Annotated in this window: 43 protein-coding genes and 1 rRNA gene; 16 read left to right on the top strand and 28 right to left on the bottom strand. The window is 67.9% G+C overall.

Features of this window, described 5'->3' with window-relative positions:
- Nucleotides 1-154 precede the first annotated feature (154 nt).
- Nucleotides 155-865, top strand: a complete 711-nt coding sequence (locus D187_RS04510) for a hypothetical protein (RefSeq protein WP_002631367.1) — start codon at nt 155-157, stop codon at nt 863-865.
- A gap of 194 nt (nt 866-1,059) precedes the next feature.
- On the opposite strand, the gene D187_RS04505 is transcribed toward D187_RS04510, so the two are convergent.
- The 5 genes from D187_RS04505 to D187_RS04485 all read right to left on the bottom strand — a co-directional run bounded on the left by D187_RS04505 (nt 1,060) and on the right by D187_RS04485 (nt 6,332).
- Nucleotides 1,060-1,920: an alpha/beta fold hydrolase gene (locus tag D187_RS04505; protein ID WP_002631368.1), complete on the bottom strand. Its 861-nt coding sequence runs from the start codon at nt 1,918-1,920 to the stop codon at nt 1,060-1,062.
- A 172-nt stretch (nt 1,921-2,092) separates the two neighbouring features.
- Entirely contained in the window at nt 2,093-4,171 is a 2,079-nt protein-coding gene (locus tag D187_RS49400; protein ID WP_002631369.1) for a PAS domain-containing sensor histidine kinase, read from the bottom strand.
- Between the two features lie 44 nt (nt 4,172-4,215).
- Complete coding sequence (locus D187_RS04495) at nt 4,216-4,584, bottom strand: response regulator transcription factor (protein WP_002631370.1); 369 nt, start codon at nt 4,582-4,584, stop codon at nt 4,216-4,218.
- 30 nt (nt 4,585-4,614) lie between these two features.
- Nucleotides 4,615-5,277 (bottom strand): response regulator transcription factor, encoded by a 663-nt coding sequence (locus D187_RS04490; protein ID WP_002631371.1) that lies wholly within the window; start codon nt 5,275-5,277, stop codon nt 4,615-4,617.
- 107 nt (nt 5,278-5,384) lie between these two features.
- The gene (locus tag D187_RS04485) at nt 5,385-6,332 is read right to left on the bottom strand and encodes a threonine/serine dehydratase (protein ID WP_051256212.1); all 948 of its coding nucleotides are present in this window, start codon (nt 6,330-6,332) and stop codon (nt 5,385-5,387) included.
- Between the two features lie 238 nt (nt 6,333-6,570).
- Here D187_RS04485 and D187_RS49395 point away from each other — a divergent pair, with 238 nt between their 5' ends.
- Complete coding sequence (locus D187_RS49395) at nt 6,571-6,885, top strand: hypothetical protein (protein WP_002631373.1); 315 nt, start codon at nt 6,571-6,573, stop codon at nt 6,883-6,885.
- Between the two features lie 118 nt (nt 6,886-7,003).
- Here D187_RS49395 and D187_RS04475 read toward each other — a convergent pair whose 3' ends face one another.
- The gene (locus D187_RS04475; protein WP_043428401.1) at nt 7,004-7,387 is read right to left on the bottom strand and encodes a hypothetical protein; all 384 of its coding nucleotides are present in this window, start codon (nt 7,385-7,387) and stop codon (nt 7,004-7,006) included.
- Between the two features lie 394 nt (nt 7,388-7,781).
- Here D187_RS04475 and D187_RS49390 point away from each other — a divergent pair, with 394 nt between their 5' ends.
- Together D187_RS49390 and D187_RS04465 are read left to right on the top strand one after the other, a co-directional pair.
- Entirely contained in the window at nt 7,782-10,706 is a 2,925-nt protein-coding gene (locus D187_RS49390) for a PAS domain S-box protein (RefSeq protein WP_155893172.1), read from the top strand.
- 60 nt (nt 10,707-10,766) lie between these two features.
- Nucleotides 10,767-11,336, top strand: coding sequence for a tRNA-uridine aminocarboxypropyltransferase (locus D187_RS04465; protein ID WP_002631376.1), 570 nt, complete (start codon nt 10,767-10,769; stop codon nt 11,334-11,336).
- Between the two features lie 27 nt (nt 11,337-11,363).
- On the opposite strand, the gene D187_RS04460 is transcribed toward D187_RS04465, so the two are convergent.
- The 3 genes from D187_RS04460 to D187_RS04450 all read right to left on the bottom strand — a co-directional run bounded on the left by D187_RS04460 (nt 11,364) and on the right by D187_RS04450 (nt 14,011).
- Nucleotides 11,364-11,645: a hypothetical protein gene (locus tag D187_RS04460; protein WP_002631377.1), complete on the bottom strand. Its 282-nt coding sequence runs from the start codon at nt 11,643-11,645 to the stop codon at nt 11,364-11,366.
- Nucleotides 11,646-11,712: 67 nt separating this feature from the next.
- Nucleotides 11,713-12,687, bottom strand: coding sequence for a hypothetical protein (locus D187_RS04455; RefSeq protein WP_155893171.1), 975 nt, complete (start codon nt 12,685-12,687; stop codon nt 11,713-11,715).
- 235 nt (nt 12,688-12,922) lie between these two features.
- Nucleotides 12,923-14,011 carry an SDR family oxidoreductase gene (locus D187_RS04450; RefSeq protein WP_002631381.1) on the bottom strand — a complete coding sequence of 363 codons (1,089 nt, stop codon included), beginning with the start codon at nt 14,009-14,011 and terminating at the stop codon, nt 12,923-12,925.
- Nucleotides 14,012-14,608: 597 nt separating this feature from the next.
- Here D187_RS04450 and D187_RS04445 point away from each other — a divergent pair.
- Together D187_RS04445 and D187_RS04440 are read left to right on the top strand one after the other, a co-directional pair.
- Nucleotides 14,609-15,181 carry a glycine-rich domain-containing protein gene (locus D187_RS04445; protein ID WP_051256211.1) on the top strand — a complete coding sequence of 191 codons (573 nt, stop codon included), beginning with the start codon at nt 14,609-14,611 and terminating at the stop codon, nt 15,179-15,181.
- A gap of 22 nt (nt 15,182-15,203) precedes the next feature.
- Nucleotides 15,204-15,944: an endonuclease/exonuclease/phosphatase family protein gene (locus D187_RS04440; protein ID WP_002631388.1), complete on the top strand. Its 741-nt coding sequence runs from the start codon at nt 15,204-15,206 to the stop codon at nt 15,942-15,944.
- Here the strand turns inward: D187_RS04440 and D187_RS04435 are convergent.
- The 7 genes from D187_RS04435 to aspS form a co-directional block, all read right to left on the bottom strand.
- Nucleotides 15,934-16,776, bottom strand: a complete 843-nt coding sequence (locus D187_RS04435) for a carbohydrate ABC transporter permease (protein ID WP_002631390.1) — start codon at nt 16,774-16,776, stop codon at nt 15,934-15,936. The two genes, D187_RS04440 and D187_RS04435, sit on opposite strands and share 11 nt — an antisense overlap.
- The gene (locus D187_RS04430; protein WP_002631391.1) at nt 16,776-17,663 is read right to left on the bottom strand and encodes a carbohydrate ABC transporter permease; all 888 of its coding nucleotides are present in this window, start codon (nt 17,661-17,663) and stop codon (nt 16,776-16,778) included. The genes D187_RS04435 and D187_RS04430 overlap by 1 nt, the downstream gene beginning before the upstream one ends.
- A gap of 4 nt (nt 17,664-17,667) precedes the next feature.
- Nucleotides 17,668-18,933: an ABC transporter substrate-binding protein gene (locus tag D187_RS04425; protein ID WP_002631392.1), complete on the bottom strand. Its 1,266-nt coding sequence runs from the start codon at nt 18,931-18,933 to the stop codon at nt 17,668-17,670.
- A gap of 219 nt (nt 18,934-19,152) precedes the next feature.
- Nucleotides 19,153-19,515: a hypothetical protein gene (locus D187_RS04420; protein ID WP_002631393.1), complete on the bottom strand. Its 363-nt coding sequence runs from the start codon at nt 19,513-19,515 to the stop codon at nt 19,153-19,155.
- Between the two features lie 774 nt (nt 19,516-20,289).
- Nucleotides 20,290-20,805: a hypothetical protein gene (locus D187_RS54675; protein WP_155893170.1), complete on the bottom strand. Its 516-nt coding sequence runs from the start codon at nt 20,803-20,805 to the stop codon at nt 20,290-20,292.
- A gap of 286 nt (nt 20,806-21,091) precedes the next feature.
- A complete protein-coding gene (locus tag D187_RS04410; protein ID WP_002631394.1) occupies nt 21,092-22,009 on the bottom strand; it encodes a diacylglycerol/lipid kinase family protein in 918 nt (305 codons plus the stop codon).
- 15 nt (nt 22,010-22,024) lie between these two features.
- Nucleotides 22,025-23,845 carry an aspartate--tRNA ligase gene (aspS, locus tag D187_RS04405; RefSeq protein WP_020917771.1) on the bottom strand — a complete coding sequence of 607 codons (1,821 nt, stop codon included), beginning with the start codon at nt 23,843-23,845 and terminating at the stop codon, nt 22,025-22,027.
- Nucleotides 23,846-23,983: 138 nt separating this feature from the next.
- Here aspS and D187_RS04400 point away from each other — a divergent pair, with 138 nt between their 5' ends.
- From D187_RS04400 to D187_RS04380, 5 genes are all read left to right on the top strand, one after another.
- Nucleotides 23,984-25,252: a hypothetical protein gene (locus D187_RS04400; RefSeq protein ID WP_002631396.1), complete on the top strand. Its 1,269-nt coding sequence runs from the start codon at nt 23,984-23,986 to the stop codon at nt 25,250-25,252.
- Nucleotides 25,249-26,094, top strand: coding sequence for a hypothetical protein (locus D187_RS04395; protein ID WP_002631397.1), 846 nt, complete (start codon nt 25,249-25,251; stop codon nt 26,092-26,094). The genes D187_RS04400 and D187_RS04395 overlap by 4 nt, the downstream gene beginning before the upstream one ends.
- A gap of 217 nt (nt 26,095-26,311) precedes the next feature.
- Complete coding sequence (locus tag D187_RS04390; protein ID WP_002631398.1) at nt 26,312-26,533, top strand: YHS domain-containing protein; 222 nt, start codon at nt 26,312-26,314, stop codon at nt 26,531-26,533.
- A 365-nt stretch (nt 26,534-26,898) separates the two neighbouring features.
- Complete coding sequence (gene sitA5, locus D187_RS56930) at nt 26,899-28,260, top strand: SitA5 family polymorphic toxin (protein WP_051256209.1); 1,362 nt, start codon at nt 26,899-26,901, stop codon at nt 28,258-28,260.
- A 39-nt stretch (nt 28,261-28,299) separates the two neighbouring features.
- Entirely contained in the window at nt 28,300-28,758 is a 459-nt protein-coding gene (locus D187_RS04380) for a SitI3 family protein (RefSeq protein ID WP_043428396.1), read from the top strand.
- On the opposite strand, the gene recJ is transcribed toward D187_RS04380, so the two are convergent.
- From recJ to D187_RS04345, 7 genes are all read right to left on the bottom strand, one after another.
- Nucleotides 28,755-30,461, bottom strand: a complete 1,707-nt coding sequence (gene recJ / locus D187_RS04375; RefSeq protein WP_211241462.1) for a single-stranded-DNA-specific exonuclease RecJ — start codon at nt 30,459-30,461, stop codon at nt 28,755-28,757. The genes D187_RS04380 and recJ overlap by 4 nt on opposite strands.
- Before the next feature lie 271 nt (nt 30,462-30,732).
- Nucleotides 30,733-31,905 (bottom strand): protein translocase subunit SecF, encoded by a 1,173-nt coding sequence (secF, locus tag D187_RS04370; protein WP_002631402.1) that lies wholly within the window; start codon nt 31,903-31,905, stop codon nt 30,733-30,735.
- Between the two features lie 24 nt (nt 31,906-31,929).
- Nucleotides 31,930-33,699, bottom strand: coding sequence for a protein translocase subunit SecD (secD, locus tag D187_RS04365; protein WP_002631403.1), 1,770 nt, complete (start codon nt 33,697-33,699; stop codon nt 31,930-31,932).
- Entirely contained in the window at nt 33,699-34,049 is a 351-nt protein-coding gene (gene yajC / locus D187_RS04360; protein WP_002631404.1) for a preprotein translocase subunit YajC, read from the bottom strand. The genes secD and yajC overlap by 1 nt, the downstream gene beginning before the upstream one ends.
- A gap of 202 nt (nt 34,050-34,251) precedes the next feature.
- Complete coding sequence (tgt, locus tag D187_RS04355; protein WP_002631405.1) at nt 34,252-35,436, bottom strand: tRNA guanosine(34) transglycosylase Tgt; 1,185 nt, start codon at nt 35,434-35,436, stop codon at nt 34,252-34,254.
- Between the two features lie 16 nt (nt 35,437-35,452).
- A complete protein-coding gene (gene queA, locus D187_RS04350; RefSeq protein ID WP_002631406.1) occupies nt 35,453-36,538 on the bottom strand; it encodes a tRNA preQ1(34) S-adenosylmethionine ribosyltransferase-isomerase QueA in 1,086 nt (361 codons plus the stop codon).
- A gap of 61 nt (nt 36,539-36,599) precedes the next feature.
- Entirely contained in the window at nt 36,600-37,706 is a 1,107-nt protein-coding gene (locus D187_RS04345) for a SpoIID/LytB domain-containing protein (RefSeq protein WP_043428394.1), read from the bottom strand.
- A 50-nt stretch (nt 37,707-37,756) separates the two neighbouring features.
- Here D187_RS04345 and D187_RS04340 point away from each other — a divergent pair, with 50 nt between their 5' ends.
- Both D187_RS04340 and D187_RS04335 read left to right on the top strand, forming a co-directional pair.
- Nucleotides 37,757-38,320 carry a hypothetical protein gene (locus tag D187_RS04340; protein WP_043428392.1) on the top strand — a complete coding sequence of 188 codons (564 nt, stop codon included), beginning with the start codon at nt 37,757-37,759 and terminating at the stop codon, nt 38,318-38,320.
- 132 nt (nt 38,321-38,452) lie between these two features.
- Nucleotides 38,453-38,833, top strand: coding sequence for a hypothetical protein (locus D187_RS04335; RefSeq protein ID WP_002631410.1), 381 nt, complete (start codon nt 38,453-38,455; stop codon nt 38,831-38,833).
- A gap of 35 nt (nt 38,834-38,868) precedes the next feature.
- On the opposite strand, the gene D187_RS04330 is transcribed toward D187_RS04335, so the two are convergent.
- Nucleotides 38,869-40,017 carry an MFS transporter gene (locus D187_RS04330; protein WP_081713560.1) on the bottom strand — a complete coding sequence of 383 codons (1,149 nt, stop codon included), beginning with the start codon at nt 40,015-40,017 and terminating at the stop codon, nt 38,869-38,871.
- A gap of 152 nt (nt 40,018-40,169) precedes the next feature.
- Between D187_RS04330 and D187_RS04325 the strand changes: the two genes are divergently transcribed.
- From D187_RS04325 to D187_RS04315, 3 genes are read left to right on the top strand one after another with little or no spacing between them, the layout of a single operon-like run.
- Nucleotides 40,170-41,690 carry a GspE/PulE family protein gene (locus D187_RS04325; RefSeq protein WP_002631412.1) on the top strand — a complete coding sequence of 507 codons (1,521 nt, stop codon included), beginning with the start codon at nt 40,170-40,172 and terminating at the stop codon, nt 41,688-41,690.
- 25 nt (nt 41,691-41,715) lie between these two features.
- Nucleotides 41,716-42,219, top strand: a complete 504-nt coding sequence (locus D187_RS49380) for a PEGA domain-containing protein (protein ID WP_002631413.1) — start codon at nt 41,716-41,718, stop codon at nt 42,217-42,219.
- A 23-nt stretch (nt 42,220-42,242) separates the two neighbouring features.
- On the top strand, nt 42,243-42,812 hold the full coding sequence (locus D187_RS04315) for a hypothetical protein (RefSeq protein ID WP_002631414.1): 570 nt from the start codon (nt 42,243-42,245) through the stop codon (nt 42,810-42,812).
- 10 nt (nt 42,813-42,822) lie between these two features.
- On the opposite strand, the gene D187_RS04310 is transcribed toward D187_RS04315, so the two are convergent.
- From D187_RS04310 to rrf, 4 genes are all read right to left on the bottom strand, one after another.
- A complete protein-coding gene (locus D187_RS04310; protein ID WP_002631415.1) occupies nt 42,823-44,034 on the bottom strand; it encodes a KamA family radical SAM protein in 1,212 nt (403 codons plus the stop codon).
- A complete protein-coding gene (locus D187_RS04305; protein WP_002631416.1) occupies nt 44,034-45,407 on the bottom strand; it encodes a KamA family radical SAM protein in 1,374 nt (457 codons plus the stop codon). The genes D187_RS04310 and D187_RS04305 overlap by 1 nt, the downstream gene beginning before the upstream one ends.
- Before the next feature lie 97 nt (nt 45,408-45,504).
- Nucleotides 45,505-48,258: a serine/threonine-protein kinase gene (locus tag D187_RS04300; protein WP_002631417.1), complete on the bottom strand. Its 2,754-nt coding sequence runs from the start codon at nt 48,256-48,258 to the stop codon at nt 45,505-45,507.
- A 318-nt stretch (nt 48,259-48,576) separates the two neighbouring features.
- A 5S ribosomal RNA gene (rrf, locus tag D187_RS04295) occupies nt 48,577-48,693 on the bottom strand.
- Between the last annotated feature and the right edge of the window lie 75 nt (nt 48,694-48,768).

Genomic DNA, 48,768 nt, shown 5'->3' with positions numbered 1-48,768 from the left:
GGGCGGGGTTTGAACCCGCAGGGTCCCTTCGTGAAGTTTCCGCTCTACATCGCTTCCTCCTCACCCAGGCTTTACCTGGCGCACTCGAATCCTTTGACACCCTCTCGGCAATTCGATTGCGGCTCGAAGGCGGACGGAGATTAATCTCCGCGCCATGCGCGCACTTGCCCTTGCCCTTCTTCCCTTGCTCCTCGGTGTCTCCGCTCGCGCGGAAGCGCCACCGGATGACCTCCTCCAACGCCTGGGCGAAGCGGAGGAGCGAAAGCTGGCCATCCCCGCCTGCCGCACCGTGGAGAACTCAGTCACGGAGGAGCTGGACAAGGAGGGCAAGGTGAAGGGACGGCTGACCCGCAGCTACGAGGTCACCCGCTCCGGAACCACGGTGATTGCGCGCAAGCTCCTCTCCCAGAAGGAAGAGGGGGACCTGACCAGCCAGCTCAAGGCGGAGCCGAAGGACCCGCCGAAGAACGAGGACGACAAGGCGAGGCTGTCCCCGTTCCATCCGCGGGCCAGGGCGGATTACCGCTTCGACTCCACACCGGGTCCGAGCGAGGGGCTGGTGACCGTGAAGTTCGCCCCCTTGAAGTCAGACAAGAAGCGGATGAAGGGACAAGCGATGGTGGACGCGCGGGCCGGGAAGGTGATGACCCTGCGCATCTCCCCCTCCGACATGCCCCCCATGTTGGATGAGCTCCAGATGGACTTCCTGGCCTACACGGAGACCCCGTGCGAGCGGCAGCCCACGCAGATGAAAATCGCCGGCTCGGGCGGAGTCCTCTTCTACAAGCTGCGCTTTCGTACGGAGGTGACGGTGACCGGACACCAGAAGGTGGACGGGCCGGGCACCGCGACCGGCGCGCGCTGACGGGTGCCGGCCCTCTGGAGAAGCGCGAGTACCGCGGCGCCATATCGCGTCGCTCGAGTTCTTTGACACCTTCTCCGCTCGAGTTCTTTGACACCTTCTCCGACACCTTCTCCGGGACACCTTCTCCGGGCTCGAGTTCTTTGACACCTTCTCCGGAGTTCTTTGACACCTTCTCCGGCGCCCACTCCGCCCACTCAGTTGTTGCGGATGAAGCTGGTGATCAGGTCGGCGCACACCTGCGGCGTCTCGTGCTGCGGGCCGTGGCCCATCTGAGGAAACACCATCAGGTGCACCGACTTCGTCTGCGGCGTCAGATCGAACCAGTTCTCCACCGGGAAGACGATTTCCTGGTCTCCGGAGATGACCAGCACGGGGATGTCGGTCCTCTTGAGGAAGTCACGGTAGCCGTCATCATCGACGAAGAGATCCTCAGCCCGGGTCTCGGCCATCATCTTCAAGACGGTGGGCATCGGAATCGCCGGACTGAGGTCCGTGGTGCGCGCCGCGATGCGGTTGTGCGACGCCACCGCGGCGGCGCGGGACTTCTGCGACTCCGGATGGAAGAACAGCACGACTTCGTCATCCAGATCGTTCACCGGCTTCAAGGCGCGTTCGAAGAAGATGGGCTTCGGGCCGAAGCGCACCTTGCCCGGGGGCGTGGTGCCGATCAGGATGGTCTTGAGGATTCGCTCGGGGTGGAGGCGCGTCACCACCTGCGCCGCGATGCCGCCCAGCGACCAGCCGCCAATGACGAAGCGCTCGAGGCCCAGCGCGTCGGCCAGATCGATGGCGTCTTGGGCCATCTTCTTGCGCACATAGCTGGGCTCGCCAGTCGATTGGCCAAGGCCGGAGTAGTCGAAGGTGATGACGCGGTGGTGGACCGCCAGCGCGTCGAGGAAGGCGGGATCCCACGAGTCGAGAATGCCGCGGAATCGCAGACACAGGAGGATGGGCACCCCCTGGCCGAGATCCCGGTAGGCGATGCGGCGGCCCTTCACTTCGGCGAAGCGGGTGGGAGTATTGACGGCGGTATGGACGGGGGCGGGCGTGCTCATGTCTGGTTTTTCCTCCGCGAGCAGGTGGTGACTTCGGCGGGGATGGGTTTTGACCCTCATTCCCGTGCGAGCGATGGAGCAACTATGACGATTGACCGTCGCGCTGTCTTTTGTACGGGGGGATGAGCCGGCCCATACCTTGGTATGGGGTCATCCCCTCCACCGGGCGCTGCTATCCCGCGATGGGCAGGGTGAAGACGAATCGCGCCCCGCCGGAGGGGATGTTTTCCGCCCAGATGCGGCCGCCGTGCGCCTCGATGATGTTGCGGCAGATCGACAGCCCCAGGCCGAGACCGGCCGCCTTGGTGGTGAAGAAGCTCTGGAAGAGCCGATCGTGATGTTGCGGCGGAATGCCCGGCCCCGAGTCCTCGAGCTCGAAGCGCAGTTCGCCGTCACCCGCCAGGGTCCTCAGCTTGAGCCGGGGCCGTGGGCAGCAGGCGCGCTTCATTTCCTGCATGGCGTTGAGCGCCAGGTTGACGATGATCTGCTGGAGCTGCACACGGTCGGCCTCGATGTCCGGCAGGCCGTCGGCGAGCTCGAGGCGCAGCTCGACCTCGTGCGCCATCAGCTCGTGGTGGAGGAAGCGCACCGCCTCCTCGATGACGAGGTTGGGCGACAGGCGCTGCCGCTCCGAGGCCTTGTTCGAGGCCATGGCGCGCAGGCGGGCGATGATGTCGGCGGCGCGCCTCGCGTCGCTGACCATGTTGGCGTTGATGGCGCGTAGCTCGTCGAGATCCGGCTCGGGCCGCGAGAGCCACCGCGTCGCCGCCGCGCCATGGGCGGCGATGGCGGCCAGGGGCTGGTTCACCTCGTGGGCAATCGACGCCGTCAGCTCTCCGAGCATCGACAGGCGCGAGGCATGGGCGAACTCGCTCTGCACTTGCCGCAGCGCCTTCTGCGCGGCTTCGCGCTCGGTGATGTCGGTCAGCCCGACCAGCACCATGCCGCGCGCCCGCAGCTCGGGGGAGTCGTTGAGGGTGAACAGCGTGTTGAGCTCGCTGCCATCCAACCGGTAATGGACCGTCTCCTCCTCGAAGCTGGTCTGCTTCCTGTAGCTGGAGAGCAGCGAACGCCGGATGACCGGATGGGACGAGGGCGGCCAGAAGCGCGTCACCGGCTGGCCGACCAACTCCGACCGGTCCCTGGCGCCCATGAGGTGCACCGCCGCTTCATTGACGTCGTCAATGGTCATGGCGTCCATGCAGGTGAGCAGGAAGCCAGGGTGGCTGTCGAAATAGGCGGCGAGGTCCTCGACGCCGCGTGCCTCCAGCTCGGCCAGGAGCGCGCGCTGGCGCGTGGTGTTGATCTGGAACAGCGCCGTCGACATGGCCTGGAAGAGCTGGCGGAAGCGCAGCTCGCTGGCGCGCACCTCCTGCTCCGCCGCCACCCGGTCGGAGAGGTCGATGATGCCGATCAGCACCGTGCCTCGCCCATGGTGGCCCGAGGGCCAGCACACCGTGAACAGGGCATCGATCTTCCGTCCGCCGAGCGTGGTGAGCCGCGTCTCCCGGGACAGATGGGGCAGCCGGTCGAGCGCCGCCAGCAGGCTCTCGGCATAGACGTGGCGGCTCTCCGGCGGCCAGTAGGGCTCGAGCGAGCCGCCGATGATGTCTTCACGCCTCCCGTCACCGAACAGCGCCACGCTCTTGTCATTGACATCGACCACGCGCGCCGCGGCGAGGGTGGCGTCGATGAACTCGGGATGGGCCTCGAAGTAGCCGCGGACGTCCTTGACGCCGCCATGGATGAGCTGGGCCAGCATCCTGCTCACCTCCGAGAAATCGATCTCCCAGAACGCCGCCGCCATGGCCTGGAACAGGTTGCGGTAGCGGTGCGCCTGAAGCCGGGATTCGAGCTCGATCACGCTCAAGCGGGTGGTATCGCGGCCGTATTCGATGATCGCGGCGGGATGACCCTCGGGGCCGCGCAGCACCGTCCACCTGACCTCGACACGCCGCTCCTCGCCGGACGCGGTGGTGCGTTTCAGCTCGCCTTCCCAGTGCCCCTGCTCGAGCAGGTGCTGCTCGAGACCGGTGATGGTCGTTGGGTGGTGGGCATTGAGGCGGTCATGGAGGTGACGGCCCAGCATGGCCTCGCGAGAAAAGCCATAGAGCGCCTCGGACGCCTTGTTCCACAACAGGACGCGGCCGCTCGGGTCGCGGACGATGACGCTCTCGGCCGCGCCATTGACGACCGCTCCGAGCAGACCCGGCAAGGTCCCGACATCCTCCGGCCCGTTTCCTTCCGGCATCAGCCCACTCCTTGAAACGACGTGGGAGCATGCGCGGCGGGATCTCACGGCGCAAGGGCGCGTTCCACGCAGGCGATGAACTCCTCGCTGTCGAAAGGCTTCTTCAGGAGGCCGGACGGATTGCACGCCCGCGCCCGCTGCCACACCGCCGCCTCCAGCTTGGCGGTGATCATGATGACGGGCACCGTGGAACCCCGCGCGTCGAGCGTCCGCTTGAGATCGATGCCGCTCATGCCCGGCATGTGGATGTCGGTGATGACCAGGTTCGTGGTCTCGAGCTCGCCTGACTCCAGGAACGCCTCGGCGCTGTCGAACGCCAGTCCCTTCAGCCCGAACGACCGCAGCAGGCTGAGCACGGCCAGACGGACCGACGCGTCATCGTCGATGACGGAGATGAGGGGAGCGGACGGCATGGCATTCCTGGCCTTTCCCAGCTGCGCGTTTCAGGACGAGGGCTTTCGTGTCTGGATTGCGGTCAGGGCCTCGGCCAGGGTCTTCGGGAGGCTCAGCGCCTCGGCCATGCGCACCAGATCCGCCAGGCTGTTCGCCCCCATCTTGCGCATCGCCGAGCCGCGATGGATCTTGACCGTGATCTCGCTCAAGTGGAGGTCTCCGGCCACCTCCTTGTTGAGCCGCCCGATGGTCACCAGGCTCATCACCTGCTGCTCGCGCTTCGACAGGGTGCTGAAGCGCTGACGCAGGCCAGCCAGGTCCACGCGTTCGGAGCGCTGGCCGCGATGGCGCTCCACCGCGAGCGTCACGGCATCGAGCAGATCCTGCTCACGAAAGGGCTTGGGCAGGAAATCGACCGCGCCGGCCTTCATCGCCCGCACCGACATGGGAATGTCGCCGTGGCCGGTCATCATGATCACCGGCAGGTCGATGCCGAGCGACTCGAGCTGCCCCTGGAAGTCGAGGCCACTGGTGCCGGGCAGGCGCACGTCGAGCAGCAGACAGCCGGGGGCGTCCACCCGCTCGGCGTCGAGGAAGGCGCGCACCGAGGCATGGGCCCAGGCCACCATCCCGACGGAGCGGAACAGGGACTGCAAGGCCGTGCGCAGCGACGGGTCGTCGTCGACGATGTGGATGACGGCGTCCTCACTCATGCCCAGACCTTGGCATGCAGGGGAAGCGCCCACAATCATACCTGAGTATGGTCCGAGCCGGAGCAGCCGGTGGGGCCGCTCCCGGTACTTCGGATGTGCTCCGGAGGTTAGAGGATCTCCGCGAGCTTGCTCAGCTCCACATTGCCCCCACAGAGCAGCACGCCGACGCGCTCACCCGGGCGTGGCCGGTAGGCCCCGGAGAGCAGCGCGGACAGGGCCGTCGCACCGCCGGGCTCCGAGGCGATGCGCCAGTCCCGCCAGAGCGTGCGCTGGGCCTCGCGGATCGCCGCGTCGCTCACCAGCGCCACATGGTCCACCGCCGCGCGGGCGATGGAGAACACGAGCCCTCCCGTGTTGCGCGCGCCGAGCGAATCCGCGGCGATCGACTCGACCACCACGTCCACGGGGTGTCCCGCCTCGAGCGAGGCATGCAGGGCCCGTGAGCCCTCGGGCTCCACGCCGACGACCTTGACGCCCCGCCCCGCCCACCAGCTCGCGATGCCGGAGATCAGCCCGCCTCCACCCACGGCCACGAGGACCGTATCGAGCCCCGGCTCCTCCTCTTCCCATTCGAGCGCCACGGTGCCCTGGCCCTGGATGGTGGAGAGCGCATCGTAGGCGTGGATGGACAGCGCGCCCGTCTGCTCGATGTACGCGGCGCAGGCCTGGAGCGCGTCGGCGTAGCGCAACCCCTGGATGACGACCTCGGCACCGAGGCGGCGGATGACCTCGACCTTGGCGGGGCTGGAGATCTCCGGGACGAAGATGCGGGCCGGAACGCCCAGCCGTCTCGCCGCGTAGGCGACTGCCGCCCCATGATTGCCTCCCGAGGCCGCGGCGACGCCCGCCTCCGGCACCCGCTGCGTCAGCAGGGTGTTGAAGGCCCCTCGCGACTTGAACGAGCCCGCGTGCTGGAGCAGCTCCAGCTTGAGGCTCACCGGGCCGTCATGTCCCAGGGCTCCGCCCGGCAGTCTCCAGGCGGGCGTGCGGCGGATATAGGGGCGGATGCGCTCGTGGGCGGCGCGGATATCGTCACGTGAAAGAGGAAGGGTCACGGGGAGTAAGGGTCGTGAGGACACTGAGGGTTGTAGCAGGCCGCGCACCCGCGCGCGCCACGTCCCCATGGATAACCTCTTCGTTGGCGCGGGTCGATTCTTGCTACCATCGGCCGCGCGTATGACGCCCGGCCCACGTGAATGGACGATAGGGGCGAACACCTTCCGCTTCGAGCCCCCTGATCTGCTCTGGATGAAAACCCAAGGAGAGTGCTCGCGGGAGGAAGCCGTTCAAATCGTGAATCTCTACCGGGAGCTGGCCAAGGAGCAGCCCTACTTCGTCCTGAGCGACATGCAGGCCTCGATGGGGATGGACGCGGAGGCCAAACGCTACATGAGCGAAAACATCCGGTCCGAGTGGTTCCTGGGAATGATCCTCTTCAACACGCGGCTGTTGCACAGGGCCATCGCCAAGGGAGTGGTCTTCGCCGCCGCGCTGACCCGGTCACCGGATGATCCGCCGCGAACGAAGATTCAATTCGTCGCCACGCGGGAAAAGGCCCTGGAGCTCCTCGAGCAATGGCGTGCCCAAGCGGATGGCGGTCGCGGTTGAGAAGGCACGCGCGCCGAGGACATCAGCCCCGGCGCCGAGGGCCCTCCTCCGGGAGATCCTGGAGAAGCGCCCCACGCCCTCACGTCCCCCGTCCTCGTTCCGAGGCCGGAGCACGCTCCTAGCATTGGTCATTGCAGGATTCGATGAAACAGCCGTTCGTCTGGGCCTTCGTGTCGGCGTCCTGCCTCGCGAACCTGCAGGCCTTGGTGCAGCCGCCCAGGAAGGTGGTGGAGCCGAAGCCGACGACCCCACACGTCGCGCCGCTGCTGTTATGGCCGGTACAGGTGGTTTGACAATTCTTGGCCATCGCCGTCACCCCGCCATCTTCACCCGCGGTCGAGGCCCCCTGGGAGTCATCAGCGGGTGGAACGGCTTCCGGTTGTCCTCCGGCGGGAGACTGCTCACTCGCCTGTGGTGCCGGCTCCTCCGTCGCGCCGCCGCACCCGGCCCCCAGGAACCCCATCAGACCACAGAGACTCAGCATCAGGATTTGTTTCTTCATGAGGCATCCACCCCGCGTTCCATCGTGGTTGTCTTGCAATGGCGTTTTCATCAACGCCATCTCCAACCTGGGTCCACCCTGGGTGAGGGGGGAGAGGGCTTCACGGGGTGTCCTGCTTGACAGGCAGCCACCGGGCCCGCCGTGCGAAACCTGACACTGCTTCCCCGAGGAATGGTCCTGGCCGAAGCGTGGGCGCCTACCCCAGGAGGCCCTTGGACGCTCGCCCTCCCTGCTAACGGGTCGTACCCCGAGCGAGCAGGACGCACCTCGGGGGTCGCGCGCGACTCGGCGTTAGAGGACCGTCTGGAGCCAGACCGCCCCTCCACGCGGACCCGCGCGCCTGGGGCGCTTCTGTGCGAGGTTCTCCCTCTGCCCCCGCCCGCGCGTGCCCTCCGTGCCCACCTCCTCTTCCGCCCCCTTGCCGCCCGCCCCGCTGCTGCTGGTGGACGACTACCCCCCCAACCTGATCGCGCTCGAGGCGGTGCTCGCGCCGCTGGGCCAGCCCCTGGTGAAGGTGACGTCCGGAGAGGAGGCGCTCAAGGCGATGCTCTCCGAGGACTTCGCCGCGGTGCTGCTGGACGTGCAGATGCCGGGGCTGAGCGGGCTGGAGACGGCGACGCTCATCAAACAACGCAAGCGCTCGGCCGCCACGCCCATCCTCTTCCTCAGCGCCGTGAGCCGCGACGAGGGGGCGATCCTCGAGGGCTACGCACACGGGGCGGTGGACTACATCGTCAAGCCCTATGATCCGGACATCCTGCGCGCGAAGGTGGGCGTCTTCGTGGACCTCTACCGCCGTGGCCGGCAGTTGCAGCGCGAGGAGGCCGAGATGCGCCGGCGCGAGCGCGAGCTGCTGGAGCGCGAGAGCGCGGCACGCGTGCAGGCGGCGGTGCAGGAGGTGCAGCGCGCGGTGGGGCCCCTGCCCCTGGTGGACGCGCTGCTGGCGGCCGCGCCCGTGGGCATGACGCTGGTGGACCGCGAGCTGCGCTACGTGCGCTGCAACGCGTGGATCGCCCACGCCATCGGCCGCTCCCCGGAGCAGGTGGTGGGGCGCACCGTGCGCGAGGTATCGCCCCTGGAGGAGTCCGCCCGCATCCAGCAGCGCGTGGAGCACGTGCTGCGAACGGGCGAGACCCTGATGGGGCTGCCCACGTACGTGGACTTCGCGCACACCGGTGAGCGGCGCCACGTGATGGTGAACTACTTCCCCGTGCGGGGCGAGGACGGCGCCGTCGTGGCCGTGGGCGCGCTCTTCCTGGATGTCACGGCCCAGGTGCGGGCACAGCAACACGCGGAGTCCCTCAACGAGCGCCTCATCGCGCAGCAGCACTGGCTCGAGGCCGTCCTGCATCGGATCCCCGTCCCGCTGGTGTTGGTGGAGCGCGGCAGTGGACGCTTCACCTTCGCCAACGCGGCGGCGGACCAGATGTGGGGGGGAACCTATCCGCGGCCCGAGACGCGCGCCGAGTACGACCGCATCGTCACCGTGCGCCACCTGGATGGCACCCCCATTCCGTCCGAGCAGATGGCCTCGGCCCGCACGGCGCGCGGCGAGAGCGTGAGCGGGCTACAGATGCTGCTGGACACTCCGCGCGGCAGCACCGCCATCCTGGTGGAGTCCTCGCAGGTGCCCGCCATGGAGGGCAGCCCCGCCGTGGGGGTGGTCACCTTCCAGGACATCTCCGCGCTCAAGGAGGCGGAGCGCGCCCTTCAAAAGCGCGAGCAGGAGTTCCGCACGCTCGCCGAGTCCATGCCCCAGGTGGTGTGGACCGCCCGCGCCGACGGGCAGCTCGACTACGTGAACCAGGTGCTCACCCGCTACATCGGCCGGGAGGAAGCGGCGGCGCTGGGCAACTCGTGGACGCAGCTCATCCACCCCGAGGATCTCGACGAGACCCAGCGGCGCTGGACGCACAGCGTGCACACCGGCGAGCCCTACGAGGTGGAGTACCGCATCCGCCGCGCGGACGGCGCCTACCGGTGGTTCCTCACCCGCGCCACCTGCATGCGCGAGCCGGACGGCCGCCCCCTCAAGTGGTTCGGCACGGCCACGGACATCGACGACGCGCGCCGCACCCGCGACGCCCACCGCTTCCTCGCCGAGGCGAGCGCGCTGCTGGGCAGCACGCTGGAGGCCGAGGCCACGCTGCAACAGGTGGCACGGCTCGCGGTGCCCACGCTCGCGGACTGGTGCTGCGTGGACATGCTGGAGGAGGACGGCTCGCTGCGTCGGCTCGCGGTGAGCCACACCGATCCGGCGAAGGTGCGGCTCGCCTGGGAGATCGCCCGCCGCTACGCCCTCAACCTGAAGGCCCGGTATGGGGTGCCCCACGTGCTGCGCACCGGCGAGACCTCGTGGGTGCCGGACGTCTCGGAAGACATGCTCGTCGCCGCGACGGAAGGCGACCCGGAGCGGCTGGGGATGGCGCGGCAGTTGGGGTTGCGCTCCTTCCTCGCGGTGCCGCTGGTGGCGCGCGGAAAGCTGCTGGGTGTGCTCATCCTCGCCCACTCGGAGTCAGGGCGGCGCTACGACGAGGCGGACGTGCGGCTCGCCGAGGATCTGGGCCGGCGCGCGGGGCTCGCGGTGGACAACGCGCGGCTGTACGCGGCGTCGCAGGCGGCGGTGCAGCTGCGCGACGACTTCCTCGGGGTGGCGAGCCACGAGCTCAAGACGCCGCTCACCCCCATCCAGCTCAAGGTGCAGGCCCTGCAACGGCGCGTGAGTGCGGAACCGGAAGGCGTGCTGCCCGCGCGCCAGGTGGGCGCGGTGCTGGACGTGGTGAGCACGCAGACGCGCAAGCTCAGCGTGCTGGTGAGCGGCCTGCTGGACGTGTCGCGCATCAGCACGGGGCGGCTCGAGCTGCACCTGGAGCCGGTGGACCTGAGCGCGCTGGTGCGCGAGGTGGCCCACGCCTTCGAGGCCGAGGCGGCCAAGGCGGACTGCGCGCTGCGGCTGCGGCTGGCCGAGGCGCCGGTGGTGGGGCGGTGGGATCGGCTGCGGCTCGAGCAGGTGGTGACCAATCTGCTCACCAATGCGCTGAAGTACGGCGCGGGCCGTCCGGTGGAGGTGACGCTCGCCACGGTGGACGGGCGCGCGTTGCTGGGGGTGCGGGACGAAGGCATCGGCATCGCGGCCGAGGCCCAGGCGCGCATCTTCGAGAAGTTCGAGCGCGCGGTGAGCGACCGGCACTATGGCGGGCTGGGGCTGGGGCTCTACATCACGCGGGAGATCGTCCGCGCGCTGGGCGGCGGCGTGAGCGTGGAGAGCGAGCCGGAGCGCGGCGCGCTCTTCACCGTGTCCCTGCCCCTGCGGTCCTGAGCGGGTGGCCCCCGAACGAACGCTTCTCTTCCCGCCGCCACCGGAACAGGATGACGCAGGATGTCTCTCCCCGTCGCCCGTCCCCGCTGTGACCGCTGCAACCTCCCGCCCCACCTGTGCCTGTGCGCCGAGCTCCCCCGGGTGGAGACGCGCACCCGGTTCCTCCTCGTGCAGCATGTGGTGGAGCCCCGAAAGAAGAGCAACACCGGGCGGCTGGCCACGCTGGCCCTCACGAATTCCAGGCTGCTCACCTATGGAGCGCCGGACGAGGCGCTCGACACCGCCCTGCTCGGCGAGCCCGGCACCTGGCTGCTCTTCCCCGATGGCCCCACCGCGCCGCCCGGCGCCCCCGCGCCCAGGCAACTGGTGGTGTTGGATGGGAGCTGGTCACAAACACGGCGGATGACCCAGCGCATCGCCGCGCTGCGCACGCTCCCCCGGCTGGTGCTGCCGCCGCCCGACCCCGGGACGCTCCGGCTGCGCGAGCCCACGCACCCCTCCGGGATGTCCACCCTGGACGCGGTCGCCCGCGCGGTGGCGCTCCTGGAGGGACCGGACACCGCGGCACCGCTGGAGCGGCTGGCCGCGCTTCGGGTGCGGCGGATCGCCGACTGCGGGACCCTGAATTGAGTCCCCAGTCGGCCCCTACGGCGTGAATCAGTAACAAGCTCCACAGACCTTGCGGATGTTCCCCGCGAGGTACTCATCCGTGCCGTTGGTGCAATAGCGGTTCAGGGCGTTGCCGTAGCCAGTGCACATCCGCTCGCAATCCCAGATGTCGTAGGCGGTGTAGCCGGGCGCACAGCTCGGAGCCAGGCCCTGCTCCTGGCTCGTCAACTCCGTGCTCGGCACCGCGGCATTCACGTCCTCGACCGCTCCACCACAGCCCACGGACAGCAGTCCCATCGCCAGCAAACCACCAAGGATCTTCACTCGCATCGGCCTCTCCTGGATGTGCAACGTGTTGTCGAGACGATCCCAGGATAGCACGAAAACCCCTCTCGAATCAGGGGATGCCCTTGAACTGGAAGCCGAGCGCGAACCACGGCACGGCCTGGCTCACCTCCACGCCCGTGCGGTAGCGGTGGCTGAGGAACCACTGCGAGATGAGCACCACGGAGGGGGCATTGAAGAGCCGGTCGGGCTCGTCATAGAAGGTGTAGGAGATGATGGGGCCCACCCGGTGGATGGTGGGGTTGAGCCCGAGGTCCGTCTCTCCGGCCGGGTAGTCCTCGGGCCGATAGAAGCTGCCCGTGGCCGTGTAGCGCAAGCCTACCGACAAGCGGCCCGCCAGGTAGAGCAGGTCCGCGTCGTTGGTCGCCACCCAGCCGCCGTTGGGGGCCACCACGTCCATCACCGGCTCGTAGAAGACGCGGTCTCCGTCGCGCAGCTTCATGTTGAAGTTGAAGAGGCGCGGGTTGCTGCGCACCGCGACGGGGCCCACCTTGAATTGCAGCAGCGCGGCCAGGGTGAACAGGGTACCGTTGGAGACATAGTTCGACCCCCCCACCCCGCCGAGTTCCGCCAGGCGCCGATCGCTCGCGTCCGAGTTGGGGCTGGGGAAGGACTGAAGGTAGTTGAAGTTGCCGAACCAGCCGATGCCCTCGTAGGAGGCGGAGAGCTGCAAGATGGGGAGCGGCTGGAACTCCACGCCGAGACCGCCGCGGACCAGGGCGGGGCTCACGAAGGCCACCGGCCCCAGGCCGATGTAGTTGTCCTTCAGCAGGGGCGACTCGCTCTCGTACAGGCGGTAGCGCACCTGGAAGGTGAGGTTGGTGAAGAGGCCCGTGGGGTTCGCGCGCGCGGCGATGCCCACCCTGTAGAAGGTGTGCAGGCGAGGAATGTCCCGCGAAGGCGCATCCTCCCGCCGTGGCACCGTGGCCGACGGCACCTGCGAGCCCTGGGCAAGAGCCCCCGTCGCGCCGAATATCACCAGCAGCCCCCACAGACCTCCACCCGCCACTGCACTCCGCGTTCTCATGATGGTTCCGCCTCGTGTATGTGCTTGCGTCCCGTCGCCGGTGGCGCAGTGTAGGCCACATCACACGGAGGGCGATACCGGAGAAAGCGGGGTTCCCGACGTTTGGCCTGCCGCGTCGAAACGCCGAGCCATTCGCCAGCCAATACCAACAGCGCTTCGTCTCCTTCGGAGTCCCAGGCTCGTCCAACGCGCGCCCGCGCCTCGTGATGAGGCGCCACGGGGGTGCGGCCCCCTGTCAGGCAGTGCCCGCTGGCTGAGCGGGGGGAATCAAGCGCGCCTCGCGCAGCTTCCAGAAGAGCTCGAGGAACGAGTCCGGCGTGTACTGATAATCCGAGAACCCGCGCAGGCGGCTCTTCGACATGTCCGCCAGGCATTCGATCGGACGTCCGAGATCGGCATCCGTGTGCCACGCGGAGCTCAGCCGTCCCAGATCGCTCTCGGCCAGCGCGTATTTGTGGGCGATGTCCTTCCAGATCGGTCCGGCGTCGGCCAGTTGCCGCTCGAGCGGTGTGGCCTGACCCGGGTAATCCGCGGCCCGGACCCCGAAGTGCTCGGCCAGCTTCGGCCACAGCCACCGCCAACGAAAGACATCCCCGTTGACGACATTGAACGCTTCGTTGCGTCCACCCTCCGCGGTCGCGGCCCACTCCAGATGCCGTGCGAGCAGTCGCGCGTCGGTGACATCCGTCAGGCCGTTCCACTGCGTGGGCGAGCCGGGGAAGAGGAACGGACGCCCGGTCTCGCGGCAGATCGTGGCGTAGACGGCGAGCGTCACCCCCATGTTCATGGCGTTGCCGACGGCGAAGCCGATGATGGTGTGCGGGCGGTGCACGCTCCAGGAGAAGCCCTGCCGCCTGGCCGCGGCGAAGACCTCATCCTCCTGGACGTAGTAGAAGTTCTGGATGGGCAGGCGCGGCTGCTCCTCGCGGAAGGGAGTGTCCGGAAGCACACCCTTCCCATACGCCTCGAATGGCCCGAGATAGTGTTTCAAGCCGGTCACCAGGGCGACATGCCGCGGCGACTCTTCCTCGCGCAGGACGTCGAGGAGGTTGCGCACCAGGGCCCCATTCACCTCGCAGTTCTCGGCCTCCGTGGGCTGCCTCAGCCAGGTGCAGAAGAAGACGTGCGTCGGCTTCACTCCGGAGAGGGCCGAGCGCAGCGTGTCCGGCCGCAGCAGATCGGCGGCGATGGGGTGCACGCCCGGCAGCTCCATCGGTGGGCGCCGCGCCAACCCGTACACCGTCCACCCTCCCGAGGCGAGCCGCCGGGCGAGGTTGTTGCCAACGATGCCGCTGGCCCCGACGACGAGTGCCACCCATTGCATGATGCCGCTCCTTCTTGTCGTGATGACGAGGAGGTAGGCTCCTGCCCCGGGCCGGGCAAGATGGCACCGTCAACCAGCCTGGTGACTTGTTGGCTCCCCCCCATGCCAGGGCCCTTCTTCTGGCCGAGTCGTGACAGCGGGCCCGCTCTCCTGCCAGGAGGGCCGCCGAGCACGTTGCCTCGCGTCCTCACAACCCGGGACGGAAGCTTCTGTCCAGTTGTCCGGTAACACTGGAGCCGGCGGACTGGACCGGGCCATGGCGAAGAAAGCAGTGAACCCTGCTGCCTCGCCACGACAGCCTGGCCAGAACATGAATCCAGCATCAACGAAGAGGAAACACCATGAACACCCACTCGACCGCATCCCACAAGGACACCCTGCTGGAGCAGCTCCTGGCGAAGAACCTGAACGACACGTCCATCCTCACCTGCGGCGTCTGCATCGCCTGCCTTGTCGGATGATGAGGAACGATGCGCGCGAGCACCGGCGCACGTGAGCAATGAACGAGTGGATGGGAGTGGCGCGTTCACCCATGTGGAGTGGATGCGCCCCTTCTCCGTCTTTCAGGAGAACACGATGTCGGACTCAACAACAGGCATGAAATCTTCACTGGAAGAGGTCCTGCGGTATCGCAACGATGCGGTCGTCCACAAGTTCATCAAAACGTGGGAACTCTCCTTCGAGGAAGCTCAGGATCTCTTCCGCGAGACCTTGAAATGGCTTTGGCTCAGCGCCTACTCCCTCACCCATCGGACGGAGGTCAGGCCGCTGGCCATCAGCCAGTCCCTGATGCTCCTGGATGAAATGTGGCACACGTTCATCCTCTTCACCCGCGACTACCATGAGTTCTGCGAGCGCTACTTCGGCCTCTACATCCACCACAGGCCGACCTCGAAGGAGGAGGAAGAAGCGCGGCTCGCCGACTACGAGCGGGCTCCAGCGCAATACGTTGCCCAGCAGAAGGCGCGGTTCCGGGCGCAGTACGCGCTGATCTACGACGTGCTCGGCGAGGAGACCCTGAACAAGTGGTACTCGACGTATCTCGAGCAGTACTCCGACCTGGTCATGAGACGCATCTGGCGCTGGTCGTTCTCTCCCGATGGCACGCGGGTCCGGAACCAACCACCCCGAGGCTCGGCGGACCTGTTCTACTTCCAGCTCGCGCCGTGACCCGGACGGGAGGATGGAACGCATGCTCAAGGTGCTCACGCTGAACATCGCGCACGGCGTGCCGTCCATCCCCATCCCCCTGCCCTTCCTGCTCCCACGCCGGCGGCTGCTCGGCCACCTGGATCAGATGGCCGACCTGCTCGCGCGCGAGGGAGCGGAGGTGGTGGCACTCCAGGAGGTGGATCGGGCCGGGCTCTTCAGCGGCGCGGTGGATCCCCTGGAGCGGCTGGCCACCCGCGCGGGCTACCCTCACCTGCTGCATGGGCCCCACCTGCACCTGCCCGGCGTCTGTGCCCGGGGCACCGCGCTGCTCTCCCGGCGGCCCCTGCTCGAGCCCGAGTGGAACTCCTTCGAGGCGGACCGCGCCGTGGACAAGGGCTACGTGGTGGCGGCGGTGGAGGACGCGGGCCGCCTGCTCGACGTCGTCTCGGTGCACCTGGACAGCTTCTCCGAGCGCTGCCGCCAACGGCAGGTGGCCCGGTTGCTCCAGGCGCTCGGGTGGCGCCCGCCGCGTCCCCGCCTGGTGCTGGGGGACCTGAACTCGCCCGGGGGCTCACCGACGGGCTCCCACTCCCAGTTGGTGGGGACCCTGGCGCTGCACGCGCCCGGCGGCGAGCCCACCTGGCCCGCCAACCGTCCGGCGCTGCGGCTGGACTGGATCCTCGCGCCCGGGGCCCTGCGCTTCCAGGAGCAGCGCACCCTCGCCGAGCGCGTGTCGGACCACCTGGCGGTGGTGGCGGAGCTCGAGTGGGTCAGCCCTTGAGGCCACTACGGGACACACCCTCGATGACGTGCCGCTGGGCGAGGATGAACAGGAGGATCGCCGGGATGCTGGCGACGACTCCGCCCGCCATGATCACCGGGTAGTTCGTGGTGTAGGCGCCCTGGAGGATGGACAACCCGGGCGGGAGGGTGAAGTTGCGCGGGCTGAACAGCACGTAGACCGGCCAGATGAAGTCATTGTAGTTGGTGAGGAAGGACAGCACGGACAGCGTCGCGATGCCGGGGCGGGAGAGTGGCAGGATGATGCGCAGGAAGATCTGCCATTGATTGGCGCCCTCGAGCAGCGCCGCGTCCTCCAGCTCCCGAGGCAGGGTCGCGAAGAACTGGCGCATGAAGAAGACACCGAAGGCGCTCCCCGCCCCTGGCACGATCAGCGCCCACAGCGAGTCGAGCCAGCCGAGGCTGCTGACGATCAAGAAGTTGGGGATGAGGAACACGAAGGTCGGGATGAACAACGTCCCGATGATGAGCCCGAACAGCACCCGCCTGCCGGCGAACTCGAGTCGGGCCAGGGCGTATGCCGCCAGGACCGACGTGGCCACCACGAGCAGCGCGTTGGCCGTGGCCGCGACGAGGCTGTTGAAGAACCAGAGCAGCACCGGCGTCTCGGACTCCATGGAGACGAGGGGGACGTAGGCCTCGGTCGTGACGGGGTGCGGAATCCACGAGGGCGGCTGCCGGGTCGCATCGGGGTTCGTCTTCAGCGACGTGCTCAGCATCCAGAGCAGCGGCGCCACGAAGATCCACGTCAGCAGCGCGAGCAGGACGTAGAAGGAGAGCCGCTGGAGGGAACGGGCGGGAGTGGCACTCATCACATGTCCTCGTGCCGGAGGAGGCGGAAGTTGAAGGCGCTCACCACGAGCAGCGCGAGGGCGAGGACGTAGCTCATGGCCGCGGCGTTGCCCATGCGGAAGGTGCGCAGGCCCGTGTCGGCGATGAACATGATGGCGGTGCGCGTCTCGTTGGCCGGAGCCCCGCGCGTGACGAGGTAGGACTGGCCGAACATGTTGGCCGAGCCGAGGATCGTCATCGTCAGCACGAGCAGCAGCACCGGCTTCAAGCCAGGCAGCGTGACATGGAGGAACTGCTGCCAGCGGTTGGCCCCGTCGACCTTGGCGGCGTCGTACAGCTCCCGGGAGATGTCCTGCAGCCCGGCGAGGAAGATGATCGCGTTGAACCCGAGCGTCCACCACACCGTCATGCCCACCAGCGACACCCAGGCCCACGGCAGATCCGTGGTCCACGGAAAGGACGCGGACAGCATGTTGTTGATGAGGCCAATGTTGGGGTCGAGCAGGAAGCGCCAGAGCACACCCACCACGGCCACGCCGAGCACGTAGGGCGCGAAGAAGACGGCGCGGAAGAAGGTGCGGCCGGGGAACTCGCGGTTGAGCAGCAGCGCGACCGTCAGGGGCACCACGACGAGGAACGGCACGCTGAAGAGCGTGAAGAGCCCGGTGGCCTTCATGCTCTGCCAGAAGTCACCGAAGTCACGCGACTCGGGAGAGAAGAGGTTCTGGTAGTTGCGCAGCCCGACCCAGGGCTTGCGCGGCAGCAGGAAGTCCCAGTCGTGCAGGCTGATCCACAACCCGTAGAGGCCGGGCAGCACCACGAAGACCCCGAACAGCACCAGGTACGGAGCGAGGAAGAGGTACGGGGTCGCGCGTCCGGCGCGCCGGATGGGAGCTTGCGTGTCCATGGGGTCAGTCGCCGTATTTCTCGTGGTTGTCGCGCACCACCTGGGTGGCCTGCGCCGCGGCGGCCTTCAGCGCGTCGGCGGGCGAGGCCTTGCCGAGCACGGCCTGGTTCACGGCCTTGTCCACCATGGCCAGCGCGTCACTGATGCCCGCGACGGCGGGCGGGAAGCGGATGTAGGGCGCCTGCCGGGCGAACTGGCCCTGCTTCTCGAGCGACTTGAACTCCGGGCTCTCCGCCACGCGCTGGAGCACCGGAATCTTGCCACTCTCGAGCCACTCCACCGAGCGCTGGCTCATCCACTGGATGAAGGTGCGCGCGGCCTCCAGCTTGCGCGGGTCCGGCGAGCGCTGCCGCATGAGCACGAACTGGTGGGAGTTGCCCCAGACGGCCTCCTGGGGGCCGATCCTCGGAATCGGCGCCGGCCCCCACTCGAGCCCTGGCACCTCGTCGAGCGCGTTGATCTGCCAGATGCCATTCCAGTTGAAGGCGTTCTGTCCGTTCTGGAAGGCGATGAAGTCCGCGTCCTGGCCCACGTTCGGCGGGCTGTAGCCCTTCTTCACCAGATCGACCATCCAGGTCAGCGCCTGCACACCGGCGTCGGAGTCGAAGGTCGCCCGGGTGACGCCCGGGTCGAACAGCTCCCCACCGAACTGCCACAGCAGGGACTCGAACTGGAACGTCCCGGTGAACAGGAAGGGCGCCATCCAATGGCCCTGGATGCCCTTGCCCTTGAGTTGCTCGAGCGCCGCCATGTACTCGTCGCCGGTGCGCGGTGGCTTCTCCGGGTCGAGGCCCGCCCGTCGCAGGACTCCCTTGTTGTAGTACATGCCGAGCGGATGCATGTCGAACGGGATGCCGTAGCGCTTGCCCTTGTAGAGGCCGCCCTCCCAGACCTCTTGCGAGGTGTAATCGGAGGCCTTCAGCCCGAGTGACTGGGCGATGTCATCGATGGGCATGATGATGCTACGCGCGGCGTTGGTGGGGATGCCGTCGAGGTGCATGACACAGACATCGGGAGCCTGTCCGCTGATCACCGCGCCCGGGACCTTCTGGAAGAAGTCGGCCCAGAGGTAGATGTTCATCTTGACCTGGATGCCCGGTGACGCCTGATTGAACTGCTCGACGAGCTTCTTGATGTACGCCCCGTCGCCACCGGTGAAGCCATTCCAGAACGTCAGTGTGACTCTCGAGTCCCTGGACTCCCTGGGCGAGCGTGACTCCTGGCACCCACCGAGGGCGGCAGCGGCCCCCGTGCCGAGCGCCCACGTCATGAAGTGCCTGCGACTCAGTGCCGAAGCGAAGCGGGATCGCGCCATCGTCCCGGGGTATGGCACACCGGGAGTGAACGATGGGTTCTGGCCAACTTGCACTGTCCAGCAGCGTGCTTCTCGTGCGCCCTCCTGGCGCACTGCTCGACAGTCCAGGGGAGATGATTCACTCCTCCCGCCGCCCCGCGTCAGGGCCGCGGGTTCTCCGGAGCGTGGAGTCCTTCAGCCCTCCAGTTCCTCGATCGAAGGCAGGCGGACAAGCACCCACTCACCCTCGCGCGTGCGTGCGGCGGAGTGGAGTGAACCGGCCACCTCCACCACGGCGGCGTAGGGAACATCCGGCTGGGTCCGCAGCCAGGCTCGAGCCTCATCCCCGCTGGAGAAGGAGCGGAGCGGCTTCGGCCAATGCTCCTTGGTGCCAAAAACGCTCTCGTATTTCCAGAAGTCTTCCAGCTTGCCAATGCTCCGGATGAAGTGGAGCGCCTTGGCCGCGGTCTTGAGCGTGGCCACGGATTCCGGCTCGTTGGGATGCTGCCCAGCCAGCGCTTCGAGAGAGTTCAGGAGATCTTCCAGCTTGGAACTCATTTCATCCCTCGCACGTCGTGGGCTCCAGTGTACTTCCCGATTGTGTCATAAGAACCAGAGGAGCGAGGACCACCACTCCCGCCCCAGCGGAGATGACGATGAACGTCACTCCGGCCGCTGTGACGATGGTCCCTACCAGTAGTTCTTGGCGATGGCGCTTCAGCCAGTCGATGGCTTCGTCCATCGCCGTGAACTCCAGGGCATGAAGTTTGTTCCTCGCGAGACAATCCTGGTAGGACTCAAGGCATGTTTCCTGGCAGTGCTTATAATGGCCTGGGTCACCCCGTTCCGATGGGTATGGGGGCTTTCGCTTCCAGCAGCGCCGGAAACATTCGATCTGCTCCTTATCGCAGTCTCTGGCTCTGCGTGCGGTGAGGACCACTGGCCCTGACTCTCTTCCCTGGACGAGCGCCTGATCGAGCAGAGCCTGATCGGACTCTGATGCGGCTTGCCAAGTCACTGCCTGCCCCCCATCCGTGGTGTCACGGATGACCAGGAGCGAGTCCTTAGGAGGTTGGGAATACGAAGAGGGCACTGGGCGAGGGCCACTACATGCCGGAAGGAGGAGAGACAGAATCACGCAAACACTTGGCCTGATGCGAAGAGGCAGCATAGATCATCCGATGAAGTCGGGGGATGCTCTGGTACCATGCCGGGAAAACATGGCAAGCAACATCATCGGCTTCCAGCCGGAACGGGAACGGCTCTTCCTCTGTCTATGTGGTTCATACGATGACGGGCAGGCGCACCTCAATGGCTCAGTCATCTACGCCTTCAATCAACAGGTCGAAGTGGTGGCAGATACTTCAATAGCTTGGAGCGCATTTCGCGTGTCTGTGCCCTTTTGCGCTCCAACTCCTCATGAGTAAGTTGATTTGTTTCATTTAGAGCCTCAACTCCTTCTGCAAAGACCAAAGAATTATACTTTGCAATTTCCTGCGCAATTTCGTCGTCAAGGATCGACCCGCTCCCTCCTATTGTTTCGCTGACTTTCTCTTTCAGCTCGAAAAAGCGCTGCTCAGCAATCTGCCTCGCTCCAGCATGCGTCTCAGAAGGACCAAGAGCAAGGATGGTATTGAGCAACAAATCCGCCTCGCTGAGAAACGATATAAGCCGTACGAGAGCTGCCGCGCGGAGCTTACCCAACTCGACGATGATTGCCTGTTCGCGCCGGTGTCGCTCTATCCACTTGGCAGTAAACAACGACACAAGAACACCGCTACCAAGCAGCAGCACCTTCTCCACAACAATCTTGATAATATCCTGGCAAAACTCGCTTACAATCGACATCTCCTAGAAGCTTGCAAAATCAACGTTCGCTCCATGTCGATGTAGCCAGCGTCAAGCAGGGGTGTTTGTGGCATCGAAGGAGTTCCGCAACAGAGATGAGAACACCAATGCTCTCATTTCGTCTACGAACCACGGAGTTAGATATGGGGCGGTTTGAGTTGGAAGCCCGTGGCCTCCTGGTAGACACGCGCCACGGTGCGCAGTTTCGCCTCGCCCTACAGCCGCCCGAGGAAGGACAGGCTCACGGGCGGCCCGTTCTCCCGGAAGCCATTGGGCACGATGCGCGCTACACCTTGAGACGGATGGCGCCCGGCAGGATGGTGATGCGGCAGGGCAGCCGTCCGGGCACTTCCCCATCCATCTCCAGGAACACCTGCTCGTCGCTCTCGGCGCGCAGCGTCTGGCATTGGGTGTAGCGCGTCTTCGTCCAGGTGATGTGGTCGCCGTTGTAGACGCCCTTGGACTTGATGACGAAGTCGGCCAGGGTGTAGTCGCGCCAGAGCGTCAGATCGAAGCGGCCATCGTGGGTGACGGCCTTGGGGGCCACGCACATGCCGCTGCCGAAGTAGCGGCCGTTGGCCGCGGCGATGGCGGTGATGCCCATCGCCTCGGGCTCGCCCCCATCCACCTGGAGGCGCACCTGCACGTCCTTGTGCTTCGCCAGGGTCTTCACCGTGCCCCACAGGAAGCTCAGGTTGCCGCCGAGCGCCTTGCTGCCCACGTTCACCTCGTGGGCGATGGCGGCGCTCACCCCGAAGGAGGCGATGTTGGCGAAGTAGCGCGACTCCGGTTGTCCCTGGTGGTTGACGTACTCGGCGAGCCCCACGTCGAAGGGCTCCGTCTTGTCGCTGCGCAGCCGCGCCAGGGCGGAGTCCAGCTCCAGGTCCCACCCGAAGGCCCGCCGGAAGTCGCCCCCGGTGCCCCGGGGAATGAGGCCCAGGGCCGCCTGGGGGTTGATGGCCTTGCCGTCCGCGAAGAAGCCGTTGACGACCTCGTTGACGGTGCCATCGCCTCCCACCGCGGTGATGCACTCGTAGCCATCCGCGAGCGCATCCCGCGTCAGCCGCACCGCGTCCATGACTCCCTCGGTGAACCCGAAGCCGAAGTCACCGATCACCCGGGTCACCTGGCCCGAGATCTCGGCCCATCGCCTGCCCGTCTCTCCGCCAGCGCTGCGCGGGTTCACCACGAGGAACGTCTTCATCGGCTTGGCAATCCTCTACTTCTGCGGCAGGGGCGCGGCGCGCACGTGCACCTCGCGCAGCTGGCGCTCGTCCACTTCTCCCGGCGCGCCCGTCATCAGGTCCGTACCCGTCTTCGTCTTGGGGAAGGGAATCACGTCGCGCAGCGACTCGACGCCCGTGAGCAGGAACGCCAGCCGGTCCATGCCCAGCGCGATTCCACCGTGCGGCGGCGCGCCGAACTTCAGCGCGTCCAGCAGGAAGCCGAACTTCGTGCGCGCCTCCTCATCGCCGATGCCCAGCGCCTTGAACACCTCGGCCTGCACCTTGGGATCATGCAGACGGATGGAGCCGCCGCCGATCTCGAAGCCGTTGAGCACCACGTCGTAGCGGTGGCACTTCACGCGGCCCGGATCGCTGTTCAGGTACTGGACGTGCTCGTCGTGGGGCCGGGTGAAGGCGTGGTGCGCCGCCGCCCACGTCTTGGTCTCCTCGTCGTACTCGAACAGGGGCGGGTTCACCACCCAGAGGAACTTCCACACGCCGCCGCTGCCGTACTCGGGGATGAGGCCGAGCTTCTTGGCCACGTGCACGCGCAGGTTGGCCATCACCGTGTGCACGAGCGACTCGCGGCCGAACTGGAAGACAATCAGGTCGCCCGTCTTCGCGCCGCACGCCTGGGTGATGGCCTGGCGCAGCGCGGGGGTGATCGTCTTGGACAGCGGGGACTGGGTCCACTCGCCACCCTCGCCCACCTTGGCGCGCGCCAGCCCCTTGGCGCCGTTCTGCTTGGCGAACTCCTCCAGCTTGTCGCTCTCCGCGCGGCTCAGCGGCTTGTCGCCGGGGATGACCATCGCCTTGACGATGCCGCCCTGCTCCACCGCCTCCCAGATCATCGGCACGCCGCCCGCGGCGCCGTGCTGGCGGATGAGGTCCGTGAGCACCACGTGCTCCAGCCCGAAACGCAGGTCCGGCTTGTCGTTGCCGTACTTCGCCATGGACTCGTCGAAGTCCATGCGCATGAAGGGCGTGGGCACGTCGATGCCCAGCACGTCGCCCCACAGCTTCTTGATGAGCCCCTCGACGATGGTGAACACGTCGTCCTGGGTGACGAAGCTCATCTCGATGTCGATCTGCGTGAACTCGGGCTGCCGGTCCAGACGCAGATCCTCGTCGCGGAAGCACTTGACGATCTGGAAGTAGCGGTCGAAGCCCGCCACCATGAAGAGCTGCTTGTAGAGCTGGGGGCTCTCGGCGAGCGCGTAGAACTTGCCCGGGTTGAGCCGGCTGGGCACGAGGAAGTTGCGCGCGCCGCCCGGGGTGTACTTGCCCATGAAGGGCGTCTCGAGCTCCAGGAAACGGTGCTCGTTGAGGTAGCTGCGCGTGATCGCGTTCATCTTCGAGCGCGTCATCAGCGACTGCTGCAGTGGCCGGCGGCGCAGATCGAGGAAGCGGTACGCCAGGCGCTTCTCCTCGGCGGTGTCGATGTTGTCCTCGACGAGGAAGGGCGTGGGCTCGGAGCGGTTGAAGATGGTCAGGTCGGAGGCCTTGATCTCGATCTCGCCCGTCTTGAGCTTGGGGTTGACCTGGGAGCCGCGCGAGACGACCTTGCCCTTGATGCCGATGCAGTACTCCAAGCGCAGCTGGCCCGCGAGGTCGTGCGCCTCCTTGGCGATGTCCGGCTCGAAGACCACTTGAGTCAGGCCCTCGCGGTCGCGCAGGTCGATGAAGACCGCGCCACCATGATCACGCCGGTTCTGCACCCAGCCGAAGAGGACGACCTCCTCGCCAATCTGGGCTTTGGTGAGCTGCCCGCATGTATGGGTTCGCTTGACCTCGGTAATGAACGGGACCGCCATGACACCGCCTGCCAGGAGGAAGAGAAAGGGCGGCACCATAGAGAGCGCGGAAACGACGCGTCAAGAACTCCGGAAGGAAGGTGCCACGCTTCCCGGCCTGCTTCTGGTACTCGCCGGACCCGTAGTAAGAAGCCCGGCATGGTCCGAAAGCTGACAGCCGCCGCCACGGCGCTCGCGACGCTCGTCGTCTCCTGCGCGCCCGAGACGAGCCAGCCCATGAAGGTGCGCGCCCTCGTGCTCTCCAGCAACGGGGAGTACACGCCCACGGAGGTGGAGCTCAAGACGGTCACCCATGTCGCCTCCCTGGAGGGCAAGGTGGCCCGCTTCGTGGGGAGCGCGAGCATCCAGCTGTCCGGCGGCGATCCCGAGGTCCAGGCGGCCACGACGGAAGACGCACTGCGGCGTGCGATGACGAAGGACTCGGGCCGCTCCATCACCGCCAGCTTCATCCCCGACGCCCAGGGGGTGCTGACGCCCGCGGACTTCCACTCCTGGAACGTCACCACCACGTATTACAACCTGGAGCGGGCCTGGGAGTACTTCAACACCGTGGCCAACGTGCCCCAGGCGGAGCTGCCCCAGACGCCCGTCTACTACTTCCCCGAGTTCATCCTCGGGGAGCTCAGCGACAAGCCGCAGCGCGACAACGCCCTCTTCTTCGCGCCGATGGGCGCCTTCATGGTGCTGCCCTTCGACACGCTGCAGAAGGCGCCCCTGGCCATCAACGCCTCCATCCTCACCCACGAGTACGCCCACCTAGTCTTCAACCGCCGCGTCTTCGACGGCCGCGCCCTGCCCCCTCCCCTCACCGCGTGGTCCCAGGACGGCTTCACCCCCGGCCTCAACGTCATCAAGGCCATGGACGAGGGGATCGCCGACTACCACGCCTACGTGGCCTCGTGCGCCACGCGCTTCGGCTGCAACACCCGCGTGCTGTCCACCACCTACGATGACGCCCTGGTGGCCTCGCGCGACCTGGCCACGCCCCGCTGCATGGACGCGCTGACGTACAACCAGCTCCTCAACGCCAACCTCGCCGCGGCGGCCGGCCTGGAGTACCGGGTGGGCACCCTCATCGCCCACGCGCTCTACCGCTCCGCGGGCACCGAGGCCGAGCGCCAGGCGCTGGTGCGCGCGCTGGTGGCCGCCTACTCGGACCCGGACGGAAACAAGTACGGCTTCAACCAGCTCGCCAGCGGCTTCCTCAACTCACAGGAGTCCTTCACGCTCGCCGTGGCCGCCAAGGCCATCGTGCAGCACCTGCCGGCCGGCAGCACCCTGCAGGCGCAGGTGTGCAACAACTTCGTCAACATCCTGCAGATCCCCGCCGCCGCCCTGGCCGGCGCCAATGCGTGCCCCGCCAGCACCGTCCCCGGCGACTGCCCCTCGATCTACTCCACCCCATGACGACCCGCGCCCCCCCCGCCTGGCCGCTGTTTTCCCTCCTGGGCTGTCTCGCGCTCGCCCCGCCCGCGCTCGCCCAGGGCCCGGATGAGCCCTACCGCTACCCGGACGAGGAGGAGGAGCCCTCCCGGACGGGCCGCGCGCCCCCCGAGGACACGCCCTACGCCTACCCCGACGACGAGGACCGACCCGAGTCCTCGCGGCCCCGGCGACGTTCCGCCCGGGACTCGGAGTACAAGGATCCGGACGACTTCCGCCGGGCCGAGCGCGGCGAGGAGGAGGAGAAGGACTTCGAGCGGCTGTCGCGCATGGATGACCCCAACACGGGCATCGCCTTCGAGGTGCTCGGCGGGGTGATGCTGCTGAGCAGCCCGCGCGGACAGTTGTTCGGGGATCCGCAGCCCGCCTTCGGCGGCCGCTTCACCTGGGAGTACGGGCGGCTGCTCAACTCCGAGCCCCTGCGCGAGGCGCTCTGGCTGGACGCGCGCTACGGCTTCGTCGGCCAGCGCGAGGGCACCGCGCTCATCGTCGGGGACGTGCAGCGGCACTACGTCTCACTCGCCCCAGCGTACGAGCTGACCTTCGGCGAGGGCTCGGACTACGGCGTCTACGCGCAGGTGGGCGGTGGCATCGTCTACGAGCTGTCGCGCGTGGAGGTGGGCGGCAAGCTGACGCCGGTGGAGGGCGTCAAGCCCCTCATCCAGTACGGCGTGGGCCTCCGGGGCCGCACCAAGCTGTCCGCGACGTCGAATCTGCGGCTCACCTGGCGCCTGGAGCTGATGCGCTTCCGGCGCGGCTACCAGGACGACACCTCCGCGGGCCTGAGCGCCGGCATCGGCTTCTGACGGGGGACGGGCGCTCGTCCGCTCGCCCCTCGCAGCGCCAACCGGGCGGGCCATCCCACCGCCGCATCCAGGGAAAACTTTTCCCTCCCGTGGAGGGATCTACCGTCCCCTTCCCGTTTGACTCACGTGTAAACCCGCGAATCCACTGAACTCCAGCCCTGGCACGGCTGCTGCTTTTGTAACGGCGCGTCAGACCGATGGGGTGGGGAGGCGGGAGATGAAGAGCACGCAGAAGCAGCAGTTGGACCCGGTGTGCGGCAAGCACCTGGAAGCGCCCGAGGGCCGCCCGTCCACGGAGTACAAGAAGCGGCGGTATTTCTTCTGCTCGGAGCGGTGCCGCACGGCCTTCGAGAAGCGGGCGGAGCGCTTTCGGATGAACGACCTGGCGCGCGCGGGAGCGCTGCTGACGCCCGGCCGGGTGCGTTGGGGAATCGCCTAGGCCACGCAGGGGAGGTTTCGCGGGGGTCGTCAACACGTTCCCTCCTGCCTTTCAGAGCCACCCTGTGAAAGCCTCTGCCCTGCTCCCTACCCCAGGGAGGGGGGGTAGCGCATGCACAACAAGCGGAGTGGGCTCAGGAGAGAGGTGAAGAGAAACCTGCCGTACTGGGCACCCGCGAGGGCCTTCGGGCTCATCGTCCTGTTTCTCCACTCGGCATGCGCGACGCAGGTACCCATGAGAGGCCAAGTCGGCGGGAGGAGCCGCTGACGGCCTCCATCGGAGAAGGAAGCCCGCGCGGCTCCGCGCCAGCTTGAGCCCGTGGTGGTTGTGTTCGCGGACAGTCCCAGGCGCGTGGCAACACCCGCGTGGTGGCCCTCACGGCGGCCGAGTACCAGCGCGCGGTGCAGGTGCTCGGCCACCGCTTCCAGGTGAAGGGCACGGCCCAGGAAATAGCCCAGGGGCTCCTCCAGACCATGCCGGAGGAGGAACTGCTCGCCGAGGTGTACCGCGACAAGGTGCTCACGCTGGTGCCCCTCAACGACAAGGGCTCGCTCGTGCCCGAGGCCGAGGCGGCGCTGAAGGAGAAGTACCTGCGGTGGTGCGAGCGGCGCGGCGGAGGGGACTGCCTGGGCCTCTTCACGGATGGGCCCTACCTGCGCACGGACGATAGGCGCACCCTGGCGCTCGCCCTGGCCTTTGGCTCGGTGCTCGACGAAACGCAAGCCGCCCTGGGGCGGGAGCTGAGCCCGAAGGCGATTGTCTCGTCACTGGTGTGGGCCGCCGGCCTGTACCTGGCGCTCTGGCTACTTCCCGAGCCGAGCACGAAAGCGGCGGCTGCCGCGGTGTCCGTCGTGCTTCTGGCCTGGTTGGGTCTGGATGCCATGTGGGGCCTCATGGACGGGTGGGCCCGCATGGCTCACCGGGCCCACGAGGCCACCACGTTCGAGGAGCTGCGCGAGGCGGGCGAAGCCTTCGGCCGGGCGATTGGGACGGACGCGGCCCGGGCCCTCATCCTCGCGGTGGCCACCCTCAGCGGGCGGACGCTCGGCGAGGTGGCCGCGCATGTGCGCTCGCTACCGAAATTCAACCAGGTCCAAGCGCAGTGGGCGGCCCAGGGCATGGAGGGCTCCGTGGCGGTGGCCATGGAGCAGGTGGCCGCGGTGGAGGTGATGGTGGAGGAGAGCCGCGCTCTCGTCGTCCTCACGTCCCCGCAGGCGCCCATGGCCATCAATAGCGTGGCCTCGCGCTCGCTCACCATGATGTCGGGGCAATTCATCGATTGCACCATCCAGGCGAAAGGTGAGTTGAAGAACAAGCGCTGGAGTCGGATGAATTTCAGGGGGTGCCGCTTCAAAGGCCGGTTTTCCGGTAACGACTTCGGTTTTCGCGAGGACGATCTCGATAAGTGGCGGCTCGGCGGGATTGCTGACTGCGACTTCACGGAGGCGCGGCTCGACGCCTGCCGATTCTACAACTGCGACATGAGCACGATTCGACTGCCACGCTGGCCGTGCTTCACCATCCTGGATCCGGTCCGCCGTGCAGAGGAACTGGCCTGCGTGGAGTGGCCTGGCACGTACGGGCGGGTGGTGATCGAGGGCCTGAAAAGACAAGACACAAGCATTGTGGCTCTAACAGACCATGCTCCCTCGAAAGCGGCGCAGTTCGACACGACGCAGGAGGAACTGCGCACGGTCCTTGAGAGGGTGCCGTGGGTCGTCATGTAGAGGAGTACTTCCCTGATAGCCCGCTGAGAGGCAGCCGACATGGCACTGGACTACGACCTTTTTCTATCCACTTGCATGAAGCCAATGCAATCCATGGAGAAGATGGCTGAGCGGATCGAGGGGTTGGCTTGGACTGAAGACCAGTCCTCTTTGTTCGATGCAACAGTTTCAATCCACGCCGCTGAGAGTGGGACTGAATCGGCTATCAAGTCCGCGTTCCATTTCACCCCGACACTGACAGTCGGTTTCCGCCGCGCGCACGATGCGGACTGGGACGGTTTCAGACGGATTCTGCTGGATGCGTCCCTTTTGCTATTGAATGAATCGCAAGACGCACTCCTGCTCTTCAATGGAGAGCGAATCGAGTTCCAGCGACTCGACGGGCAGCTCGTCTTCAATTCCGAGTCTGGATATTGGCGGGACAAGGACTGGCTGAAGAGCAGGCTCGAGATTCCGTTCGAATGCCGTCCCTTGCCGTCGCCACTGCTCTCATTCTAGGCAGCGATCCGCAGATCCTTGAGCTTGAGGGACAGCCGGCGCTGGCCGCGGAAGGTGTCGAAGCCTGCCTGGAAAGCCAGGTCCACGGGTCCCTCGGTCAACGCCAGCCGGTCCGCCATGCCGAAGCCGATGGCGTCCACGTTGGGCGCGTCCACCAGGGCCAGCTTGAGGTGGCCCGAGCCGCCCGTCTTGTGCGGCAGCACGCGCGGGCGCGCCACCTGGCGGCGCAGCACCAGCACGGGCTCGGGGTTGCCCTGCCCGAAGGGCCCGAGCTTCTGCAGCGCCTCCACCGCCTTCTCGTCCAGCTCCGACACGCCCACCACCGCGTCCACCTTGCAGCGGGGGATGAGATCCTCGGGCGTCAGGCGCTGGTGGGCGATGCGCTCGAAGGCCTCGCGGAAGCTGGGCAGGTGCTTGCCCTCGATGGTGAGCCCGGCGGCGTGCTTGTGGCCGCCGAAGCGGGCGAACAGGTCCGCGCAGCCACTCAGCGCGTCGTAGAGGTGGAAGCCCTCGATGCTGCGCGCCGAGCCCTTGCCCACCCCGTCCTTCACCCCGACCATGACCGTGGGCCGGTGGAAGCGCTCCACCACACGCGAGGCCACGATGCCGATGACGCCCGGGTGCCACCCGTCCGCGTAGAGCACGAAGCCGCGGGCGTTCTGCTCGGCGCGCTCCCCGGCCTGGGCGAGCGCCTCGGTGAGGATGCTGCTCTCCAGGCCCTGGCGCTCGGCGTTGGCGCGATCCAACACCTGCGCGAGCGGACGGGCCGCCTCGAGCGTCTCCGAGCACAGCAGCTGCAAGCCCAGCGAGGCGTCATGCAACCGTCCCGCGGCGTTGATGCGCGGGCCCAGGCGGTAGCCCACCTGCCCGGCGGACACGGGACTGTCCGCGTCGAGCCCCGCCACCTCCTTGAGCGCCCGGACACCGGGACGCAGGCCCGCGCTCAGCGCCTGCAGGCCGTGGTGGACGAGGATGCGGTTGGCGCCGGTGAGCGGCACCACGTCCGCCACGGTGGCCATGGCTACCAGATCCATCAGTGCCTTGAGGTTGGGCTCCTTGCGGGTGGCGAAGAAGCCGTCATCGCGCAGCCGCTTGCGCAGGCCCATGCACAGGTTGAAGGCCACGCCGGCGGCGCACAGGTGCTTGGTGGGGTACTCGCAGCCCGGCTGGTGGGGGTTGAGCACGGCCACCGCGGGAGGCAGCGTGGGGGGCACCGTGTGGTGGTCCACCACCACCACGTCCAGCCCCAGCTCCTTCGCCCGGGCGATCTCCGCCACGGAGGTGATGCCACAGTCGAGCGTCACCAGCACCCGCGTGCCGTCCGCGGCGATCTTCTCCACCGCCTGGAGGTTGAGGCCATAGCCCTCGTCCATGCGGTGGGGGATGTAGGTGGCGGGCCGGGCGCCCAGCTCCCGGAGGAACAGGGCCATGAGCGACGTGGAGCACACGCCGTCCACGTCATAGTCACCGTAGAGGGTGATGCGCTCCTTCTCCCGGATCGCCCGGATGAGCCGCTCCACGCCCGCGGCCATGCCCTTCATCCGGTAGGGGTCGGGCAGGTCCGCCAGCCGGTCGGACAGGAAGGCGGAGGCGGCCTCGGGGGTGCGCAGTCCGCGGTGGATGAGGATTCGCGCCGGCAGGGGATGGAGACCCAGCTCCACGGACAGTGAAGCCGCCTGCTCCTGGGGCACTTCCGGCATCATCCAACGCACAGTCACCTCCGCTCCGGAGCCTCCTACCGTGGAAGCGTCCAGGCCAGAAATCTTCATCACTCTACCTGGGGGGTCTGTCCAGCCTGACCTGACCTGGGTTTCGCTCCCCTGCCCGCCTGCCCTCGCGGTGGGGTGGGATACGCCCTGGACGGGCCTGAACGAGGTCCCTTCCGTCCCCTGAAAACACCCGAGGCCCGCGGGTCCGTGGAGTCACGGAGCCCGAGGGCCTCGGCGAGCGCTACCTGGACGGTTCCGGGGAAGTTCAGGCCGCCGTGGGCTGGTTGATGCCCGCCTTCTTGCCGCGCGCCTGCTCGCGCGCATCCAGCCAGATGGTGACGGGGCTGGCGATGTACACGGACGAGTAGGTGCCCACGATGATGCCCACCAGCATCGCCCAGGCGAAGTCGCGGATCTCCCCCACGCCGAAGATGAGCAGACCGACGAGCGAGAGCGCCGTGGTGCCCGAGGTGAGGATGGTGCGCACCAGGGTGTCGTTGACGGCGATGTTGATGACCTCTGGCAGGGGCTTGCCCTTGAACTTGCCCATGTCCTCGCGGATGCGGTCGTAGATGACGATGGTGTCGTTGACCGAGTAGCCCACGATGGTGAGCAGCGCGGCGATGGCGGTGAGGCCGAACTCGGCGCGGCTGAACAGGTAGAAGCCGGCCACCATGATGACGTCGTGCAACATGGCGAGCAGGGCGCCGGGGCCGAACTTGAAGTCGAAGCGGAAGGCCACGTAGATGAGGATGGCCACCATGGACAAGAGCAGCGCCTGGATGCCGCGGTTGCGCAGCTGCTTGCCCACCTGCGGACCCACGTACTCGGTGCGGCGCATCTCGAAGTCGGGCTTGTCGGCGGCCTGGCCCTGCATCAGCGCGCCGCGGATGCGGTCCGCCATGCCGCTGGCCACCACCTGGTAGTCGTAGTCGCCGGACTGCGCCTGGCCGATGTCGCGCACCTCTTCCACGCCGGTGCCGGTGCCCTCCACGGTCTTCTCGATCTGCGCCGTGTCCAGCGGCTGCTTGGAGCGCACGTTGATGATGCCGTTGGCCAGGTCCACGCGGATGGCCTTGGGATCGATCTGGCCGAGCGACTGGAGGGCCTGGCTCGCCTTGGCCCCGCCCTCCTCGGTGAGCTGCGTCACGCCGCCCAGGCGCACGAGGAACGAGTTCTCCGACGCCGCGCCGATGCTCTGCACGGACACGTCGTGGAGCTGCCCGGTGGACTCGACGCGCTGGCGCACCTCGCTCGCGGAGACGGGGTGGTTGAACTGCACCTCCACCACCGTACCGCCGGCGAAGTCCACGCCGAAGTTGAAGCCCACCACGGCGATGCCCACGAGGATGATCAGGTTGATCGCCGTGGAGATGAAGAGGGCCGGCTTGCGCTTGCCGATGAAGTCGATGTTCGTCTTGTTCTTGAGGATCTGCATGTCGGCTGTACCCCGAGGTGCTGCCTAGACGGACACCGTCTGGGCGTTCCGGCCGTGGACGAAGTAGGTCATGATGACGCGCGTCACCAGGATGGACGTGAAGAGCGAGGCCAGCAGGCCGATGATCATCGTGGTGGCGAAGCCGCGCACCGGGCCCGTACCGGTGAAGAAGAGGATGAGGCCGGCGACGATCGCGGTGACGTGGGCGTCGAAGATGGTCCAGAAGGCGCGGTCGTAGCCCTGGTCCACCGCGGCGCGTGCCGTCTTGCCGTGGCTGAGCTCCTCGCGGATGCGCTCGTTGATGAGCACGTTGGCGTCCACCGCGATGCCCAACGTGAGCACGAAGGCCGCGAGGCCCGGCAGCGTGAGCGTGGCGTTGAAGAGCGCCATGCCCCCGAGGATGAGCAGGCCGTTGAGCAGCAGGGCCACGTCCGCGATGAGGCCCGAGGCACGATAGTACAGCCCCATGAAGACGATGACGCACAGCAGGCCCACCGCCGCGGCGAGGCTGCCCTTGCGGATGAGCTCGTCACCCAGCGAGGCGCCCACCTGACGGATTTCGCCCGTGGTCACCGGCGCGGGCAGCGCGCCCGCCTTGAGCGCCAGCGCCAGCGTCTGGGCGTCCGCCAGCCACTGCTCCAGCGGACGGCCTCCCGCGCGGCCCATGGTGATGCGCGCCCGGCCACCGCCGATGCGCTCGTTGATGCGCGGCGCCGACTGCACGTAGTCGTCCAGGACGATGGCCATGCGCCGGCCCACGCCCTTGTCCGTGAGCTCCTCGAACTGGCGCGCCCCGGCGGCGTCGAAGCTGATGTTCACCTCGGGCTCGTTGATCTGGCTGAGCGAGGCATCCGCGCCGGTGAGGCTCTCGCCCGTCAGCGGCGCTTCCTTCTCCACCAGGTAGGTGCGGTAGCTGTCGCACACGCCCTTGCGCGTCGCGCTGGCGATGCACTCGAGCAGCACGAGGCGGCCCTGGGGCGTCGCGTCCTTCACGTACGCCAGGAGCGCGTCGCGGTTGGGGCCCTGCAGTTGGGGGAAGCCGTCGGCGGTGGTGAGGGTGATGTTGCTGTCCTCGGGCGGAGGCGTCTTCTGGTAGTGCTCGCGGAAGAAGTCCGTGGTGTCGTCCACCATGTGGAACTCCAGCTGCGCCGTGGTGCCCACCAGCTCCTTGGCCTGCTCGGGATCATTGCGGCCCGGCAGGGAGATCTGGATGGCGTCCGTGCCCAGCTTGCGCACGTCCACTTCGGCCACGCCCCACTTGTCGATGCGGCGGCGGATGACGAGCATCGCCTGGTCCACCGACTCGTCGCGGAAGCGGTTGACCTGGCCCTCGTCCGGCGCGAGCACCAGGTTGGCGCCGTCACGCGACACGCGCGTGAAGTCGGTGAAGGTGGCGAGCACCTCCTTCTCGATGGCGTCCATGGTGGCGGGGTCCTGCGCGGTCAACGTGAGCTGGAGTCGCTCCACGTCCGTGTTCACCGTCACCTGGCCCAGCTGCTTGTCGTTGATGTAGCGGACGATCTGATCGCCCCGGCGCTCGGTGCGCTTCTCCAGGGCCGTCTTGGTGTCCACACGCATCACCATGTGGATGCCGCCCTGCAGGTCGAGCCCCAGGTTGATGCGGTACTTGGCGGGAGGCGCCCAGCCCGGCATCGCCTTCTCGATGGCCGCCAGGTTGTTGCGCTCGCTGCGGTCCACCTTGAACAAGGAATAATAGGAGGGCATCAGGAGCCACACGGTCACCAGCGTCACGCCGATGACCAGGCCCAGCCTCCAATACCAGCCGCGATCCATCACTTCTCCTCCTTCTTGTCCTCGGTCTTGGCCGCCCCGGCCGCCTCGGGCAGCGCGTAGCGCCCGGCCACCGACGTCTTGAGCACGCGGATGCGCGTCCCGCTGGCCACCTCGAGCGTCACCTCGCGATCCATCACGTTCTGGATGCGCCCGATGAGGCCGCCCTGGGTGACGACCTCATCGCCCTTCTTCAGGCTGGAGATGAGCTCCTGGTGCTTCTTGAGCTGCTTCTGCTGCGGGCGGATCATCACGAAGTACATGATGGCGAACAGCCCGATGATGAAGACGATGTTCATCATCCCGCTGGGACCGCCCGCCGCCTGCGCCAGGATTGGAATGCTGTCTGCCACGAACCGCCTCGTCGCTGGATGAAATTTGTACCGGGTCGCCGCCCCTGATTTTCACGGTCGGCGAATAAGTCCGAAAGGGGGGCCTCTTAGCAGCAGCCCCACACCCCCGGCAAGCAAACCGAGGAAACCGGACACTTCCGCCCCGCGTCATCCTCGTCGGGCAGGCGGCCAGGGGCGCCCTTCCCGGCGGCCTCCCGGGGCACTACTTCGCCCGCGTCCGCTCGGTCTCCTGGGCCCGGGCCCGCTCCCGGAAGTCCCGGGCGAACTGGGCGTAGCGGTCCTCGGCGATGGCCTCGCGCACCTGCTTCATGAGGGTGAGGAAGTAGTGCAGGTTGTGCAGGCTGTTGAGCCGCATGGCCAGGATCTCCCCCGCCACGAAGAGGTGGCGCAGGTAGGCCCGGCTGAAGTTGCGGCAGGTGTAGCAGGAGCACGCCGGGTCCGCCGGCCGCTCGTCCCTCGCCCAGGTGGCGTTGCGGATGACGAGCTTGCCCTCGGAGGTGAAGAGCAGGCCGTTGCGCGCGCAGCGCGTGGGCAGCACGCAGTCGAACATGTCCACCCCGTGCTCCACGCAGGTGACCAGGTCCACGGGCGTGCCCACCCCCATGAGGTAGCGCGGCTTGTCCCGGGGCAACAGCGGCGCGGACCAGGCCACCCCCTCGTACATGGCCTCGGGCGTCTCACCCACCGCGTAGCCCCCGAGCGCGTAGCCCGGCAGGTCCACCGCGCACACCTCCTCGGTGTGCCGCTTGCGCAGCTCCTGATCCAACCCGCCCTGGACGATGCCGAAGAGCGAGGAGCGCTCGCGGCTCCAGGCCTTCACGCACCGGTGCAGCCAGCGCGTGGTGCGCGCCAGGGACTTCTCCAGGTAGGCCCGGCTCTCGGTGGACGGCGGGCACTCGTCGAACGCCATGATGATGTCCGCGCCGAGCGTCTCCTGGATCTCGATGGAGCGCTCGGGCGAGAGCATCAGGTGGCGCCCGTCCAGGTGGGACTGGAAGGCGGCGCCCTCCTCGGTGATCTTCCGCTTCTCCGAGAGGCTGAACACCTGGAAGCCGCCGCTGTCGGTGAGCATGGGCCGGTCCCAGGAGATGAAGCGGTGCAGGCCGCCCATGTGCCCCACCAGGTCGTCTCCCGGCCGGAGCATCAGGTGGTAGGTATTGCCGAGGATGATCTGCGCGTCGAGCGTGAGCAGATCATCCGGCCCCACGCCCTTGACGCTGCCCACGGTGCCCACGGGCATGAAGATGGGCGTCTCCACGGGGCCGTGCGGTGTGTGCAGCCGTCCCCGGCGCGCGCGCGTGCCCGAGGCATCCTCGTGCAACAGCTCGTAGCGCACCAGGCTCGGTGCGACCCGGGTGTCCCCCTTCTCCTTGCGCGGCTCTGCCATGGCGTCTGTCGTCTCCCTACTCCGTCACCAACATCGCGTCGCCGTACGAGAAGAACCGGTAGCCGGCGGCGACCGCCTCCCGGTAGGCCGCCAGGGTGCGCTCGCGCCCGAGCAGCGCGCTCACCAGCACCACCAGTGTGGATCGCGGCAGGTGGAAGTTGGTGACGAGCACGTCCACCGCCCGGAAGGTGAAGCCGGGGCGGATGAAGATGGACGTCTCGCCCGGGCCCACGCGCAGGCTTGCCGACGCGGCATCCCACGCCGACTCCAGCGTGCGCACCACCGTGGTGCCCACCGCCACCACCCGGCGGCCCTCGGCCTTGGCGGCGTTCACCGCCCGGGCGGTGGCCTCGGGGACGGTGTAGCGCTCCGGGTGCATGTGGTGCTTCTCCAGGTTCTCCTCGCGCACGGGCAGGAAGGTGCCGGGCCCCACGTCCAGCGTCACCTCCACGCGCTGGATGCCCCGGGCGGCGAGCGCCGCGAAGGTGGCCTCGGTGAAGTGCAGCCCCGCGGTGGGCGCGGCCACCGCGCCCGAGGCCCGCGCGTATACCGTCTGGTAGCGCTCGGCGTCCGCGTCCTCGGGAGGCCGGGTGATGTAGGGGGGAAGCGGCAGGCGGCCCGCCGTGTCCAGCAGCCGCGCGAGCGACGCGCCCCGCGCCGCATGGAAGCGCACCCGGTACTCCCCTCCCCCGAGCGCCTCCAGCACCTCGGCCTCCAGGCCGCCGGTGAAGGACACGCGCGCCCCGGGCTTGAGGCCCTTGGAGGCCTGGCCGAGGCAGATCCACTCGAGCGCCTCGGGGGCTCCGCCGAGCGCCTGGGAGGTGAGCGTGGCGGCGGCGGGGCGCACCACGAGCAGCTCGACCCGGCCGCCCGTGCCCACCTTGGAGCCCAGCAGCCGGGCGGGGATGACCCGGGCGTCGTTGACCACGAGCAGATCCCCCTCGCGCAGTAGCTCGGGCAGCTCGGCGAAGTGGCGGTGGCTCCACGCGCCCGAGGCACGGCTCACCACCATGAGGCGCGAGGCATCCCGGGCGGCCAGGGGAGCCTGGGCGATCTGCGCCTCGGGGAGCGCGAAGTCGTAATCGGAGAGCAGGGAGGACACGGCGGGAGCCGCTTGTAACAGCCCAGGCGCCTCGGACGAAACGGGATGTAGCGGTGGCGCTTCAGTAGAGCTGCTGCAGCTCGGTCTCCGGGTAGTAGTGCAGGAGGATGTCCCGGTAGGACTTGCCGCTGTCGGCCAGCGCCTTGGCGCCCCACTGACAGAGGCCCGCCCCATGGCCATAGCCACGGCCGGTGAAGTGCCACTTGCCGGCGGTGTGCTCCACGTCGAAGTCCAGGCTCTTGAGCTTCGTGTAGCCGAGCTTGCGCCGGAACTGGGCCCCATCGACCGAGGCCCCGCCGGCCGCGCTGACCCGGTTCACCCGGTGCGTGGACGTGCGGCTCGCCACCCGGAAGCCCTCGGTGGACTGGCCCAGGGCGGCGCGCAGCTCGGCATCGGAGACGGTGGCGCTCCAGCGGCTGGCGGGCAGGCGGCCACACGGGCAGTCCACGGCCTTGAGGTAGGGCAAGTCCCGCTGGAGCGAATCCCAGCCGGACTCGGTGCGGCCACCACAGGAGGCATGGAAGTAGGCCTCGATGGGGGCGAGCTCGTACGTGAGCACCTCGCCGCGGGTGGCCTCCACGGCGGCGCGGGTGCGGGCGTCCTCCCGGTTGAGGCCGCCATACACCTGGTGGAGCACGCTGCTGCCCATGTGGAAGGGGGCGCCGTAGGTCTCCAGCTTCTTCTGCAGGGCGTAGGTGCGGGCCGCCACGGCCTGGGCCTTGAGGGCCTCGGGGGGGAAGGACACGGGCATCTCGCTGCCGAGCACGGCGGCGAGGTAGTCCTCCAGGGCGATGACGTTGATGAGCTGGAGCCCGTCCTTGTACAGGCGCACCACGACGTCGCCGCGCACCTCCATGTCCCCGGCGCGGATGGACGAGTCACCCGGCGTGCCCCCGTCCGACGACTCCACTCCGGAGCGGAAGCGCACCGCGGAGCCGATGACGGGCGCGCCGTTGAGCTCCAGGCGCGAGCCCCGCCGCCGCACGACGACCCCGTCCTGCTGGAGGGAGGTGAAGGAGGCGTCCTCGGTATCGGAGCCGAAGGAGAGGCCCTTGCCACTCACGCGCACCTCGCCCTGGGCGTCACCCATGGCGATGCGCATGGTCTCCACGGCGGGCGCGCGCAGGGGCACGAGCAGGAGCAGCATCAGTGCAACAGGTCGCCACATGGCCGCCAGTGTAGGGGGGGCTGATCACGGCTCAAGAAATCAGCCGCCGGATGTCGGAGAATGCCGCGCCCGTGTCCCCTGCCCCCGACGCCGCCCTCTTCTCGACCGCGCAACTGCTCGCGGCGCTGCGAGCCCTGCCCTACCGCGAGGCCGCCTTCCTGCTCACGCGGCTGACCCAGGGCCGCTCCCTGGAGGAGAGCGCGGCCTTCTACGGCATCTCCCCGGAGGCCTTCTCCGTCCACTTCCTGCGCGCGGCGCTGGGGTTGTCCCGTGCGGCGTCCCTGCCCTGTCGGCCACCGGAGAACGACGCGCAAGAGGATGTCTGGGCACGGGCCCTGGCCGGAGCGCTCGAGCAGGACACCGAGGGGGTGCCTACTGCCCTGGCGGCGACGCTGGCGCTGTGCCGGCGGATGCGCGCATTGGGTCAGGAGGTAACGGGGGCGCTCCAGGCCGCCGAGCGCGAGGAGGAGAACTCCCCCAGGAGGCGGCGCGAGGACGTGCTGCGGCGCCTGGCGGTGCTCGCGCTGCTGGCTCTCACGGCCTGGCTGTACTTCAACCGCCCGGTGGAGGAGCCGCCGAAGCGTCCTATTCCCCCGCCTTCGCTCCAGCGCTGAGCGCCGCAACTCCCTTCCCACGTGAGCAACCCACCGGGAGGACGCGTGTTTCCCGGTGCGATGTCGTCCCTCCCGGCAGCGCCCAGCTTCCCCCATGAAGGGACATCCCCATGAGGGGAGGGAGAAACGACCATGAGGCACATCAAGGTGGCGCTCGTTGGCGCCATGACGGCGGCCCTGCTGCTGACCGCGGGGTGCAGAGCCGATCACTACGAGAGTTCCCAAAAGGGACAGGGCACGGGCGGCTCCGGCGACGCCACCCAGCACAAAGGGACGGGAGGCTCGGGAACCAGCGGCGGTGCCATGGGCCACGACAACCTGCCAAAGCCGGAGGATGGCTCGCGGGGCGGGACGGGCGGCAGCGGCTTGGGCGCGGGAAGCACGGACACCGGAGACGTCCAGGGCAGCGGCACGCCCACGCCAGACTCGAGGGATGACACCAAGGGAACCGGAACCCAGGGCAGCGGCGGAGAGACGGACACCGGACAGGACCAGGGCGACACGTCGCGCTGAGCCCAGGGTTGGCGAGGGACGGGGTGTCCCTGGCCCTACGCCCGGGGCTGCTCCACCTGACGCGGTGGAGCGGCGACCCCGAGCACCAGCAGGCCCACGAGCGGCAGCAGCCCGCCCACGGCGCACACGCCGAGCCACCCCAGATGGCTCCAGGCCTGGCTGCCCAGCCCGGCGCCGAGCGATCCGCCCACGAAGTACGTCGCCATGTAGACGGTGTTGAGGCGGCTGCGAGCCTCGGGGCGGAGGGCGTAGACGCGCGCCTGGTTGGAGATGTGGTTGGCCTGGGCGCCCAGGTCCAACAGGATGACGCCCAGGGCGATGCCCCACAGCCACTGGCCCGCCACGCCGAGCACGACGAAGGCGACGAACAGGACGCCCAGGGAGAAGGCGTTGATGCGCCGATCCCCGCGGGTATCGCTGTAGCGGCCCACCAGGGGCGCGGCGATGGCTCCGGCCACGCCCACGACGCCGAACAGCCCCGCGACGCGCGCGCCGTAGTGCTGCGGCAGGGCCTGCAGGTGGAGCGCCAGCGTGCTCCAGAAGGCGCTGAAGGCCCCGAAGGCGAGCGCGCCCAGCAGGGAGTGGAGCCGGAGCACGGGCTCCTCGCGCACCAGCACCACCAGCGAGCGCAACAGGGCCGGGTAGGACCAGGAGGTGCTCGCGGGCTGATGGGGGAGCGTGAGCCGCAGCACCCCCGCGAGCACCAGCATCAAGCCCGCGGCGAACCAGAACATGGAGCGCCAGCCGAACCGCACGCCGACGAAGCCCGCCGCCGTGCGTGACAGGAGGATGCCGATGAGCAAGCCGCTCATCACCTGCCCCACCACGCGTCCGCGCTGCTCCGGGGCGGCGAGGTGCGCGGCGAAGGGCACGAGCAACTGGGGCACCACCGTGGTCACCCCCACCAGGCCGCTGGCGAGCACCAACGCGGGCAGGTGGGGGGCCAGGGCCACGCCCGTCAGCGCGAGACTCACCAGCAGCGTCATGAGGACGATGACGCGGCGCCGCTCGAGGCTGTCTCCGAGTGGGACGATGAGCAACAGCCCCAGGGCGTAGCCCACCTGGGACACCGTGGCGACGAGGCCCACCGCTCGATCCGAGGCCTGGAACGTCCGGCCGATGTCTCCGAGCAGGGGCTGGTGGTAGTAGAGGTTGGCGACCGCGAGGCCCGAGGCGAGGGCCATCAACCAGACGAGGCCCGGGCGCAGGCGAGAGGAAGAGTCCACGGGCGGGCCTCTACAATCCACTCCGTTGCCGCACAAGCGGGAGGAAAGCGCTCCGTGAGGTAGACACCACCGCGACGCTCCTGCTCCGCCTTGCTAGGCTGGGCGCACGAATGACCGACTTCCTGCGCACCCTCACTCGAGGCATCTGGGTGGTCTCTCTGCTGATTCTCGCCGGCGGACTGATTCTATGGCTGGTGAAGAACCCCGCGCGGGACATGACGACCCTGCAGGCGCTGGGTGGATACCTGCGTGAGCGAGCCTTCACTCCGCTGGGGTTGCTGGGCCTGTCGCTGGTGCTGGGCGTGGGCGGGGTGTGGCTGGAGCGCCGCGGCCCCCGCTCGACCCAGGCTCGCGAGCAACGCCCGGTCCTGTCGCCGCTGGAGGTGGTGAACGCGGAGGTGGCGGTCGCCGTGCGCGAGCTGCTCGCCGAGCTGAACACCACGCTGCGCCGCTATGTGCTGCGCGCCGAGCCCGACATGATCGCCTTCGTGGATACCCTGCTCGATGGGGCCATCCGGGTGGGGGCCAGCGATGTGCACGTGCACCCGCTGGAGATGGGCACGCGCATCGCCTTCCGCGTCCACGGCGTGCTCGAGGAGGTGATGATGCTCTCCCGGGAGAACCACCCCCGCCTCATCAACCGCCTGAAGGTGCTGTCCAAGGTGGTGCTCTTCCGGACGGATCGGCCCCAGGACGGCCACTTCTCCGTTCAAACGCCCGAGGGCCCCGCGGACATCCGGGTGTCGTTGTTGCCCACCAACCACGGGGAGTCGGTGGCCCTGCGCATCGCGCGCAGCAGCGTGCGGCTGCCCCGGCTGTCCAACCTGGGCTTTCCCCAGCAGTTGCTCCCGCCGTTCCAGCGCGTGCTCGATCGGCCCCAGGGCGTCATCTTCGTCGCCGGCGCCACCGGCAGTGGCAAGACGACGACGCTGTACGCCTCGCTCGGCTACATCAAGGAGACGCGCGGCGACATGACGCGGATCGCCACCATCGAGGATCCCATCGAATACGACGTCCCGCTCTTCTCCCAGACGCAGGTGAACACCGAGCAGGGCTTCACCTTCGCGCAAGGACTGCGCTCGGTGCTGCGCCAGGATCCCAACGTCATCATGGTGGGAGAAATCCGGGACGCGGAGACCGCGCGCACGGCGATCCAGGCCGGACTGAGCGGACACCTGCTGTTGACGACGGTGCATGCGAACTCGGCGGCGGGCGTCTTCAACCGGCTCATCGAGATGGGCGTCGAGCCCTTCCTGCTCGCCTCCGCCTCGGTGGCCAGCATCTCGCAGCGGCTCGTGCGCTCGCTGTGCCCCCACTGCCGCGTGCCCTTCCAGCCGGAGAACGAGGAGGTGGTGCGGTTGCACACGGCGGGCCTGCCCACCTCGGGTCCGTTCTACGGCTCCACGGGCTGCGAGCGCTGTGGGGGCTCGGGCTTCCTGGGGCGCACCGCGCTCTACGAGGTCCTCAGCGTGACCCCGACCATTCGCGAGTGCATCAACACCAAGGTGCCCACTTCCCAGACCCAGGACATGGCGGTGAAGGAGGGCATGGTGCCCCTGCTCGCGGCGGGCCTGGAGCGCGTCCACGCCGGCGCCACGACGCTGAAGGAAGTCTTCCGGGTGGTCGGATGAAGCCGGGACTGGGGAGGGAAAACCCGTGAGCCAACAGGAGCACGCCAGCCAGAAGGTCGCCGCGGTGTTGAAGTTCGGCTCCGCCCTGTGCGCGATGGCCGCCGCCGGATTGCTGATCCTGCCCCTCGTTCGAGGAGAGGTGCGCACCGGGCCGCGCGACATCACCCTGACGCCCATCACCTCCGAGGAGGAGGAGATGCGGGCCGAGGAGGATGTGGAGGTGGAGTCCACTGTGGAGGTGGAGTCCGCCAACAAGCCCGTCCGGGAGTCGCGCTCCGCCTTCGAGGGGGCCATTCTCTCGCTCGAGTCCCAGCCCTCGGAAGCCACCGTCCTGGTCAACGGCAGGGACCAGGGGGAAACCCCGGTGATGGTGGGACTCGAATGCGCGCCGGGCGAACCGGTCGTCATCACGTTCTCCCGGCGTGGCTTCGAGCGCACGACCCACCGGACGTCCTGCCCCCGGGATGAGATGGTCAAGGTGAATGCCCGGCTGAAACAGAGCACCCGGGGGACCGCTGGCAAGCGGTGAGCCCCGTTCGATCAGGAGTTTCCATGTCCCGCCGTCTGAGTGTCCTGCTGCTTTCCACCTGGCTGAGCCTGCCCACGCTCGCACTTGCGGAGGATCTCCCGCCCGAGAAGCTCGCGAGCATCCGGCGTGATGAGAAGCATGCCCTGGAGAAGGTGAACGCGGCGCATGGAGGCAAGAAGTCCTCCGAGATGAGCACCGCCGAGCGTCGGCAGATGATCCAGGAGCAGCAGCAGGCCACCCAGGGGGTGCTGGACAAGCACGGCGTGTCGAGCAAGGACTACGCGCGGCAGACGGCCCGGATGGGGCCGAAGCAGAACGCCCAGGTGGATGCCGCGGAGAAGGCGCTGGAAGCGCGCACGCAGGGCTCGTCGGCGTCGTCGCCCGGGGAGATTCCGATCGAGCGGGGCTGGGGCAGCGAGCAGCAGGTGGAGCAGGAGGGAGTGGAGGGCTCGGAGGGCGCCATGCCCGTCGTGGAGCATGGGCTGCCCACGGAGGAGCAGGTGCCGGCCGAGGGGATGCCCTCTGTGGACGAGGCCGGAGCGCCCGAGGTCGAACCGGCGGTGCCCGCCGGGGAGCCTGCCGGGGAGCCGTGAGCGCCCTGCCCTACCCCCAGCGCCGCTCGCGCCACACGGCGTCGTAGGGGCAGGAGCAGTCGAGCTCTTCGGGCTCGGGGTAGACGTAGCGCTCGCCCTTGTAGTTGCGGAACACGGTGTCGTGCGTGCCGCGCTCCACCACGTAGTCCGGCTGGAGCGTCACCTTGCCGCCCCCGCCGGGCAGGTCCACGGCGAGGTGGGGCACGGCGAGTCCGGAGGTATGGCCGCGCAGCTGCTGGAGGATCTCCACGCCCTTGGCCAGGGGGGTGCGCAGGTGCTCACAGCCCTGGGCCACATCCATCTGGTGGAGGTAATAGGGGCGCACGCGGATGCGCAGCAGCGCGTGGGACAGCTCCTGGATGATGCGCGCGTCCGAGTTGAGCCGCCGCATGAGCACGGCCTGGTTCTCCACGGGCACGCCATGGTCCACGAGCCGCTCGCAGGCCTCGCGCGCCTCGGGCGTCACTTCCTTCGGGTGGTTGAAGTGGGTGACGACGTAGACGGGGGCGTAGCGGCGCAGCAGCCGGGCGAGCGAGTCGGTGACGCGCATGGGCAGACACACGGGCACGCGCGTGCCGATGCGCACCATCTCCACGTGGGGGATGTCGTACAGGGGCGCGAGCAGCTCCTCGAGCCGCTCCTCGGTGAGGAGGAAGGGATCTCCGCCGGAGATGAGCACGTCGCGCACCTCGGGGTGCTGGCGGATGTACTCGATGCCGCGCCGCATCTGCTCCTTGGAGAGCTCCGCCTCGCCGCCCTTGGTGATGCGGCGGCGGGTGCAGTGGCGGCAGTAGACGGAGCAGGTGTCGAGCGCGAGGAAGAGGACACGGTCCGGGTACTTGTGGACGATGGCCTCCTCGGGCCGGGTCTTGTCCTCGCCGAGCGGATCCTCGAGCTCCCCGGGACGCACGCGAGCCTCGGCGCGCACGGGGATGGACTGCATGCGGATGGGACAGAGGGGATGGTCCCGGTCGATGAGGGACAGGTAGTAGGGGCTGATGCCCACGCGGAAGAGCGAGGAGGTTTCCTGCACGCCCGCGCGCTCATCGGGCGTGAGGGGGATGACCTTCTCGAGCTGCGCGAGGTTGCGCACGGCGTTGCGCTGGTGCCAGCGCCAGTCGGCCCACTGCGCGTCGGTGGCCTCGGGAAACAGGACCGCGCGGCCGGCCTGGGAGGCGGGCCGCGCGGGAGTGCCCTTGGAGGGCGGGAGCGAGGAGGACATCACGCCGCCTGGGCCTGATCACGCCACCACTGCTGTCCGGACTCGGGCAGCGTGTAGATGGGATCGAAGTACTCGTACTTGCGGGTGAGCGCCGCGGCGTCATCCCCTTCGATGCCGGTGCGGTAGTTCTTGGTCCAGTACGAGATGCCGCGCTCGCGGTCGTACTCGGCGACCTGATGGACCCAGCGCTTGCCCACGAAGGGCACGTCACACACGATGCGCGGGGTGGCGAAGCCGGGCATGTAGCCCATGATGTCGTGCTGGAGCTGCTGGGCCTCGGCCACGCTCAGCCGCCAGTGCTCCGAGTTGGGGATCATGTCGCACATGTAGAAGTAGTACGGCAGGATCTTCGCGTGATCGAGCAGGGTGAAGCACAGCTCGAGCAGCTCCTTGGGGGTGCCGTTGATGCCGCGCAGGAGCACGCCCTGGTTGCGCACGTCGCGGAAGCCCATGTCGAGCAACTTGCGCACGGCCTTGCCGACGAGGGGGGTGAGCTGGCGCGCGTTGTTGACGTGGGTGTGGAGCGCGAGATCCACACCGCGCTCGTTGGCCTTCTTGGCGAGGCGCTCCAGGCCCTGGAGGACGGAGTCCTGGAGGAAGTGCTGGGGGATGGCCATGAGCCCCTTGCTGGCCAGGCGGATGTCCCGGATGTTGGGGATGTCGAGCAGGGCGCTGACGAAGGGCTCGAGCGCCTGGATGGGCAGGTTGGCGATGTCGCCGCCACTGACGACCACGTCGCGCACGGTGGGGGTGCGGCGCAGGTAGTCGAGCATCTGCTCGTAGCGTTCCTTCTGGCCGAGGTGGAAGCGGTGCTTCTGCACCTGGGGCACGTCATTGCCCACCAGGTCCATGCGGGTGCAGTGGCCGCAGTACTGGGGACAGGTGGGGAGCATCTCCGCCAGCACCTTGGTGGGGTAGCGATGGGTGAGACCCTCGACGGCCCACATCTCCGCCTCGTGGAGGCTGTCGCGGCTGGCCTTGGGGTGGTTGGGCCACTCGGGGTGCCGGTCGTCGAAGGCGGGCAGCATGTAGCGGCGGACCGGATCGTTCCACAGGTCCGTCTCATCCATCGTGTTGATCATCTGGGGCGGCACGAGGATGGACATCGTCGCGCGCTCACGCTGATCGCGCTCCAGGCTGGCCAGGAGCTCCTGCGGCAGGTGGGAGCCGAGGACGGCCTGGAGCTCCTTGAGGTTCTTGACGGTGTGCTTGCGCTGCCAGACGGAGCTTTCCCATTCGGCCTGGGTCACGTCCTTGTAACCGGGCAGGCGCCTCCAATCGGGCTCCACGAACTCACGGCGAAGCGGATAGGAGAAAGGCTGCTGAGCGGGGCCGGCCGAGGCGGCCTTTCCGCGAATGGGCGTCGTCGTCATGATGGTCTCACCTTAGCGGAACCAAGGCCGGGGAACAGGGGGCGCGAAAGGCGTCCCTCCAAGGAAGAACACTGGAGGGAGCGCCTGCCATGCGGAGCTACTCGAGCTGTACGTTGACGAGCTTGGCCATGTCCCCTTCGGTGATGTTCACCTTCTGGGGCTTGCTCTGTTGGGAGCCGAGCTTGAAGACGATGGTATGGCTGCCCACGGGAAGCACGAGGGGGTTGCCGAGGGCGGCGGGAGTGTCCCGGCCCGAGTACTTGCCATCCACCCAGATCTGGGCGCCGAGCGGACGCGAGCTGCAGGCGAGCTTGCCCTTGGCGACGGCCTGGGGCTTGGCGACGACCTTCGCCGCGGCGGGCTTGGTCGCGGGCCGGTCGACGGCGGGCTTGGGCGTTGTGGGACGCTCGACGGTCGTGGGCGGAGGCTCCTCCTTCTTGAGGACGAAGGAGACCTTGACCTGCTCCTCGCCATTGGAGCGGAACTCACCCGAGTAGGTCTGGTAGCCGGCGCGGGTCGCCACGAAGGTGTAGGTCTTGCCCACGGTGAGATTGGCGAGCGTGGCATCGGGCGTCTTTCCCACGCGCTTGCCACCCACCTCGACCTCGGCGCCGCCCGGTTCCCCCACGAACACCGCCGAGAACAGAGCCGGCTTGGGCGTTTCCTCCGCGGCAGGAGGGGGCGTGCCGGTACCGGTCCCCGTGCCCGCTACGGTCTCGCCCGGAGCGGCAGCGGGAGCCTGCTGCTGTTCGGTGGGAGGATTGGACGAAGGGGTCCCGGTGCCCGTGGCCGCCACCGCATGCTCATCAGCGGGAGGAGTGCCAGGCGCGGAGGGCTCCTCCTTCAGCACGAGCGAGATGAACTGAGGCTGCTGCCCCGGGGTGACGCGAATTTCCTGAACCGCCGACAGGTGTCCGGGGGAGGACGCGGTCAGCGAATGAACGCCTTCTGGCAGTTCAATGACCTTGTTCTGGGGGTAGGCCTGCCCGTCGATCTGGACCTCGGCGCCCGCGGGTTGAACGGAGATCATCAAGCTGCCCGTGCTGGGTCCGGAGAACAACATGGCCCCGAGGACGACGAGCAACACCAGAGCGGCGGCCGCGGCGCTGGCGATGATCACCTTGGGCGGCGGCTTCCGGCTGCCCTGGACGGCGGGCTTGGGCGTCTTCTTGGGGAGTGGCGCGACCTTCTCGGGCGGCGCCTCCTGCTCCATATCCGGGACGTGGATGGGTCCCGTCATCTCCTCTTCCCGAGGATCCCTCCCGGCGTCCGTGCGTTCATCCTCGGACGAGTCGTCGTAGGTGTCGGGATCCTCGTCGTCCAGCCGCGGCCGCTCGCCCGTGAGCGCCGGACTCAACATGGTACTGCGCGAGCCCGGAGTCCCCACCCGGGTGGCGTTGGGGGCCTCCATCTCCTCTGGCTCCGGCCGGGAGGTGGGCGCGGGGCCGATGACCGTTGCCCCGGCATAGCCGTCGCCCTCCCCGATGACCACCTGGGGTTTGCCGCTGTTGCGAGCCGTGGGAGCCAGCGTGGATTCCGAATCGGCGATGTACGCCGTTTCACCCGTCAGGCTGTCATCGACCAGCACGCTGTCCGAAGGTCCGGAGGGGACGGTGGCGGGCCGCTTGCTCTCTCTTTCTTCCTGTCCTCGAAAAACAAAGGAGGAGGAATCGACGATCTGCGTTTTGTCTCCCGCGCCAATCTCCTCGTCCTGTGGCTCCTCGTCCTCCTCGGAAGGAGACTCATACTCCGCGCGCGCGGGGGATGGAGCCGAGGAGGGGGCGGGACGAGTAGACGCCGGCAGGGAGGGGCCCGCCTGAGGCTTGCGGGCAGCGCGCAACATGTCGCCGGTGATGCCGGTGGCCTCGATCTGCTCTGGGCGCTCGATGGAGGCGTAGCGCTCCATCTTCTCGGCTTCGCGCAGGATGTCCTCGGCGAAGGCCTCCTTCATGTAGGCCGAGAGGTGCTTGGACGAGTAGATGGCATCGCCCGCGAGGAGGAAGCGCATCAGGTCCTCCTGCAGGTCCGAGCCCCACTGGTACCGGGTATCGGCCTCTCCGGAGAGGGCCTTCATCAACACCTTCTCGAGTCCGGCGGGGATGTTCGGGTTGAACTGCCGCGGAGCGGGCACTTCGGCGTTGCGCACCTTCTCCAGGGTGGAGAAGTCGGACTCACCGACGAACAACCGCTCTCCCGTCAGCATCTCGTAGAGGATGACGCCCACCGCGAAGATGTCACTGCGCCGGTCGATGGGGAGGCCACGGACCTGCTCCGGGCTCATGTACCCGAACTTCCCCTTGAGGATGCCGGCTTGCGTCTTCTGCGACCGGTTCGCCGCCTTGGCGATACCGAAGTCGATGAGCTTCACCTCTCCCTCGTAGGAGATGAGGATGTTCTGCGGAGAGATGTCGCGGTGGATGATGTTCAGGTCCTGGCCGCGGGCGTCCTTCTTGCGGTGCGCGTAATCGAGGCCCTCGCAGATTTTCGAGGCCAGGAAGACGGCCTGCGCCGTGGGCATGATCTCCTTGCGCCGACGGTAGCGCTCGAGAATGGTGCGCAGGTCGCGCCCGGGCACGTACTCCATGGCGATGAAGTAGGTGTCCTCGTGCTTGCCCAGCTCGTGGATGTGCACGATGTTGGCGTGGTTCAGCTGTACGCTGATCCGCGCCTCGTCGATGAACATCGTGATGAACTCATCGTCCTCCGCCATCGTCGGGAGGATCTTCTTGATGGCGAGGATGCGCTCGAACCCTTCGACGCCGAAGGCCTTGGCCGTGAAAACCTCCGCCATGCCGCCAACGTTGATGCGCTCGAGGAGGAGGTACTTCCCAAATAGGGTCGGCTTCTTCATTGCGTGGTTTCGCCCGCCCCGCGAGGCCACTGCGCCGTTGAAGGGGGAAACGGTGGGTGGAAAACGGACGAGACGAGGACTTTAGACGGAGCGCGAAGAGGGAGTCAAACTCCTCCCGACGGCGATTCCCTAAGAGTTCCAGCCACTTGGCTCCGACGGCTCGCCTTGGACGGCGAATAGGCCCGCCAGGCCGTCCAGCGAGAAGCCTGGAGAATGGGACCCAAAAGAGGAAGCTGGAGAAGCCAGGTGCGCGAAGCCCGCAAAGGCGAAGGCCCCGAGTCGACACCTGACGGTGCGGACTCGGGGCCTTCAAAAAAAATCCGGCAGCGACCTACTCTCCCGCGCGGTTTCCCGCGGAGTACCATCGGCTCTGGAGGGCTTAACTTCCGTGTTCGGGATGGGAACGGGTGGGACCCCTCCGACATTGCCACCGGAAAAACAGGACAGTCCATACGAAGGGTAGGTGAATCAACTTCCACTGCGAAGCTCTCGTGCCTTCTTCCGGGCCCG

It is taken from the genome of Cystobacter fuscus DSM 2262 (genome assembly GCF_000335475.2).
GTDB lineage: Bacteria > Myxococcota > Myxococcia > Myxococcales > Myxococcaceae > Cystobacter > Cystobacter fuscus.
This window is presented reverse-complemented; position numbering and strand designations above follow the sequence as displayed.

Bases quoted from the DNA above. Each gene is read 5' to 3' on its own strand.
- D187_RS04380 (WP_043428396.1), top strand. From the start codon at position 28,300: ATGGCACTGGACTACGACCTTTTTCTATCCACTTGCATGAAGCCAATG.
- D187_RS04510 (WP_002631367.1), top strand. From the start codon at position 155: ATGCGCGCACTTGCCCTTGCCCTTCTTCCCTTGCTCCTCGGTGTCTCC.
- D187_RS04345 (WP_043428394.1), bottom strand. From the start codon at position 37,706: ATGTGGCGACCTGTTGCACTGATGCTGCTCCTGCTCGTGCCCCTGCGC.
- D187_RS04455 (WP_155893171.1), bottom strand. From the start codon at position 12,687: ATGAGAACGCGGAGTGCAGTGGCGGGTGGAGGTCTGTGGGGGCTGCTG.
- D187_RS04495 (WP_002631370.1), bottom strand. From the start codon at position 4,584: ATGCCGTCCGCTCCCCTCATCTCCGTCATCGACGATGACGCGTCGGTC.
- D187_RS04330 (WP_081713560.1), bottom strand. From the start codon at position 40,017: ATGGCCCTCGCCTCGGGCCTCGCGGTCGCCAACCTCTACTACCACCAG.
- D187_RS49400 (WP_002631369.1), bottom strand. From the start codon at position 4,171: ATGCCGGAAGGAAACGGGCCGGAGGATGTCGGGACCTTGCCGGGTCTG.
- D187_RS04505 (WP_002631368.1), bottom strand. From the start codon at position 1,920: ATGAGCACGCCCGCCCCCGTCCATACCGCCGTCAATACTCCCACCCGC.
- D187_RS04420 (WP_002631393.1), bottom strand. From the start codon at position 19,515: ATGAGTTCCAAGCTGGAAGATCTCCTGAACTCTCTCGAAGCGCTGGCT.
- D187_RS04475 (WP_043428401.1), bottom strand. From the start codon at position 7,387: ATGAAGAAACAAATCCTGATGCTGAGTCTCTGTGGTCTGATGGGGTTC.
- D187_RS04300 (WP_002631417.1), bottom strand. From the start codon at position 48,258: ATGAAGAAGCCGACCCTATTTGGGAAGTACCTCCTCCTCGAGCGCATC.
- D187_RS04460 (WP_002631377.1), bottom strand. From the start codon at position 11,645: ATGCGAGTGAAGATCCTTGGTGGTTTGCTGGCGATGGGACTGCTGTCC.
- D187_RS04400 (WP_002631396.1), top strand. From the start codon at position 23,984: ATGGTCCGAAAGCTGACAGCCGCCGCCACGGCGCTCGCGACGCTCGTC.
- secD (WP_002631403.1), bottom strand. From the start codon at position 33,699: ATGGATCGCGGCTGGTATTGGAGGCTGGGCCTGGTCATCGGCGTGACG.
- D187_RS04490 (WP_002631371.1), bottom strand. From the start codon at position 5,277: ATGAGTGAGGACGCCGTCATCCACATCGTCGACGACGACCCGTCGCTG.
- D187_RS04390 (WP_002631398.1), top strand. From the start codon at position 26,312: ATGAAGAGCACGCAGAAGCAGCAGTTGGACCCGGTGTGCGGCAAGCAC.
- recJ (WP_211241462.1), bottom strand. From the start codon at position 30,461: ATGATGCCGGAAGTGCCCCAGGAGCAGGCGGCTTCACTGTCCGTGGAG.
- D187_RS04395 (WP_002631397.1), top strand. From the start codon at position 25,249: ATGACGACCCGCGCCCCCCCCGCCTGGCCGCTGTTTTCCCTCCTGGGC.
- D187_RS04325 (WP_002631412.1), top strand. From the start codon at position 40,170: ATGACCGACTTCCTGCGCACCCTCACTCGAGGCATCTGGGTGGTCTCT.
- D187_RS04410 (WP_002631394.1), bottom strand. From the start codon at position 22,009: ATGAAGACGTTCCTCGTGGTGAACCCGCGCAGCGCTGGCGGAGAGACG.
- D187_RS04450 (WP_002631381.1), bottom strand. From the start codon at position 14,011: ATGCAATGGGTGGCACTCGTCGTCGGGGCCAGCGGCATCGTTGGCAAC.
- D187_RS04335 (WP_002631410.1), top strand. From the start codon at position 38,453: ATGAGGCACATCAAGGTGGCGCTCGTTGGCGCCATGACGGCGGCCCTG.
- tgt (WP_002631405.1), bottom strand. From the start codon at position 35,436: ATGGCAGAGCCGCGCAAGGAGAAGGGGGACACCCGGGTCGCACCGAGC.
- D187_RS04310 (WP_002631415.1), bottom strand. From the start codon at position 44,034: ATGTCCTCCTCGCTCCCGCCCTCCAAGGGCACTCCCGCGCGGCCCGCC.
- D187_RS04465 (WP_002631376.1), top strand. From the start codon at position 10,767: ATGTCTCTCCCCGTCGCCCGTCCCCGCTGTGACCGCTGCAACCTCCCG.
- D187_RS04315 (WP_002631414.1), top strand. From the start codon at position 42,243: ATGTCCCGCCGTCTGAGTGTCCTGCTGCTTTCCACCTGGCTGAGCCTG.
- secF (WP_002631402.1), bottom strand. From the start codon at position 31,905: ATGCAGATCCTCAAGAACAAGACGAACATCGACTTCATCGGCAAGCGC.
- D187_RS04340 (WP_043428392.1), top strand. From the start codon at position 37,757: ATGTCGGAGAATGCCGCGCCCGTGTCCCCTGCCCCCGACGCCGCCCTC.
- D187_RS54675 (WP_155893170.1), bottom strand. From the start codon at position 20,805: ATGTCGATTGTAAGCGAGTTTTGCCAGGATATTATCAAGATTGTTGTG.
- D187_RS04425 (WP_002631392.1), bottom strand. From the start codon at position 18,933: ATGACGTGGGCGCTCGGCACGGGGGCCGCTGCCGCCCTCGGTGGGTGC.
- aspS (WP_020917771.1), bottom strand. From the start codon at position 23,845: ATGGCGGTCCCGTTCATTACCGAGGTCAAGCGAACCCATACATGCGGG.
- D187_RS04440 (WP_002631388.1), top strand. From the start codon at position 15,204: ATGCTCAAGGTGCTCACGCTGAACATCGCGCACGGCGTGCCGTCCATC.
- D187_RS04305 (WP_002631416.1), bottom strand. From the start codon at position 45,407: ATGACGACGACGCCCATTCGCGGAAAGGCCGCCTCGGCCGGCCCCGCT.
- D187_RS04435 (WP_002631390.1), bottom strand. From the start codon at position 16,776: ATGAGTGCCACTCCCGCCCGTTCCCTCCAGCGGCTCTCCTTCTACGTC.
- D187_RS04445 (WP_051256211.1), top strand. From the start codon at position 14,609: ATGAAATCTTCACTGGAAGAGGTCCTGCGGTATCGCAACGATGCGGTC.
- D187_RS04430 (WP_002631391.1), bottom strand. From the start codon at position 17,663: ATGGACACGCAAGCTCCCATCCGGCGCGCCGGACGCGCGACCCCGTAC.